Below are 54,007 nucleotides of genomic sequence, written 5' to 3'. Positions count from 1 at the left end.
GGCCTCGACCTCAGCCGTCCGCTGCCGGAGCAGGTGCTGGCGGAGGTCAAGGCCGCCTGGGCGCGGCACGGGGTGGTAGCCTTCCCCGACCAGCCCCTGAGCCTTGAGGCGCAGGAGGCGTTCACGGAAGCCATGGGTGGCTTTGGCCACGACCCGTACATCAAGCCGATGGACGGCCACCCCAACGTCCTGGAGCTGCGCCGCGAACCGGACGAGAAGGCCATGAACTTCGGCGCCGGCTGGCACTCCGACTGGAGCTTCCAGGAAGCGCCACCGGCCGCCACCATCCTGCATTCCAAGGTCGTCCCGCCGGTGGGCGGCGACACCCTGTTCGTCGACGCCTGCCGCGCCTACGAGGCGCTGTCGCCGACCATGCAGGCCATGCTGGCCCCGCTGCGGGCGGTGCATTCGGCGCGCCAGTCCTACGGAACCAAGGGCGTCTTCGCCAAGGACACCGCGAAGCGGACGATGCAGATCATCGTCTCGGAGGAGGCGGACGGCTCGCTGGCCCACCCGCTGGTCCGCACCCATCCGGTGACGGGTCGGAAGGCGCTTTTCGTTTCGCCGGTCTACACCGTGGGGATCGAGGGCCTGACGCCGGAGGAGGCCAAGGCGATCCTCGGCTTCCTGTTCGCCCATCTGACCCAGGCTGAGTTCATCTACCGCCACCGCTGGCGCGAGCAGATGCTGTTGATGTGGGACAACCGCTGCACCATGCACTTCGCCGAGGGCGGCTATGACGGCCACCTGCGGTTGATGCACCGGACGACGGTGGCCGGGGACAAACCGATGTGAGTGTTTCTTCTCCCGCGAGGGGAGAAGGCTAGGTCTTCCGCGGCGCCTTCGGCTTGGCTGTCGGCTTCGCAGCCACCTTTGGCTTTGCGACCACTGCGCTCGCCGTAGGCGCTTTAGGCGTCGCGCAGGTCGCGGCGTGGATCTGGGCGGTGAGGTCGTAAAGACCTTGATCAGGCGGTGGACGTCGTCCTGGATTTTCAGCAAGGCCTCGGCGTCCTTGTAGGTCTGCAGGGCCTGCTTGTCCGAGGCCGCCGCCGAGACCTTCTGGCCGACCATGATCACCGACAACAGGACCAGCTGCAGGAAGGTCTGGGCGATCCAGGCGACCAGAGCCGCGGTGCCGGCCTTGATGGCGTCCGGCAAGCTGATCAGCGCCAGTAGGGCGAAGGCGTAGGCGCACCACATGGTGCCCACCGAGTTAGTGATCAGGATCGCCACCTTGCCGTTGAAGCCGATGGCCTCGGCCCTGGTGGTGTGCGGGCCGGCCTTGGCCCGCTCCGCGATCCGCTCGTGAGGGGTATGCGCTTCGCTCATTTTGGCTCTCCGGTAGCGCCGTTCGGCGCGCGATAGATCTTGCCGGCTTTCATAACGAAGCCGACGGCTTTGAGGGTGGCGATGTCCTTGGTCGGGTCGCCCTGGAAGGCGGCGAGGTCGGCGAGGTAGCCGCCCTTGACCGCGCCCAGGCGATCGCCGCGGCCGAGGATCTTCGCATTGGTCTCGGTGGCGGCGGTCAGCGCCTGCGCGGGCGTCATGCCATCCTTCACCATCCAGGCGAGCTCGCGCCAACTTTCGCCGTGCGGGAAGACGCCCACGTCGCTGCCCGCCCCGATGGTGACGCCCACGGCGAGCGCCCGCTTGAAGGCCTCGGCGGCCTCGGTCATGCCGCGGGTCGGCGGCGTCTGGCCGGGAACGTAGTGCTGGAAGTAGATCGAGGTGGCCTCGGGCGCGGTCAGCGTCGGCACATAGGCGACGCCCTTGGCCTTCATCATCTGGAAGGTCGCCGTGGTCGCGCCGTAGCCATGCTCGATGGTGTCGACGCCGGCCTCGACGGCGTTGCGGATGCCCGGGTCGCTGGCCGCGTGGACGGCCACCGGGCGGCCCGACGCGTGGGCCACCTCGACCGCGGCGGCCATTTCCTTTTCGGTCAGCGTCGGCCGCGTCGAGCCGTCGGGACCGGTGCGGTAGTCGGCGTAGAGCTTGATCCAGTCGGCGCCCATGGCCGCCTGTTCGCGCACCGCCTTGATCATCGCGGCCTCGCCGGAAACCTCCTGGGCGCCCTGCGGCAGCTCCATGTCGGCGCGGAAGCCCTTCTTGGGGCCGTAAGAGCCGGTGGCCACGATCGCCCGCGTCGCCACGAACAGGCGCGGGCCGGCGACGATGCCTTCCTCGATGGCGCGCTTCAGCTGCACATCGGCGTCAGCGGCGCCCTCAGTGCCCAGGTCGCGCTCGGTGGTGAAGCCGCTCATCAGGGTGCGCGTGGCGTCGCGCCCGGCGCGCAGCACACGGTAGGCCGGCGGCTCCTTCAGCACCTGATCGTCCCAGACCACCTCGTTGTAGGCGTGCAGCAGGAGGTGCGAATGTAGCTCGATCAGCCCGGGGATCAGCGTCTGACCGGGCAGGGCGATGGTGACCGCCCCGGCGCCGGCCTTCACCGAGCCCTTGGGCCCGACGCCGGTGATCCTATCGCCCTCGACCGCCACCACCCAGCCGGCGTGAGGCGCCGCATCGCCCGCGCTCCACACCGCCGCCGGCTCGAGCAGGTAGCGGCTGGGCTCCGCGGCCTGGGCCGCGCCCGCAACGGCCAGCGCCATCATACCGGCCAATAGGGAGCGATCGGCCATCATTGACTCCATAATGGGGAGTGATAGGGAACGATAAGGAATATTCCCGCGGAGCCCCGACTCTCCATGTCGGAAGAAGTCTACACCGTCGAGCAGTTCGCAGAACGGCTGAAGCTGCATCCCAAGACCGTGCTGCGGTTCATCAAGGATGGCCGCCTGCGCGCGGTGAAGGTCGGCAAATCCTATCGCATCCTGCGCACCGAGATGGAGGCCACCATGCCCGGCTTCTCGTTCGAGGATTATCGCGGCGCGGCGGAGGCCTATCGCAACCGGCTGGAGAAACGCATCGCCCGGTCCGACGCGCGGGTGACCAGCATCATCGATCTGCCCGACATCGCGCCTGATGTCGCTGAACGGATGGCGCGGATGTTGCCGGCCGCGCGGGCGGGTCAGGCGGCGCACGCCGACGCCATGACGCTCGAGGTGATCTACGATCCGCCACGGCGCCATCTGAAGGTGTTGATCGTGGGATCGCCCGGCGACACCGCGGCCATGCTGAAGATGGTCGAGGTCCTGAGCGAGGACTGAGCCATGGCCATCCGCATGATCGCTGGCGTCGCCGTCTTCGTTTGCGCCGAGGACGGCCCGTGCCTGGCCGAAGACCGCGCGCTCAGCGACCTGATCGGACAGCTGTTCGACAGCGGCGCGCGGCTGGTCGCCGTGCCGCTTTCGCGCCTCGGTCCCGACTTCCTGCGGCTTTCCACCGGCGTCGCCGGTGGCGTGCTGCAGAAGCTGGTCAACTACCGCTTCCAGATCACGGTCGTGGGCGATGTGTCGGACGCAGCGGCCAAGAGCGAGCCGCTGCGCGACTTCATCCGTGAGTCCAACCGCGGCAAGACGGTGTGGTTCGTGGAGGATCTGGCCGCGTTGGACGCGAAGTTGGCCGGCGCCTAGGGCAGGGCGAAGGCCACCACCGCGTCGCCCTGCCGCTCCTCGTCGATCTTGGCCGAGCCGCCGGCGGCGACCACCACATACTGCTTGCCGCCGACCTCATAGGTCATCGGCGTGGCGTGGGCGCTGGCGGGAAGTTCGGCGCTCCAGAGCTGGGCCCCGTCGGCGGCGGAGAAGGCCCGCAGGGTCCGGTCCACGGTGCCGCCCTGGAAGACCAGGCCGCCGGCGGTGACGATCGGCCCGCCCAGCACGATCGAGCCCTTGGCGATGTGGCCGACGCCCGGCGCCAGCTCCTCCAGCGAGCCCAGCGGCACGCGCCAGGCGATCTTTCCGGCGTCGAGGTCGAGCGCGACCAGCTCGCCGAACGGCGGCTTGATGCAGGGCAGGCCGGACGGCGCGCGCAGGAACTCGCGGCTCATGGCGAAGGGGGTGCCCATCTGCAGGGTGGTCTCGGCCCGCAGGTCGCCGTGGTCGCCCTTCACGAACTTCGCTGCCGGGATCATCCGCACCTTGGCCGGCAGGTTGCTGACCGAGACGATCAGCCGGCCGTGGCCGGCGTCCCAGGCGAAACCGCTCCAGTTGATGCCGCCGACATTGCCGGGGATCGCCAGAATGCCCTGCTCGCTGGGCGGCGAGAACATCGCGTGGCCCGACATGGCGTTGATCGTGTCGGCGCAGAACTTGCGGTCGGCGTCGGAGATCGCCCAGACGGCCTCCGGCCCTTGGCTTTGCGGCACCAGAGCCGGGGTCCGGGTCGGGAAGGGCTGGGTGGGCGAGGACTTCTCGCCATAGAGCGTGCTCTGCGGCACTGGGCGCTCCTCGACCGGCAGCACCGGCTTGCCGGTGGCCGGGTCGAGCACGAAGACCATGCCGGTCTTGTTGCCGGCGATGACCACCGGCGTCGCCTTGCCCTTCAGCTTGAGCGTCGTGGCCAGCGGGGCTGCGGCGGTGTCGTAGTCCCAGAGGTCGTGGTGCACGAGCTGGAAGCCCCACGAGAGCTTGCCGGTGCGCGCATCCAACGCCACCACCGAATTGGCCCAGCGGTTGTCGCCGGGGCGAAGCCCGCCCCAGTAGTCGGGGCTGGCGCTGCCGGTCGGCACATAGACCAGGTGCCGCTTCGGGTCGGCGCTGAGCACCGTCCAGGCGTTGCCGGCCCCGGTCTTCCAGTCTTTCTCGGCCACATCCTTGGGCTTGGGGATCGGCTCCCACGACCAGAGCAGCTTGCCGGTCCGCGCATCGAAGCCGCGGACCACGCCGTCGGGCATGTCGGCGCGGGCGTTGTCGTCGATCGCCGAGCCTACCACCACCACGCCGTCCACCACGATCGGCGGCGAGGTCATGTGATACTGGCCGGGAACATAGCGGGCGACGTCGCGCAGACTGACCTCGCCGCCCTGGCCGAAACCCGCGCAGGCCTGGCCGGTCGCGGCGTCCACCGACACCAGCCGCGCGTCCAGCGTCGCCTCGTAGAGCCGAAGTGAGCAGGGGCCCTTACCCGCTTTTGGATCGCGCCACGCCGCCAGGCCGCGGTTGATCAGCCCGTCGCCATAGGGCTGGGCGCGGTCGAGTTTCGGGTCATAGGCCCAGAGCTGTTGCCCCGTCGCCGGGTTCAGCGCGATCACCCGGTTGAACGGTGTGGTCAGATAGAGCCGCCCGTCCAGCATCAGCGGCGTGGTCTCGAATCCGCTGCGCGGGCCGCCGCCCTTGATCTTGCCGTCGGAGATGTCGCCGGTGTGGAAGGTCCACGCGGGCTTGAGGTTCGCCACATTGGCCGTCGAGATCTGGGTCAGCGGCGAAAAGCGCGTGCCGCCCGGATCGCGTCCGTAGGCGCCCCACTCGTCGGCCCGCGCCGCCGCGGCCGTCGCCAGCGCCGCCACGGCTGCGCCCAGCATCATGATCTTCCGCATCTGTTTTGCTCCATCCGAGGACGATTGGCGGCAAGATCATCCTGCCCGTTTGCGCCGCCAGCGCCCAGGGACCAGCGGCGTCACCGCTGGGCCATTCGGCGCCGCGCCGGGGACAAGCGGCGGGCGGCCAGGGACGAGCGGAAGCCTTGGGCTTGACGCGCCCGGCCTCAGACCGTTTCTCCCGCCCAAATCCCAGGAGAGCCTCGCCCATGGAAACGCGCAGCATCGGTCCGTTCGAGGTGTCCGCCATCGGGCTGGGATGCATGGGGCTTTCCCACGGCTACGGACCGGCCGCGCCGCGCGAGCGGGCCGAACAGGTCCTGCTGGGTGCGTTGGACGCCGGCTACACCTTCTTCGACACCGCCGCGGTCTATGGCCTGGGCCACAACGAGACCCTGGTGGGCGAGGTGCTGGGCCCGCATCGCGACAGGTTCGTGCTGGCCTCCAAATGCGGCATGACTTCCGGCGACCAGCGCGGCATCGACGGCAGCCCAGCCAACCTCAAGGACACCTGCGAACGCAGCCTGCGGCGGCTGAAGACCGAGGTCATCGACCTCTACTACCTGCACCGCTGGGATAAGCGCGTGCCCATCGAGGACAGCGTCGGCGCGCTCGCCGACCTGGTGGCCGAGGGCAAGATCCGCACCATCGGCCTCTCGGAGATCAGCGGCCCGACCCTGCGCAAGGCCCACGCCGTCCATCCGATCGCCGCGGTGCAGAACGAATATTCGCCCTGGACCCGCAATCCGGAGATCGCCCTGATCGACGCCTGCCATGAGCTGGGCGTGACCCTGGTGGCCTTCTCGCCGGTGGGCCGCGGCTTCCTGGCCGGCGGCGCCAGCGATCCGGCGAAGTTCGGCGAGGGCGACATGCGGGTCGCCATGCCGCGCTTCCAGGGCGAGGCCCTGGCCGCCAACCTCAAGCTCTTGGCGCAGTTCGAGGGGCTGGCGGCGGAAGCCTCTTGCACGCCCGCGCAGCTCTGCCTCGCCTGGCTGATGGCCAAGGACCCGACCCTGGTCTCGATCCCCGGCACCGCCGACCCCGGCCACATGCGCGAGAATGCCGCCGCGGCGGATATCGCGCTGCCGGCCGGCATGGTCGCCAAGGTCGACGCCGCGGTGAACGAGCGAACCGTGACCGGCTCGCGCTACCCGGCCTTCATGCAGGCCAGCGTCGACACCGAGCGCACCCCCGCCGAGGCTGATGCATGAGCTACACCCTCTACTATTCGCCCGGGACGGCGAGCATGGCGGTGCACTGGCCGCTGATCGCGATGGGCGCGCCCTTCCAGGCGGTGAAGCTCGACTTCGAGGCCGGCGACCAGCGCGACCCGGCCTATCTGCGGCTCAATCCCGCCGGCCGCGTGCCGACCCTGATGATCGACGGGCGCCCCTACGGCGAGTCCATGGCGCTGCTGATGCTGCTGGCCGAGCGCCACCCCGAGGCCGGCCTCGCGCCGGCGCCGGGCGACCCGCAGCGGGCGCGCTGGCTGGAGACCATGGTCTTCCTGGCCAACACCGTCTCGCCCGCCATGCGCGACTGGTTCTATGCCGACAAGGACGGCGACCCGGCCGGGGCCGAGGCCGTGCGCGATCTGGCGCGGCGGCGCATCGAAGAGGCGTGGCCGAGGCTTGCCGCGGCGCTGTCCGACGGACGCACCTTCCTGTTCGGGGACGCGCCAGGCGTGGCCGACTACCTGGCTGCCACGCTGATGCGCTGGTCGCGTAACATGCCCCATCCCGCCAGCGAGCAGCCCGAGCTTGCCGCCTACCTGGCTCGGATGGCGGCGCTGCCGTCCTACGCCGAACTCTGCCGGCGCGAAGAGCTCACGCCCTGGCCCTGATCCGCCGCGGGGCGGCTGCAACATTCGGGTCTAGGAATTCCACAACTCGGCCCTAAATCAGGCTTAGCCGTGGTCGAGCAAGTTCGGACCGCCGGGCCTGACGAGGAGATCGCGATGCAGACAAAGCCCACCCGCGCAGCCGCCAGGATCGTGGCTATGACCATGGTCGCCGGCCTGACGATCGAGGCTGCGGCCGCCTCCGCCCAGCCCTATCCGCCGCCGCCTCCGCCGCCCGGCTATGGCGCGCCGCCGACCTCTGGTCCCTCCGACTACGGCCCGCGTGACGCCGGACGCTACGTCGCCCCGCCGCCTGGCCAGTACGCGCCGCCGCCGCCCGGCTATGAGCGCCCCGGCGCGGTCTATGACGACGGCGCCCAGCGCGCCGACCGCGACTATGCGGACCGCTATTCCCGCTGGGCCCAGGAATATTGCATCGACCGGCGCAACAACAACACCGCCGCCGGCGCGATCATCGGCGGCATCCTGGGCGCGGTGGTCGGCTCCAACGTGTCGGGCCGCCATTCGAAGACCGGCGGATCGATCATCGGCGGCGCGCTTGGCGCGACGGCCGGGGCCGCGATCGGCGCCAGCTCCGCGGAGTCGGCCGACTGCCCGCCCGGCTACTACATCCGTTCCGGCGCGCCGCGGTTCGCCTACGGCCCGCCGGTGGAATACGGGCCGTCCTGGTACAATCCCTGGTTCTTCGAAGGCGGTATCTGGCTCTACCGGCCCTATCGCTACTGGTACTGGACCCACGACAGCTACTGGCGCCCCGACTGGCGGCCGGGCCGCTGGGACTATCACTACCGCCGCTGGTAGGGCTCAGGGCGCGGCGGCCTCACGCAGGATGCGGCTGCCGATCTCGCTGCGCTGGGCCGAGAGATGCTCCCGCGGATCGATGGAATAGAGCCCCTTCAGATAGGCGACATCGTAGCGGCTCAGGCCCGGCGGATCGGCCCCTGCCGGGCAGTCCGGGTTGAGGAAATCCAGGATGGTGGGCAGCTCGCTGCAGCCCTTGACCTGGGACGCGTGCGCCAGGCTCAGCATGGCCGCGCTATCGGCGATCGCGCCGATCTGGTGACCGACGATCTTGCTAGCGTCGATCACGACCAGCACCCCCATGAACTGGCTGGAGATGCGCGACGTCAGGCGACTGCCGGCGCTGCCGTTCGGAAGGCGATGAAATTCGTCGTCGGTCTCGACATTCCCGCCCTCCGGCGCCGTGCCGGTCATGTACCAGGCCTGGATCGGCTGGTTCACGGTCGCGAGCCGCTGGGCCTGGGCCGCATAGTGGAAGCCCAGCATCTGCGGATGGTGTTTTCGCACATCGTCCATCAGCGTCTGTGGCGTGGTCGTGAAGACGATCAACAGGTTCGTCTTGCACGGGAAGTTGCGGTTCGGATGTTTGTCGACCGGCGCGCCGACGCTGGCGGCCACGGCCTTCACTCGCGCGGTCACATAGGCGTCGAACGGGGCGGTCAGGCCGCCGGTCTGCGGGCACACCGGTCCCGCCCAGCGGGATAGTTGATCGATCCGGCTCGTGGCGCTGTGGGCCTCGACGAAGCGGTTGACCAAGTCGGGCAGCTTCTCCTGCTCCACCTTCGGCGCCACGACGGTAAGGGTCTCGACCGTGGAGGACGCCTGGGCCGCGGCGGCTTGGGCGCCGGCGTTGGAGGCGGGCTGATCGGGAGCGTTTCGCGCCTGGGCGCCGAAGGTCGCAATGAGAGCCAGCGCGGCCGCCACCAAAGGCGCACTTGCGAAGGCTCCGGTTCGCGTCATGGCTTGACCTCTCATGGGCGTCAGCGGGAGCGATCCTAACGCCTGAGCGGTTCCCTAGACCATCCCCGCCTTGCGCAGCGTCTGGTAGGCCTTGATGACCCGCTGCAGGCGGTTCTCGCCGGCCCGGTCGCCGCCATTGGCGTCCGGGTGCAGGCGGCGGACCAGCTCGGTGTAGCGGGTGCGGATCTTCGGGCCGTCGGCGTTCACGTCCAGGTCCAGGTCGGCCAGCGCATTGCGCTCGATCTTGCCGAGATGGCGGTCCTCAGCCTCGGGGACCGGTCTGCCGCCGTTCTTGCCGAACAGATTGAACGGGTCGCGGTAGCCCTCGCCCTTCTTGAACTTGTTGGAGAAGGCGGCGGCCTCACGGCTCATCCGGCCGGCCTTCATCTCCCAGGTGGGACGCCCGCCGGTGAACAGCTCGTCGGTCTGGCGGCGGCGGATCTCCGCCTCGCTGAGCCCTGCGAAGAAGTTCCAGTTGCGGTTGTACTCGGCAGCGTGCGGCTGACAGAACCAGTAGTGCTCGTTCAGCATGTCACGAGATTTGGGGGCCCGCGCCGTGGCGGCCTTCAGGCAGCCGGGGTGGTCGCAGGCCCGTTCGCCGGGCTTCAGCGCGTTGACGTCCTGGGCGCGCGCATCCTCCTCCTCCGAGGGCGGACGCACCCGGATGTCGACGAAACGCGGCTTGTATTGAAACGCGGCGGGCATGGGCCAAGTATGGGGCCGAGATAATCCCTTTCAAGAATTGAAGATCACAGCGATGGGCGCCATATTTGATGCCATCCAATCGAAACTGACTTCGGCCTTCGCGCCGACCCGTCTGGAAATCCAGGACGACTCCGCGCGGCACGCCGGCCACGCAGGCGCCCATCCGGACGGGGAGAGCCATTTCAACGTGCTGATCGAGTCCGCGGCCTTCGAAGGCGCGGCCAAGGTCGCCCGCCAGCGCATGGTCTATCGCGCGCTCGCCGACGAACTGGCCGGGCCGCTGCATGCGCTGTCGGTCAAGGCGCTGGCGCCGGGCGAAGCCTAGGGGTCTAATGTCGGGGAATTTGATACCGCTCATCCCTGGCCCCCCGGTTCGACCGAAGGTCGACCGGAGGATAAACTCCGGCCGGGACCCAGATCGGAAAGCGCCGATACTGGCCGGGTGAGCTCCGGAACATTCGAGCCCACATCTGAGCTCATCCATCTGGGTCCCGGCCTTCGCCGGGATGAGCGGAACCTGGGGAGGCCTTCGTTTGAAGACCACGATCACCGTCAACGGCCAGGCGCGCGCGCTCGACGTCGACCCGCGCACCACTCTGCTCGACGCGTTACGCGAACATCTGCGGCTGACCGGCTCGAAGAAGGGCTGCGACCACGGCCAGTGCGGGGCCTGCACGGTCCTGGTGAACGGCGTGCGGATCAACAGCTGCCTGTCCCTGGCGGTGATGCATGACGGCGATCAGGTCACCACCATCGAGGGCGTTGGCACGGTCGAGAAGCTCAGCCCCCTGCAGCAGGCCTTCCTCACCGAGGACGCCTTCCAGTGCGGCTACTGCACGCCCGGGCAGATCTGCTCGGCGCTCGGCATGCTGCAGGAGGTGGCCGACAACTGGCCCAGCCAGGAGACCGCCGACCTCACCGGCAAGATCCGGCTGACTGACGACGAGCTGCGCGAACGGATGAGCGGCAACATCTGCCGCTGCTCGGCCTATCCGCAGATCGTCGCGGCGATCCGATCGGTGGCGGGAGACGCCGCATGACCCTACTTCGCCAAGGCTTCGAAGGGCCATCCGCCCGATACTGCGAAGCTCCAGCAAGGAGCGTAGCAGGATGAGGCCGTTCACCTACGAGCGGGCCACCGACGCCGCCTCGGCGGTCAAGGCCGCCGCCGAGACGCCGAACGCCAAGTTCCTGGCCGGCGGCACCAACCTGCTCGACCTGATGAAGCTGGAGATCGAGCATCCGGCGCATCTGATCGACGTCGGCCGTCTGCCAATGGCGGCGATCGAGGAGACCCCCGAGGGTGGCCTCAGGATCGGCGCCATGGCCACCAACAGTCACGTGGCCGCCGACGCCCGGGTGCGCGCGCACTATCCGGTGCTGACCCAGGCGATCGTCGCCGGCGGCTCCGGCCAGTTGCGCAACAAGGCCACGACCGGCGGCAACCTGCTGCAGCGCACCCGCTGCGCCTACTTCTACGACACCACCAAGCCCTGCAATAAGCGCGCGCCCGGCTCCGGCTGTGGGGCCCTTGAGGGGCTGAACCGCAACTCGGCGATCTTCGGCGCCAGCCACGCCTGCATCGCCACCCACCCCTCGGACATGGCCGTGGCGCTGACGGCGCTGGGCGCGACGGTCGAGACGCTGTCGCCGTCTGGGCGGGCGCGGGCCTTCCCGATTATCGAGCTGCACCGCCTGCCCGGTGAGACGCCGGACGTCGAGACCCATCTGATCGCGGGTGAACTGATCACCGCCGTGGTGCTGCCGCCGCCGCCCGACGGCGGGCAGGTCTATCGCAAGGTGCGCGACCGGGCCTCCTACGCCGGCGGTCTGGCCAGCGTCGCGGTGGTGGGCGCGAACCTGGCGCTGGGCGCCGTGGCCCACAAGCCCTGGCGGGCCGTCGATGCGGAGGCGGCGCTGAAGGCCGGCGCCTCGCCCGCCGAAGCCATCAGCCGCGAACTGGAAGCCGCCAGCGAGAACGGCCGCAACGGCTTCAAGATCGACGTCGTGAGCCGTCTGGTCCCCGCGGCCATCGCCGAAGCCCGCGCGCAAGGGAGGGGCGCATGAGCTCCGTCATCGACTGGGAAAACACCCCCAATCCAGTCAAAGAGAACCGGGCCGGCAACATCGGCAAGGCGGTGGACCGCTACGAGGGCCCGCTGAAGGTCACCGGCACGGCGCCCTACGCCTATGAGGTCGAGCCGCCGTCGCCGCCGGCCTATGGCGTGCTGGTCTCCGCACCCATCGCCAAGGGGCGGATCACCGCCGTCGATATCGCCGCCGCGCAAGCCTCGCCCGGCGTGCAGCTGGTCTGGACCTATCAGAACGCCCCGGCCCAGGGCCCGCGCCCGGAGCGCTACGACTTCTTCACGCCCTCGCCGCGGCCGGCGCTGGAGTCGGACGAGGTCTACTATTTCGGCCAGCAGGTGGCCGTGGTCGTCGCCGACACGCTGGAGAACGCCCAGGCCGGCGCGGCCCTGGTGAACCTGACGTTCGAGGATGACGCCAAGGCGGTGACTTTCCACGACCATTTCGCCGAGGCGGTCCAGCCGCCCGGCGAATCCGACGTCGAGATCGGCGACTTCGAGGCGGCCTTCGCCGCGGCGCCCGTGACGGTCGACGATGTCTGGCGCACCCCGCTGCAGAACCACTGCCAGATGGAGCCCTGCGCCACCACGGCCTGGTGGGACGGTGATCAGCTCACTGTCCACACCTCGGTGCAGATGGTGCGCGTCGCCCAGAACTCGCTCGCCGAGACCCTGATGATGCCGCACAAGAGCGTGCGCCTGCTGACCCGCTACGTGGGCGGCGGCTTCGGCGGCAAGGGCTCGTTCTACGAGGACCTGGTGCTGGCGGCCCTGGCGGCCCGCGAGCTGGGCCGGCCGGTGAAGATCGCGCTCTCGCGTCAGCAGATGATGCACGGCACCGTGCACCGGCCGGCGACGGACCTGCACGTGCGCCTGGGCGCGACGCCCGACGGCAAGCTCACCGCCATGTCGCTGATGACGGTCACCCACTGCGACCGGCGGGGCAACTTCACCGAGCACGCCTCGAACTTCGCGCGGAACCTCTACGCCGCGCCCAACCGGCTGACCGGCCACCGCCTGATCCGGCTCGACCTGCCGGTGGCCAGCGCCATGCGCGCGCCCGGCGAGGCGTCGGGCACGCTCAGCCTGGAAGTCGCCATGGACGAGCTCGCCGAGAAGCTGGGCATGGACCCCGTCGAGCTGCGCATCCTCAACGAGCCGCCGACCGATCCGGAGACCGGCAAGCCGTTCTCGATCCGCCAACTGGTGCGCTGCATGCGCGAGGGCGCCCAACTGTTCGGCTGGGACAGGCGCAATCCGATTCCCGGCCGGGTGCGCGATGGGCGCTGGCTGGTGGGGTTGGGGATGGCCGCCGCCATCCGCGGCAATTTCCTGCTGCCCGCCAAGGCCAGCTTCACGGTCGACGCCGACGGCGTGATCACCGTCAAGCAGGGCATGACCGACATCGGCACCGGCACCTATACGGTGCTGGCCCAGATCGCCGCGGAGACCCTGGGCGTTCCGCTGGCCGACGTGCGCGTCGAGATCGGCGACTCGGAGCTGCCGCCCGCGCCCGGTTCCGGCGGCCAGTTCGGGGCGGCCACCGCCGGCTCGGCCGCGTTGGACGCCGGCATGAACCTGCGCGCCGCCATCGCCGAGATCGCCGTCGCCGACCCGGCCTCGCCGCTGTTCGGGGGGCCGTCTGAAGACATCACCTTCCAGGACGGCGTCATCGCCATCGCCAACCGTTCGGAGCGGCTGTCGGACCTGATCCGCCGCAATCGTCCCGAGGGCCTGACCGCCGAGGGCGAGGTCCGCCCGGCCGCCGACGCCGGCCTGTGGAGCTCGCACACCTACGGCGCCCACTACGTCGAGGTCGGGGTCGATACGGTGACCGGCGAAGTGCGCACCCGGCGCATGCTGGGCGTCTTCGCCGCGGGCCGGATCCTCAACTACAAGACCGCCCGCAGCCAGCTGACCGGCGGGATGATCTGGGGCGTCGGTTCGGCCCTGACCGAAGGCAATGCTGTGGACCCGCACTACGGTTCGCTGATCAACCAGGATCTGGCCAGCTACCTGGTGCCGGTCCAGGCCGACATCGGCGAACTGGACGCCATCATGCTCGACGAGGTCGATGACAAGGCCAATCCGATGGGCATCAAGGGCGTCGGCGAACTGGGCATCTCCGGCGCCGGGGCTGCGGTGGCCAACGCCATCTACAATGCCTGCGGCGTCCGCGTGCGCGACTATCCGATCACGCCGGACAAGCTGCTCGCGGCCCTGATGGCGAAGGGTCTCTAGGCAGCAGGGGCGGCGGTCGCCGCGGCCAGGGCGGTCGCGCCATGCCAGGCGTGGCGGGCCTGCGCCAAATGCAGGTCGGCGGCCTTGCCGTCGCCCAGCTTGCGCTCGGCCTGGGCGAGGACAGCCAGGGACACGGGGTCGGCGGGCCAGGTCTTCAGGGTCTGGCGGGCCTGGGCGGCCGCCTCGTCGGCCTTACCCTGTTCCAGCAGGGCCGCGGCGTAGCTGCGGCGGACCGGATACCACCAGCCGGGCGGATCGCTTAAGCGCCCCAGCACGCGGTCCTCGATCTGGGCGGCGGCGCTGAACGCCTTGGCGGCGTCGGCGGGCCTGCCCTCGATCATCGCCGCGCGGCCGGTCAGCACCAGCTTTGCTACGTCGATCATGCCCTTCATCTGCGGCGCATAGGGCCCGATCGCCTTGAGGTCCGCGGCGGGCGTCTCGATCGCCGCCAACTCGCGCCGGACGCCGGCGGCGTCGGCCTTGCGGGCATAGGCCTCGCCGCGGGCGTAGCGCCACATGACCCGGATGTAGCCGCGGTCGGCCGGGGGCTCCGGCAAGGCCAGCACCTCGTCCGGCGCAGCGAAGCGGCCCTCGGCGAAATAGGCGGTGCCGACCACGAATTGGTCGAAGGAGCCGACCGTCTTCGCCGCCGTCGCGTGGTCGAGGGCGGCCTTGGCCTCGGTCAGCGCGGCGGCGCCGTCGCCGCTCATCAGGGCCGCGCCGGTGGCGAACTGGACGTTGTGGGAGTGGTAGGTCAGCTTCCAGGGATCGCCCTCGAGCCCCTGCCGCGCGGCATTGGCGATGTCGAGCTTGATGGCCGACTGGTTGGCCCGCACCGCGTCCTCGTAGCGGCCGACGATGTAGTAGGTGTGCGAGGGCATGTGCGTCAGGTGGCTGGCCGAGGGCGCCAGCCGCTGAAGGGTGTCGGCGTAGGCCTCCGCCTGGCCGCCGAAACCGCTCATTTCCGTCGCGTGGATGTAGAAGTGGATCGCGCCGGTGTCGTCGGGCTTGCGGCGCAGGGCGCCGCCGATCAGCTCCAGCGCGCGGGGCAGGTTGTCCCGGGTCTCTTTGTTGGCGGTCGGGATCATCCAGGCGTCGGCGGCGACGATGGCGATCTCGTTGTCCGTGGGGTTTTCGCGCGCCAGCTGGTCCATGGCGCGGGCGAAGGCGTCGTCCCCGGGACCCATGCCGCCGCCCTTGCGGTAGCGCAGTTGCAGCGCCGCGATCAGTTTCTGCTCCTTGGCCGGTCCGTCCTTGGCCAGCGCCGCGGCCTTGTCGGCGATCGCGGCCAGATCGGTCTGCGCCTTGTCATCGACGGGGTAGTTGATCGTCGGGCCGCGCGCCCAGGCCTCGCCCCAGGCGCACATGGCGCAGGCAGGGTCGAGCCTCTCGGCCTCCTGGAAGGCGGCGACGGCCGGCTTGTGGGCGAAGGCGTGCGCCAGCTGCATGCCGTTGTCGAAATAAGCCTGGGCTTCAGGGCTGGCGGTGCGCACCGCAAAGCCGCCCGAGCCATAGCCGGCGAGAATCTTCTGCGCGGGCGCGGCGGCCGCCGTCTCGCCCGGCGCGGCGCCGCAGATGTGGCCGATCACCGGGTCGGGCTGGACGTCCGCCGCGGTGATCGCCGGCGCCAGCGCCAGGACCGCGCCTATCAGCCACTGCGTCCGCATGTCGTTTTCCCCTTCGCCGCGCCGCATTTCAAAGGTGGTGGCGACCACAGGTCAACAGGGCCAAAAATGTTCAGCCGTTCGCCCGTCGGCCAGTCTTTCCAAATTCGCATCACTGTTATGCGAATTGGCGTCTTTCGGCATGTCGCATCGTACCTATCTCAGGCGTCTTGAAGGCAGGACTTTCAAGATTTCGAGGAGACGGGACGTGAAACTTATTCTGCCGCTAGCGTCGCTGGCTGGCGCCTTAACCTTGCTGTTGGGCGGCTGGGGCGAAAGCGCGCTCAGCTACCTCTAACGGGCCGCTTAGCCGACCTTGGCGCGCAGCTCTCCGAGCACGCGGGCCAGGTCGCCTTCGCGGAACGGCTTCTGCAGGACCGGCGTGCCCCGGTCGACATCCCTCAGACCTGCATCCCCGTAACCGGTCGCGAACGCGAACGGATGGCCGCGCTCGCGCAGCAGGTCGGCGAGCGGGAAGATCGGCTGGCCGCCCAGGTTCACGTCGAGCACCGCGCAGTCGAGCGCGGCTGTGGCGGCGAGCTCCATCGCCTCGTCCAGCCGCGACGCTGGGCCAATCACCGAACAGCCGAGGTCGGTCAGCATGTCCTCGATGAGCATCGAGACCATCATCTCGTCTTCCACCACCAGCACGCGTAGGCCGGCGAGTCGGGCCGTGTCTGTCATTCGGTGGGCTCCAGAGCCTGCAAGCGCATCGCGCCGGTGAGAGCAACAGACGTTGCCACACCTGATCAAGCACGATCTTTAGTTGCGTCGGGCAGCCGACGCTCAGGCCTAGAGCGCGTCAGGGTGAAGTGGATACCGGTTCACCCGTCCGACGCGCTCTAAACTTTTGAAGATAGACCCTTCTTTTCCGGCTCAGGTGATCCCACCTGAACCGGGAAGGGTCTAGCCGTCGTCGCGCGCCGGCGCGGGCCAGATCTGCAGGCGGGTGATGCGGTTGACCTTGCGCTCGAGCACCACAAATCGGTGTTCGTGGAAGGTGAAGGTCTGGCCCGGATCGGGGATGCGCCGCACCTCATGGATTAAGAGGCCCGCGACGGTGACCGCCTCATCGTCGGGCAGGTCCCAGTTCAGCGCGCGGTTCAGGTCGCGGATGGTCACCGCGCCGTCGACGATGATCGAGCCGTCCTCAGCGGGCTTCACGCCGCTCACTGCCTCGTCGTGCTCGTCCTCGATCTCGCCGACGATCTCCTCGAGGATGTCCTCCAGGGTCACCAGGCCCTGCAGGGCGCCGTATTCGTCGACCACCAGGGCGAAGTGGTTGCGCCGCTTCAGGAAGGCCGCCAACTGATCCTTCAGGCTAGTGGTTTCCGGGATGAACCAGGGCTCGCGGATAATGGACGCCACCTCGACCGCATCGATCTTGCCGTCCGCGTCGGTGATCGCCTGCAGCAGGTCCTTGGCGTGCAGCACGCCGATGATGTTCTCCGAGTCGTCGCGGTAGATCGGCACGCGGCTGTGGCCGCTGTCCAAGACGGCCTCCAGAATCTCCCGCGGGCCCTGCTCGACGTCGAGGGTGGCGATCTCCTTGCGGTGGACCATCACCTCGCTGACGTCCATTTCCGCCAGGTCCAGCACCCCGCCGAGCATCCAGCGGTCGTGGGTCTCCACCAGCCCCTCGGCGTGGTGATATTCCACGGCGCCGCGGATTTCCTCGTGGGCGGCCAGCACGTCCATCTCCATGCCCAGCCGCACGCCGAACAGGCCCAGCGTCTTCCGCACGATCCACTGGATGGTGAAGATGATCGGGCCGAACACCCGCACCACCAGCTCCGTCGGACCCGAGAGGAACCGCGCCACATCGTCGGAGCGCAGGATCGCCAGCGTCTTGGGCAGCACCTCGGCGAAGACCAGCACCAGCACGGTCATCACCCCGGTGGCCACGGCGACGCCCAGCGCCCCCGGGATCGCCTTGGTCAGCACCTGGGTCGCGAGCGCCGACGACAGGATGTTGATCAGGTTGTTGCCCAGCAGGACCGCCCCGATCATCGTCTCGCGGTCGCCCAGCAGCCGGTTCACGCGCCGCGCGGCGCGGTCGCCGTCGCGCTCAAGCTGGTGCATGCGCGCGCGGCTGGCGCCGGTCAGCGCCGTCTCGGCGGCCGAGAACAGCGCCGACAGGGCCAGCAAGCCGAAGACGATAGGCGCCAGCGCCATGATCGCGCCCATCAGACGGCGCCCTCGGCTTGCAGAAAGCGGGCGACGGCCGCGGCGTCCACGTCCTTGGCGACGAAGGCCTCGCCGAGCTGGCGGGCCAGGATGAAGGTCAACTTGCCGCCTTCCGCCTTCTTGTCCTGCGCCATGTGACGGACCAGCTTGGCGGCGTCGAAGGGTTCGCGGCGCACTTCAGCCATGGTGGTCGGCAGGCCGGCGGCGCCGATGGCCGTTGAGGCGCGGGTCGCGTCCTGCGTCCGGCAAAGCCCCTCCGCGGCGGAGAAACGGAACGCCAGCGCCATGCCCGCGCCGACCGCCTCGCCGTGCAGCAGAGCCTCGCCATAGCCGGTCTCGGCCTCCAGGGCGTGGCCGAAGGTGTGGCCGAGGTTGAGCAGGGCGCGGCGGCCCTGTTCGGTCTCGTCCTCGGCGACGATCTCCGCCTTCATCTCGACGGATCGCGCGACAGCATGCGCCAACGCGGCCGGTTCGCGCGCCAGCACGGCGGCCCCATTGGCCTCCAGCCACTCGAAGAAACCGAAGTCGCCCAGCAGGCCGTACTTGATCACCTCGGCGTAGCCGCAGCGCATCTCGCGTTCGGGCAGGGTCGCCAGCACGTCCAGGTCGGCCAGCACCAGCCGGGGCTGGTGGAAGGCGCCCACCAGGTTCTTGCCGCGCGGCGTGTCGATAGCGGTCTTGCCGCCCACCGAGGAGTCCACCTGCGCCAGCAGGGTGGTGGGGATCTGCACGAAGTCGACGCCGCGCTTGTAGATCGCTGCGGCGAACCCGGCGAGATCGCCGACCACCCCGCCGCCGAACGCCGTCACCACGTCGCCCCGGTCGAGTTCGAGGGCCAGCAGCCGGTCGCTGACCTCGGCCAGGCCCTCGAAGCTCTTGGTCTGCTCGCCCGGCGGCACGATCACCGGCGAGACCGCGATCCCGGCGGCCTCCAGCGCGGCGGTGAGCCGGGCGCCATGCAGGCTCCAGACCGTCTCGTCGCTGACCACGGCGGTGCGGCGGCGCTTCAGGAACGGGGCCATCGTCTCGCCGGCCCGGTCGATCAGGCCGGGCCCCACGCGGACCTCGTAGCTGCGCGCGCCCAGCCCGACGGCGATCGTGCGGCTCATGACGCAGGACCTTGGGGCGCGGGGGCCTCAGGCTCTGATGTCTGCAGGTGGGCGCTGAGCGCGCGGATCAGCTGGTCGACGGTGACGTGGTGCGCTGCGTCGCCGGTCTCGACGACGATGTCGGCCTCTCCATAGGCCGGATAGCGCGCGTCGGCCTGGGCCTGCAGCACATCCAGGGGGTCTTTGCCGGCCAGCAGGGGCCGGGTGTCCTTGCGCGAGACGCGCCGCGCCAGGACGTCCAGGTCGGCCTTCAGCCACACCGATACGGCCTTCGATTTGATCAGCTCGCGGGTCTGCGGGTTCATGAAGGCGCCGCCGCCGGTGGCCAGGACGTGCGGGTCCTGATCCAGCAGGCGCGCGATCACCCGGCGCTCGCCCTCGCGGAAGGCCTCCTCGCCCAGGTCGGCGAAGATGTCGGAGATCGAGCAGCCGGCGGCGGCCTCGACTTCGGAATCGGCGTCGCGGAATGGCAGCTCCAGCGCGCTGGCGAGCCGCCGGCCAACGCTCGACTTCCCCACGCCCATCAGGCCCACGAGGGCGATGGTGCGGCGGCGCAACGGTGCATAGCGGTCCATGGACGGCTCAGGTCTACACGAGGCGTCGCCCTCGCGCCAACTTCGCGCCGCGGTTATGATCCCGGCATGTCGCGTCGCACCGGTTTCCTCGCCCTGATGATCCTCGCCGGTGCGGCTTCGGCTGCGATGGCTCAGGAGCCGCCGCCCGCGGCGAACCCGCCCGCCGAGGCGCCGCCGCCGGCGGCCGCGCCCATCGCGCCTGCGCCGGCCACCACGAGCGTTCAGGTCGAGACCCTGGCCGCGCCGGACGCCTTCACCACGCCGGGGCGCGACACCGGCCTGCCCGCCACCTTGTGGCGCGGGGCCTCGCTGACGACTGTCAAGGCGGTGCTGCCGCTGATCGCCGCCCGGCCGCTCAGCCCCGCGGCGGCCGCGCTCGCCCGCCGCGTGCTGGCGACCGGCGCCCAGGGACCGAAGGGCGCCGACGACCCGGCGGTGACCGGCGCGCGCGCCGTCGCGTTGCTGGGCCTGGGCGACGCCAAGGCGGCCGGCGCGGTCCTGGCTCGCGCGCCGGGCGTCGACCGCACGCCGGAGCTGGCCCACGCGGCAGCGGAAAGCGCGCTGCTCGCCAGCGACGACGCCCGCGCCTGCGCCGTGGAGAAGACCCTGACCGCCGGCCGCGACGACGTCTATTGGTTGCGCCTGCGGACCTACTGCCAGGCGATCGGCGGCCATCCAGATCAGGCCCAGCTGACCTTCGACCTGGCCCAGGCGCAGGCCAAGGACCCGGTCTTCGCCCGGCTGATGACCGCCAAGCTGGCCGGCGCGGGCAATCCCGGCGCGGCCTCGCTGCGCAATGGCTTGGACTACGCCCTGTCGCACAGCCTGGGTCTCGACCTGACGGCGGCCAAGGCCTCGCCAGCCGTGGCCGCGGCGCTGTCCGGCGGCGTTCCCGCCGAGCCCACCTTCGACACCTCCACGGCCGCTCCGGATGTGATGCCGCTGGTCGAGGCCTTGATGCGGGGACAGGCGGTGAGCGACGCGGTCCTCCAGGCGCTCGCGGAGCCCGCCGGCTCGGCCGAGCCTAGGACCCGCGCCCGTGGTCAGGCGGCCCTGCTCCTCGGCCTGGCTTTGTCCGGGCCGCTGACGGCGGAGACCCGGGCTCAGATCGCCGTCCTCGCAACCCCGGAGGGCAAAGGGCCGCTCGGCCGCGACCTGGCCCTGGAAAGCGCCGGCGAGGGCAAGCTGATGGGCGAGGCGGCGATGCTCGCGCTCTGGACCTGCGCCGAGGCGGGCGCCGCCGGCCCCGTCCTGGGCGACCGGGTGCGGATCGTGCGCGCCCTGCACCTCGTGGGCCTGGAGGTCGACGCGCGCGCCTTCGCCCTGGAAGGCCTGTTGGCGCTGAAATGAGCGCGCCCCAAATTCAAGGGAGGGGCTCGTCCTGGGCCGAAGCCTTCCTGGAGATGATGTCCGTCGAGCGCGCGGCGGCGAAAAACACGCTCACCGCCTACACGCGCGACTTGACCGACGCGGCGGGCTTCCTGACCGGCCGGGACCGCGACCTGGCCGACGCCTCGGCGGAGGATGTCGAGGCCTATTTCGTGAGCCTTAGCGAACGCGGCCTGTCGCCGGCCACCGCGTCACGGCGGCGCGCGTCGGTGCGGCAATTCTACCGCTTCGTTCTAGGGGAAGATTGGCGCGCCGACGATCCCTCACGCCGGGTCGAGGCGCCGAAGAAGGGCCGCTCGCTGCCCAAGGTGCTGAGCCGCGCCGAGGTCGACCGGCTGATCGCCGCGGCCGGGGCGAAAGACGGCGCCCAGGGCCTGCGCCTCGGCTGCATGGTGGAGCTGGCCTACGCCTCGGGTCTGCGGATCTCGGAGCTGACCGGCCTGACGCTCTCGGCCCTGGCGCGCGACCCGGCCTATCTGATCGTCAAGGGCAAGGGCGGCAAGGAGCGGCTGGCTCCGCTCAACGACGCCGCACGGACGGCGGTGAAGGCCTATCTGCAGGTCCGTCCGGGCTTTCTGCCCAAGGGCGATAAGGCGAACCCGTGGCTCTTCGCCTCCCGGGGCAAGGAGGGCCGCCTCACCCCGCGCCGCTTCGCCCAGCTTCTGGACGAGGTGGCCGCCGACGCCGGGATCGATCCGGCGCGAGTCAGCCCGCACGTCCTGCGCCACGCCTTCGCCACCCACCTGCTGGAAGGCGGCGCCGACCTGCGCGTGGTGCAGACCCTGCTGGGCCACGCCGACATCGGCACGACCCAGATCTACACCCACGTGGCCGGCGACCACCTGGCGCAGGTTGTCGCCACGAAGCATCCGCTCGCTAAGAAACCCTAGCCGGTGATGCGGTAGCGGCCATCCCGATCGGGGCAGACGCGGACGTAGCGGACGTCCTCGCCGTAGCTGTCGACCGCGGCGGGCGCCAGGCGGCAGCGCAAGCGGCTGTAGTAGGCGTAGTCGTAGCGCCCGCTGCGGAAGTCGCGGTCCTCGCGGTAGGCGACGGTGTCGCTGTAGCTGTAGTACGGCCCGCGGCTGTCGCAGCGATAGCGGTCGTGCGCATTGCCGACCGAGCCGCCGATGCCGGCGCCCACGACGCCGCCCAGGATCGCGCCGTCGGTGCGGTGGCCGCCCGCGGCGATGTTGGAGCCCAGAGCCGCGCCGGCGAGCGCGCCGATCACCGCGCCGGCGGTCGCCGAGGAGTGGTCGTTGCGGCAGGTCACGACCGGGGCATAGGCCGCGGCCGGGCGTCCGTAGTTGTCCACGTAACGCGGCGGGGGGCCATAGACCGCCCAGCGCTGCGCGTCCCATACCGGAGCCGGGCCATAGACGCGGACGTAGGCGCCGTAGCCGTAGCGGGCGTCATAGTCGGCGCGGGCGCGCGCCCAGGCGTCGCGGCGCCGCTCGTAGTCCGCGAGGGCCTGCTCATAGCCGGCGCGGCTGGCCTCGTAGTTGTCGCGGCGGGCGTCGTACGCGTCCTTGCGGGCGTCATAGGCATCCTTGCGGCTCTCGTAGTTCCGCTGCTCTTGTTGGTATTGCTGCTGCTGGTCCTGGTACTGCTGCGACGGCTGGTAGGACGGCCCGGGCGGCGGCTGGTCCTGCGGGTCGCGCTGGTACTGCTGGGCCGGATATTGCGGGGCGGGTTGGTACTGGGCCATCGCCGGCGCGGCGATCGACAGCGCCAGGATCGAGGCCATCCCGAACTTCAGGGGGGTGTTCATCGAAAGTCTCCATTCTCTCCAGGGCGCGGACGGCGCATCGCCGGGCCGCACGTCTACGGCCGAAACAACCCTCAGGGTGGAGGCGGGGTTGCATGAACCGGCGTTCACGGAACCGCGGGCCGCGGGCTGGCGCTCTTGTGACGCGGGCCCATCGCGGGCTGGAGCGCGTCAGGGTGAAGTGGACACCGGTTCACCCGTCCGACGCGCTCCAGATGTTTGGAGATAGACCCTTCTTATCCGGTTCAGGTGGTTCCACCTGAACCGGGAAGGGTCTAGGTTCCGGCCCCGCTTCGACATGAAGGACCGAGTTCCCGGATGGCAGTGCACTACCTCGAGTTCGAGCGCCCGATCGCCGACCTCGAAGCCAAGATCGAGGAGCTTTCGAAGCTCTCGGAAACGGCCAGCCCGGGCGCGTTCGACGCCGAGATCGAAGCCCTGCGCGCGCGCACCCAGGAGATGCGCCGCGAGACCTATTCCAAGCTCGACGCCTGGCAAAAGACCCAGGTCGCCCGCCACCCGGACCGACCGCACTTCGTCGACTACGCCGCTGGCCTGATCGACGAATTCGTGGAGCTGAAGGGCGACCGCACCTACGCCGACGATCAGGCGATCATCGGCGGCCTCGGCCGGTTCCGCGGCCGCCCGGTGGTGATCATGGGCAACGAAAAGGGCCGCGATACGATCACGCGGGTGAAGCACAACTTCGGGCTCGCCCGGCCGGAGGGCTACCGCAAGGCGATCCGGCTGATGGAGCTGGCCGAGCGCTTCAGCCTGCCGATCATCAGCTTCGTGGATACGCCCGGCGCCTATCCCGGCGTGGCGTCGGAGGAGCGCGGGGTTGCCGAGGCCATCGCGCGGTCGACGGAAAAGAGCCTGCTGCTGGGCGTGCCCATCGTGGCCGTCATCACCGGTGAGGGCGCGTCCGGCGGCGCCAGCGCCATCGCCAGCGGCTCGCGGGTGCTGATCCTGGAGCACGCCATCTACATGGTCATCTCGCCGGAGGGCGCGAACTCGATCCTCTGGCGCGGGGCGCGGACGCCGGACGAAGCGGCCAAGGCCATGAAGATCACCGCCCAGGACCTGCTCGGCCTGAAGATCGTCGACCGGATCATCCCCGAGCCGCCCGGCGGCGCCCACTCCGATCCCGAGGCGACCCTCAAGGCGGTCGGCGACGCCATCGAAGAAGAGCTGAAGGCGCTCGAGGGCTTCACGCCCGACGAGCTGCGCAAACACCGCGCCGAACGCTTCTACGCCATCGGCCGGGCGGGGCTGCAGTAGGGCTTGCCTGACGCCGCGTCTGCGCGTTGAGTGTCATCCAAACAACTGTTTGGAGGGACGCCCGATGGCGCTGAAGACCCGGTTCACCGAGCTTTTCGGGATCGAGCATCCTATCGTCCAGGGCGGCATGCAATGGGTTGGCCGCGCCGAACTGGTGGCCGCGGTCGCCAGTGCCGGCGGGCTGGGCTTCATCACCGCGCTCACGCAGCCGACGCCGGAGAAGCTGACCGAGGAGATCGCGCGCTGCCGCACCCTGACCGACAAGCCGTTCGGCGTGAACCTGACCATCCTGCCGGCCATCAAGCCCCCGCCCTACGCCGAATACCGCCAGGCGATCATCGAGGCGGGCATCAAGATCGTCGAGACGGCGGGCAACAAGCCGATCGAGCACGTCGAGGAGTTCAAGAAGCACGGCATCAAGGTGATCCATAAGTGCACCTCCGTCCGCCACGGCCTGTCGGCCGAGCGGATGGGCGTCGACGCCATTTCCATCGACGGCTTCGAATGCGCCGGCCACCCGGGCGAAGACGACGTGCCCGGCCTGATCCTGATCCCGGCGGCGGCCGACAAGATCAAGATCCCGATGATCGCCTCCGGCGGCTTCGGCGACGCCCGCGGCCTGGTGGCGGCGCTCGCCCTGGGCGCGGAGGGGATCAACATGGGCACCCGTTTCATGGCGACCGTGGAGAGCCCGATCCACCCGAACATCAAGCAGCAGATCGTCGACAACGACGAACGCGCCACGGAGCTGATCTTCCGCACCATGCACAACACCTCGCGCGTGGCGAAGAACGTCATCTCGACCCAGGTGGTGGCCATGGAGCGCGAGGGCGCGAAGTTCGAGGACGTCCGCGAACTGGTGGCCGGGACCCGCGGCCGCAGCGTCTATGAGGTCGGCGACAACGACGCCGGCATCTGGTCGGCCGGCCAGATCCAGGGACTGATCCACGACATCCCCACCTGCGCAGAGCTGATCCACCGCATCGTCCGCGAGGCCGAGGAGATCATCCACGGCCGCCTGGATCGTATGGCGGGGATGCGGCAGATGGTGGAGGCCTGAGGACGCTATGGGCCTACCGCAGATTCCGCCCTGGGACTGGAGGGTCCTGACCCTGGCGGTGGCCCTGCTGCTCTACGTAATCCGGTCGCCCTGGAAACGGGACCGCTAGCGGACCTGCCTCAGAGCCGCGGCCAGCTCATCCACCGCCTCTGGCGTCGTGGCCCAGGAGCACATGAAACGCACGGAGCCGTCGAGGAAGCGCTGGGCCATCCAGCCGGCGGCTTGCAGGTGCAGACGCGTGGGTTCGTCCATTTCCACGAACACGCCGCTGGATTCGACCGGGTGGTTCAGCTTGAACGGCATCTGGCCGGCTAGGCGCTGGGCCATGGCGTTGGCGTGGGCGGCGTGGCGCAGCACCGCCCCGTCGCGCAGCATGCCGATGAACGGCGCGGCGTAGAACCGGCCCTTCGACGGGAACTGGCCGGACTGCTTCAGGCGCGCGTCGAAGCGGTGGGCCAGCGGGCGGTCGAAGATCACCAGCGCCTCGGTGGGCGGCATCCCGGCCTTGGTCCCGCCGATGACCAGGATGTCGACGCCGAGCGGGCGGATCGCCACCAGGTCGAAGCCGGCGGCCGCGGCGTTGAAGATCCGCGCCCCGTCCAGGTGGACGCCCGCGCCCTTGTCCTTGGCCGTGCCGATCAGGCCGGCCAGCGCCTGGGTCGAATAGACGCCGCCATATTCCGTGGCGTTGGTCAGCGACAGGGCGCCGGGCGACTGGACGTGGCCGTTCTCCGGCTGGGCCAGCGCCGCAGCCAGGGCCGCCGGATCGATCTTCCCGTCCGCGCCGGGCAGCGGGATCATGCCCAGGCCGTGGCCGAAGAAGCCGGGCGCGCCGGTCTCGTCGGTGGCGGCGTGCGCGTGCCGGTGGGCCAGCACGGACTCGAAAGGCTTGCAGAGGGCGGCGAGCGCGATCGCGTTGGCCGCGGTGCCGCTGGCCACAAATCGCACCTCGGCGTCGGCGTCCAGCAGCTGGCGGATCAGGTCGGCGGCCTGGGCGGTGACGGTGTCGGCCCCATAGCCGGCGGTGAAGCCTGAGTTGGCGTCCAGCACCGCCTGCATGGCTTCCGGCGCGGCCGGCGCGGTATTGTCGGAGGCGAAGTCGTAGCGGGCGGTCATGGTCTTAAGGATCAGCTCGCCGTCGCGGCCATGATGTCGCAGAAGGTCGCCATGTCGACGTTGCCGCCGGAGACCACACAGACGATGGGGCCCCCGTTCATGTCTATTGGGCCCGCCTCGCCGGTGAGGGCGGCGGCCAGCGGCAGGCAGCCCGCGCCCTCGGCGACGATCCGGGCTTTCTCCGCCATCAGCCGCATGGCGCGGCGGGTCTGGTCGAGGGTGACGACGATGGCGCCGTCCACCAGGGGCGTCATGCGCTCGTACATCCGCGGGAAGACGCTCTGGCCGCCGGCGCCGTCGACGAAGGAGGCCTGCCATTCCGGGAACTTCTGCGGCGATCCGGCGGCCAGCGACCGCGAAAGCGGCGCGGCGGTTTCCGGCTCGGCGGCCCAGAGCTTGATGCCGGGCTTGATCGCCTTCACCGCGCTGCCGACGCCGGTGATCAGGCCGCCGCCGCCGACGCCGCAGATCACGGCCACGGCGTCCGGAGCATCTTCCAGGATCTCCAGGCCCATGGTCGCGTGGCCGGCGATGAAGTCGTCGTCGTCGAAGGGGTGGATAAAGGTCCCCTCGACGCCGGGATAGGCGCGGTCGTCCAGCGCGCTCCAGGCGCCTTCGTAGGAGACCAGCACCAGCTTCGCGCCCAACGCTCGCATCCGGTCGAGCTTGGAGGCGGGCGCGGTCTCGATGGCGACGACCGTGCAGCGGACGCCGGCCTTGCGCGCGGCGTAGGCGACGCCCTGGCCCGCATTGCCGGCGCTGATCGTCCAGACACCCTTCTTGCGCTCCGCCTCGCTCAGCATGGCGACGGCGTTGGCGGCGCCGCGCAGCTTGTAAGCGTTGATCGGCTGCAGGTTCTCCAGCTTCAGGCGGATATCCGGAAATCCCGCGCCAAGCTCCAGCCGGACGAGCGGCGTACGCACGCAGGTCCCGGCGATCCGGCCACGCGCGGCCTCGATCTCGGCGAGGGTGATGGGGCGGACGGGCGGGAGTACGGCGGGCATGGGGCTGTCTCTCACACTAGAGGCTGCGCGCCCAGTCCCGCACCTCGTCGACATAGAGATCCGGCTCTTCCATCGCCGCGAAATGGCCGCCGCGCGGCATGTCGGTCCAGCGGACGATGTTGTAGGCCCGTTCGGCGAAGGAGCGCGGCGGCGCCCGATAAAGCGGCTCGCCGGGGAAGTTGGCGAAGGCCGTCGGCGTCTCGCACCGCTCGCCCGGCTGGAAGGCGAGGCCGCCTTCCTCCACCAGGCCGCGGTAATACCAAGCGCCGGTCGCGAAGCTGTCGGTCATCACATAGAGCATGATGTTGGTGAGCAGCCGGTCCTTGCCGTAGGCTTCGTCCAGGCCCTTCGTCGACAGGTCCGACCAGTCGTGGAATCGCTCGACGATCCAGGCGGCCTGGCCCACCGGATTGCCCGCGCCCATCCAAGCGATCGACTGCGGCTTGGAGACCTGCAGGCGGAAATAGGCGCCCATGATGTCCATCATCCCCGCCTGGCGCTGGGCCCAGCCGATCTCCGCCTCGCCCTGTGGCCCGCCGTGCGGGCGAAAGCCCAGCATGTTGAGATGGATGGCGTGCACGTGGGCGGCGTGGTCGCGGCCAAGCCAGGAGGTGACCATGGCCCCCCAATCGCCGCCCTGGGCCAGGTAGGTCTGGTAGCCCAGCGCATCCGTCATCAGGGTGTTGAACAGGCGCGCGGTGGTGCGCTGTCCCACTGGCCGTGTGGGCTTCGATGAGAAGCCGAAGCCGGGCAGGGAAGGGACGATCAGGTCGAAGGCGTCGGAGGCCTGGCCGCCGAAGCGGCTGGGGAAGGCCAGCTTCTCGATCGCGCCCCAGAACTCGTAGTGCGAGCCCGGCCAGCCGTGGGTGACCATGAGGGGGCGGCTGCCGTTCGCTTCGCCAACGACGTGCAGGAAGTGCAGGTCGAAGTCCTCCACCCGCGCGGTGAACTGCGGGAAGCGGTTGAGGTCGGCCACCGCGGCGCGCCAGTCGTAGGCGCCGGTCCAGTGGTCGCAGAGACCCCGCAGCCAGGCGCCGTCGCAGCCATAGGCCCAGCCGTCGGGGACCTGCGGGCTCGGCGGCCAGGGATAGGCTCGCACGCGATCCAGGACGACCTCGACCTCGGCCTCGCCCCAGCTCACCTCAAACGGCTTGATCGTCGACATGTCGCGCCTCCCGGACGGGGAGGAGACTTCAGGCCTGCCGCCGGGGCGGTCAAGCCGCGGGACGCCGCTCGATCTGCATCTTCAGGCCACCGTCCGGCGAAAGCGTGATGCGCGCGGCGAGCTTCACCTCCTGCGGTGTCTTGAGGCGCGGGCGGAAGCGCTGGGCCAGGGTGGCCAGGATCAAAGTCGCCTCGGTCATGGCCAGCCCCATGCCGATGCAGATCCTGGGTCCCGCCCCGAACGGCAGATAGGCGAAGCGCGGCCGGCCTTCGCTGCGTTGCGGCGCGAAGCGGTCGGGGTCGAACCGTTCGGGTTCCTCCCAAAGGGTGCGGTGGCGGTGCAGCACCCAGGTCGAGATCATGATGCGGTCGCCGGCCGCCACCTTCACGCCGCAGATCTCGTCGTCCGCGGCGGCCCGGCGGCCGGTGACGGCGGGCGCGGGCGGATAGAGCCGCATGGACTCTTCGATGACCTGGCGGGTGTAGGGCAGGTTCGGCGCGTCCTCGGCGGTAGGCGGGCGGTCGCCCAGCACGGCGTCGAGCTCGGCGTGCAGGCGCGCCTCCACCTCCGGGTGCTGCGAGAGCAGGTACCAGGTGAAGGTCATGGCGACGGCGGTGGTCTCGTGGCCGGCCTCGAAGATGGTGATGATCTCGTCGCGGACTTCCTGGGCGCTGAGCCCCGCGCCGTCCTCGGGGTCCTTGGCGGCGACCAGGCGTGTGAGCAGGTCGTTGGGCGCGTTCGCGAGGTTCTTCTCGCGCTCGGTGATCATCCGGTAGATCGCGCCGTCCATGGCGCTGAAGTCCTCATGCAGCGCTGCCCGTTTGGCCTTCAGCCGCATTGGCCCGATGAGCGGCAGGAGGTCGAGGAGGCCGAAATTGAGCGCATCGCGGGTGAAGCCGAGCGCCGTGCCCGCCAGGCTGACCAGCTCGCTGGCGTCCGACGAGAACATGGTCTCGCAGATGATCGCCAGCGTCAGCGCCTTCATCTCCTCGGCCATGTCGATGTCGGCGCCGTCGGGCAGGGCCGACCAGCGCTGCGTGAAGGCCTGCGACGCGGCGGCCATGGCCGGGGCGTAGGACGCCACGCTGCGCGGATCGAAGGCCGGCGCCATGATCTTGCGGTGGCGGCGCCACATGGCGGGTTCGGCGCTCAGCAGGCCTTCCCCGAACATGGCGGTGAAGAACCGGTTGGAGAGCTCCTCCTTCGGATAGTTGACGACGTTGTCCAGCAGCACCCGGCGCACGCCCTCGGGGTCGTGCACCATGACTGTCGTCCCGAACGCCGACTTCGCCTGATAGATCGGCTGCTCGAAGATCACCCGCGGCAGGGTCTCGAAGGCGTTGCCGCCGCCGCTCAGCTGCTTGAGCAGCGAGGGTGACTTCTCCGGCGGCGGCGCCAGGCCAGCCATCCGGTGAGGGTTTGGCATTGAAACGTCCGACATGACCTGAACTCCGCCGGGTCAAAAATATACATGATGTATTTTCTACATTCTGTATATTCGGCGACATGTCAATGGCGGCCGAGACCCAACGCAAGACAGGCGGCAAACGCGAACGCACCCGCGCGGCGCTGATCGCGGCGACCCTCGATGTAGTGGCGGTGAAGGGCTTCGCGGGCGCCAGCCTCGACGCGATCGCCGCGCGCGCCGGCATGACCCGCGGCGCGATCTATTCCAACTTCGCAGGCCGCGGCGAGTTGCTGCTGGCCGCCATGGGTGCGAAGGGCCTGACCCTGTCGCCGGTCTACACCCCCGGCGCGCCTTTACGGGTGCAGCTTCGCGCCATGGCGGACGCCCTGGTCGAGGCCCTGCCGCGGGCTCGTGGAGAGGCCAAGTTCCTCGCGGAATTCCAGCTCTACGCCTTGGCCGATCCGGATCTGCGCAACGATCTCGCCCGCGGCTACGCCACCGCCTTCGGCCAGATGGCCGATCACCTGGTCCAGCACCACCGCGCCGAACTGGCCCTGCCGCCGCGGCAGCTGGCGGTCATCCTTCAGTCCCTGGCCATGGGCTTGGTGTGCCAGTACCTGCTCACCCCCGAGGAGGTGACGGAGAACGTCATCATCGCGGCCGTGGAGGCCATGGCCGATGGCGTGGTGCGGCCGGCCGTGGCGCCCTAGCAGGCCGCTCAGTCCTGCGGCCGCACGCCCCGCGTCAGGGCCGCATCAAGGCTCTGGAACAGCTGCTGGCTGCCTCCCGGCGGCAGCATGCCGGCCAGGTCCAGGATCACCGCCCCGTGGACCGCGGCCCAGAACATCAGGCCGATCTGTTGTAGATCGCCCTCCATCAGCCCTTCCTTGAGGGCGTCCTCCACATGGGCGGTCATGGTCTTGCGCGCGCGCAGACCGGCGGCCACCAGTTCGGGGTACTTTTCCGTGTTCGGCTGGTTGAAGTCGAACATCAGCTTGTAGGCGTGCGGGTTCGACAGCGCGAACTCCACATAGGCCTTGCCCACGGCCGAGCCGACCGCCCGCGCGCCGACCACTGAGGCCCGCGCCGTTTCCAACGCTTCGGCGAAGCGGCTGAAGCCGTTGGCCCGCACCGCGGCCAGGATGTCGTCTTTGTCCTCGAAGTAGCGGTAGGGGGTCATCGGCGAGACGCCGAGCTCGGCGGCCAGCTGGCGCATGGTCACCGCGTCGGGTCCACGCTCGGCGAACAGCCGCTCGGCGGCCTCGCAAAGCCGCTCTCGGAAATCGGCGACATCGGTTTCGGACAGGACGCGGGGCATGGGCGACTCAGGTTTGCACGAAAAGGCTTGCAGAACGCTACTTTTTACGAAATAAATTTACATCGTAAGCTATAAGGGAGAGATCCGATGGACGGCAACGTGCGTATCAACCCCTACTTGGCCGGGAATTTCGCGCCTGTCAGGAGCGAAGACGACTTCGACCTGGACGTGCGCGGAGAGATCCCGGCGGGCCTGCGCGGGGCGCTGTTCCGTATCGGTCCCAATCCGCAATTCGAGCCCCGCGACCCCGAGCATCACCACTGGTTCGGCGGCGACGGAATGGTCCATGGCTTCTACGTCGCGGACGGCAAGGTCTCCTACCGCAACCGCTACGTCCGCACACCGAAGTGGGAGCTGGAGCACGAGCATGGCCGGGCCCTGTTCGGCTCCATGGGCAACCCGATGACCAGCGATCCGCTCACCGCGGGGAATGAGGGCGGCGTCGCCAACACCAACATCCTGTTTCACGCGGGCAAGCTGCTGGCGCTGGAGGAGGCCCATCATCCGTTCGAGATGGATGTTCGTACGCTGGAATCCAAGGGCTATGTCCGCCCTTACAAAGGCCGCGTCACCGCCCACCCGAAGATCGATCCGGCGACCGGCGAGATGATCTGGTTCGGCTATAGCGTCGGTGACATGCCGCTGTCGGCCGGGATGAGCTATGGCGTCACCGCCGCGGACGGGACTGTGGTCCGCCGCGACGATTTCCAGGCGCCGTTCTCGTCCATGGTCCATGACTTCATGACCACCGAGAACCACGTTTTATTCCCGGTCCTGCCGCTGACCGGCAGCCTGGAACGGGCGATGAAGGGCCTGCCGCCCTTCGCCTGGGAGCCGGACAAGGGCAGCCACGTGGGCGTCATGCGCCGCGACGGCGACGTGTCCTCGATCCGCTGGTTCAACACCGAGGCCTGCTACGTCTTCCACCCGCTGAACAGCTGGGAAGAGGGCGACAAGATCTTCTGCGACGTCATGCGCTACAATGTGGCCCCGCTGTTCCCGAACGCCGACGGCTCCCCCGGCGACAAGGCCGCCGCGCGCCTGGTGCGTTGGACCTTCGACCTGGCGTCCAATTCCGACGCCATCAAGGAAGAGACCCTCGACGACATCGACGGCGAGTTCCCGCGCGTCGACCCGCGCGTCGAGACCCGCAAGCATCGGCACGGCTGGTACGGCGCTGACCCCGCGGGCTCGAAAACCGTGCGACTGAACGCTATCGCCCACCTGGACCTCACGACCGGCAAGCGGCAGGTCTACCAACTCGACGGCGGCGACGCGACCTCCGAGCCGGTGTTCACGCCGCGCTCAGCGGACGCTCCGGAAGGCGACGGCTGGGTCACCGCGGTGGTCTACCGCGCCGGCGAGGACCGCAGCGACCTGCTGGTGTTCGAAGCCCAGGACATCGCGGCCGGTCCTATAGCGGTGGCGAGGATGCCGAGGCGCGTGCCCTTCGGCTTCCACGGCAACTGGGTGAACCTCTAGTCGTCGCAGGGGCAGTCGTCGTCGTCTTCGCAATCGATCTCTTCGACGAGGCGGGTCGACTGCCAGAGCTCGACGCTCGGCGCGCCCTCGTCGCAGAGCGTTTCGGCCTGATCGATGGCGGCGGCGTCGTCGGGCGCCTCCAGCCATTGGCCGTCCAAGATGCGGTGGTGATCGTCCAGGCGGTAGGCGCGGTAGGCAGGCATCTGAACCCCCATGCTGACGCTGAGGAAAACGAGCGGCGCCGTGATCGGTTGCGTCGAACCGTCCGCGGCGTAGAACCGCGCTCGCATGAGCGACTTCCACGCCTTCGTCGAAGAGCTGTTCGCGGGCTTCGGGCCGGTGCGCTTCCGGCGCATGTTCGGCGTCACGGGCCTGTTCGCCGATGAGCTGATCTTCGGCCTCATCGACGAGGACACGATCTACCTCAAGGCCGACGAGGCGCTGAAGGCGGAGCTGGAAGCCGAGGGCTCCGTCGCCTGGGTCTACCGTTTTGTCGCCGAACCGCGGGCGATCGGCGCCTACTGGCGCCTGCCGGAGGCGGCGCTCGACGATCCGGACGAGGCGGCCGCCTGGGCCCGCAAGGCGCTCGCCGTGGCCGAAGCCAAGGCGGCGCAGAAACGGCCGAAACGCGCGCGCTAGACCAGAGCGCCGTGGCAGTGCTTGAACTTCTTGCCAGAGCCGCAGGGGCAGGCGGCGTTGCGGCCGGTGTTCTCCCAGCCTTCCGGCAGGGCGGTGACCGGCAGAGCCTGGCGCTGTTCGGCGTTCAGGCCGTCAGGCAGGGCGCCCATCTGCGCGGCGTTCTCCCCGGTCAGGGGGTCGAGGTGGACCTCCTGGAAGCGGCCCGGCGGCGGCGAGGGCGGCGCCTCGAACTGGAACTCCACCGTCATCAGCCAGCGGGTGACGTTCTGGCGCAGGTCGGTCAGCAGGGTCTCGAACAGGCTGAAGGCTTCGGTCTTGTACTCGTTCAGCGGGTCACGTTGGCCGTAGCCGCGCAGGCCGATGACGTTGCGCAGATGGTCGAGGTGCATCAGGTGCTCGCGCCACTGCAGGTCGATCATCTGCAGGACGAAGCTCTTTTCCACCGTGCGCATGTGGTCGCCCACCTGGACGTCGCGCTCGGCGGCGCGGGCGTCGGCGGCCTTGATGATCCGCTGCTCGATCTCCTCGTTGGCGATGCCGTCCTCGGCCGCCCATTCCTTCAGCGGCAGCTCCAGGCCGAAATAGCCGCGCACGTGCTCGTCCAGGCCTTCGATGTCCCACTGCTCGGCGTAGGCCTTGGGCGGCAGGAAGCGGCGGACGAAGTCCTCGATGGTGTCGTTGCGCATCTCGGCGACCACGTCGGAGATGTCGGTGGAGGCCATGAACTCGGCGCGCTGTTCGAACACGGCCTTCCGCTGGTCGTTCACGACGTCGTCGTATTTCAGCAGGTTCTTGCGAATCTCGTAGTTGCGCTGCTCGACGCGCTTCTGGGCGGTGGCGATGGCGCTGTTCAGCCACTTGTGGGTGATCGCTTCGCCTTCCTGGACGCCGAAGGTGCGCATGATCGAGTCCAGCCGCTCGCCGGCGAAGATGCGCAGCAGGTCGTCTTCGCAGGAGAGGAAGAACTTCGAGTGGCCCGGGTCGCCCTGGCGGCCGGTGCGGCCGCGCAGCTGGTTGTCGATGCGGCGGCTCTCGTGGCGTTCGGTGCCGAGCACGAAGAGGCCGCCGGCGGCCAGCGCCTGGGCCTTCTTGCCGGCGATCTCGCCCTCGATCCGCGCCTTGTGCTCAAGCGCCATCTCCGGCGTGACCTCGACGCCGAGCGCGCGCTGTTCGTCGCGCCAGGCCATCACCTTCATGTCGACGTTGCCGCCGAGCTGGATGTCGGTGCCGCGGCCGGCCATGTTGGTGGCGATGGTCACCGCGCCGGGCACGCCGGCGTCGGCGACGATGGCGGCTTCCTGCTCGTGGTAGCGGGCGTTCAGGACGTTGTGCGGGACGCCGGTCTGCTTCTTGCCGTCGATCTCGAACTTGTGGGCCTTGAGCATCTCAGAGAGCTGCTCGGACTTCTCGATGGAGACCGTGCCCACCAGGATCGGCTGGCCGCGGCGGTAGCAGTCCTCGATCAGGCTGATGATCGCCACATGCTTCTCGGCGGACGTGCGGTAGACCTCGTCGTCGTCGTCGATGCGGATCACCGGCCGGTTGGTCGGGATCTCGGCCACGTCCATCTTGTAGATGTCGAGGAATTCCTGCGCCTCGGTCGAGGCCGTGCCGGTCATGCCCGACAGCTTTGAATAGAGGCGGAAGTAGTTCTGGATGGTCACCGAGGCCAGAGTCTGGTTCTCGGGCTGGATGACGGCGCCTTCCTTGGCCTCGATCGCCTGGTGCAGGCCTTCCGACAGCCGGCGGCCGTGCATCATGCGGCCGGTGAACTCATCGATCAGGATCACCTCGCCGGCGCGGACGATGTAGTCCTTGTCCAGCTGATAGAGGACGTTGGCGCGCAGCGCCTGGTTCACGTGGTGCACCGCCGAGACGTTGGCGGCGTCGTAGAGACCGGCGGTGTCGGGGGCCAGGTGGCCGCCCGTCATCAGCATCTCCTCGATCGTCTCCGAGCCCTCTTCGGTCAGGATCACCTGCCGCTGCTTCTCGTCGAAATCGTAGGTGGTCGGGTCCTTGATCAGCTCTTTCACGAGCAGGTCGATGGTCTTGTAGAACTCGCTGCGGTCCTCGGTGGGGCCGGAGATGATCAGCGGGGTGCGCGCCTCGTCGATCAGGATCGAGTCGACCTCATCGACGATCGCGAAGTTGTGGCCGCGCTGGACCATCTCGCCGGCCTCATAGACCAGGTTGTCGCGCAGATAGTCGAAGCCGAACTCGTTGTTGGTGCCGTAGGTGATGTCAGAGTTGTAGGCCTCCTGGCGCTGGGTCTGGCTGAGGCCGTGGACGATGACGCCCACCTCCATGCCGAGGAAGCGGTAGATCTGGCCCATCCACTCGGCGTCGCGTTGCGCCAGGTAGTCGTTGACCGTGATCACGTGCACGCCCTTGCCGGCGAGCGCGTTCAGATAGACCGGCGCGGTGCCGACCAGGGTCTTGCCTTCCCCGGTCCGCATCTCGGCGATGCCGCCCTGATGCAGCACCATGCCGCCCACCAGCTGCACGTCGTAGTGGCGCTGGCCCAGCACCCGCAGCGCGGCCTCGCGCACCACCGCGAAGGCTTCGTCCATCAGGTCGTCGAGGGTCGCGCCCTTGGCCAGGCGCTCGCGGAATTCGGCGGTCTTGGCGCGGAGATCGGCGTCGGAGAGCGCCTTCATCTGAGGTTCGAGCGCGGTGATCTTGGCGGCCCGCGCCATCATCGACTTGACCTTGCGGTCGTTGGAAGAGCCGAAGAATTGCTGGAAGATGCTCAAGGGGAAGGTCCGGTTGATGCGGTGGGCGCGGCTGTTGCCCGTCGCCTGCCGGGAAAACTTGCTCTTTCGAAGGCGCGGGAGACTTAAGCAGCGACCCCCCTGGTGTCAACGCGACGCGTTCTCCCGGTCCCTCCTCTTTAGGGGAGGGTGGACGAGGCGAAGCCTCGGACGGGTGGGGATCTCAGGGCCAGGACTCCGAAGTCAGAGCTTGAACGCGATTCCCCCACCCTGGCCGCTGGCGCGGCCTATCCCTCCCCTAAAGAGGAGGGATGGAGTCCTACATCACCTCGAACAGTCCCGCCGCGCCCATGCCGCCGCCGATGCACATCGAGACCACGACGTTCTTGGCCCCGCGGCGCTTGCCTTCCTGCAGGACGTGGCCGGCCAGGCGCGCGCCGGTCATGCCGAAGGGGTGGCCGATGGCGATGGAGCCGCCGTTGACGTTGTACTTCTCCGGGTCGATGCCCAGCTTGTCGCGGCTGTAGAGGCACTGCGAGGCAAAGGCCTCGTTCAACTCCCACAGGTCGATGTCGTCGACCTTCAGGCCGTGGCGTTCCAGCAGGCGCGGGATGGCGAACACCGGGCCGATGCCCATCTCGTCCGGCTGGCAACCGGCGACCGCCCAGCCCTTGAAGACGCCCATAGGCGACAGGCCCCGGCGCTCGGCTTCCTTGCGCTCCATGATCACCACGGCGGCCGAGCCGTCGGAGAGCTGCGAGGCGTTGCCGGCGGTGATGTATTTGCCGGGACCCTTTACCGGCTCCAGCTTCGCCAGACCCTCGGCGGTGGTGTCGGGGCGGTTGCACTCGTCCTTGTTGACCACGTAGTCGACGATGGTCTCTTCCTTCGTCTCCTTGTTGACGACCTTCATCTTGGTCTTCATCGGGACGATCTCGTCGGCGAACTTGTTGGCCTGCTGGGCGGCGGCCATGCGGCGCTGGCTCTCCAGCGAATATTCATCCTGGTATTCGCGGCTGAGCTTGTAGCGCTCGGCGACGATGTCGGCGGTGTCGATCATCGGCATGAAGATCGCCGGATACATCTTGGTCAGTTCCGGATCGAAGTTGTCCTTGCCCGCGCCCATGTTGGGCATGGAGATGGTCTCCACGCCGCCGGCCACCACCACGTCGGCGCCGTCGTTGCGCACATAGTTGGCGGCCATGCCGATGGTCTGGAGGCCCGAGGAGCAGAAGCGGTTCACCGTCACGCCGGAGGTGGTGATCGGCAGGCCGGCCAGCAGGCCCGCCTGGCGCGCCATGTTGCCGCCGCCGTGGGCCACATTGCCCATGAACACGTCCTCGACGGCCTCCGCCTCGATGCCGGCCTTGGCCACGGCGTGCTTCACCGAGTGGGCGGCGATCGAGACGGTCGGGGTGATGTTGAATCCGCCGCGGACGGACTTGGCCAGGCCGGTGCGGGCGTAAGAGACAATGACGGCTTCGCGCATTTTAAATGATCCTTCCCAAATATTGGCCTCTCGGCGCCTCTTGGGTTCGGGGCGCGCGGGTCGGGGCAACCTTTGCATCCCGGGATGTAAATGGCTAGGCACGGGCGGCGTCCTTTGGGTGCGCCGGCTGTCCGTTTTTAGGGATGATCCGCATGGCCGAAGACCGCGCCTTCCGCACCGCCGCCTGGGTTGGACTGGCGCTGGCCGCGGCGCTTAGCCTGGCCGCTTGCGGCAAGGGCGGCAACGCCGAGCATGCGCCCGAACGCGGCGATCAGGCGGCGGCGAAGGTCGACGGCCAGACGATCTGGTCCTCCGACGTCAAGCGCGAGGCGGTGGCCCAGGGCCTGATCGGTGAGGGCGAGCCGCTGGACGTCTCCTCGGACCTGTTCCGCCGGGTGCTGGACGAGGTGGTCGACCAGCGCCTGCTGGCCGGTGAGGCGGTGCGCCGCAAGCTGGACAAGGACCCGATCGCCCAGCGCCGCATGACCGCCGCCCGCGACCGGGTGCTGGGCGACATGCTGGTGGAGAGCGTGGTCTCCGATGCGGTCAACGACAACGCCGTGCGCGGCCTCTACCAGGAGCAGCTGAAGCTCGCGAAGCGCTCCGAGGAGATCCACGCCCGCCAGATCGTGCTGCCCAACGCCGCCGAGGCCGACGCGGTGCGCAAGCTCCTGGCGACCGGCGCCTCGTTCGAGCAACTGGCCATGGAGAAGTCCACCGATGCGGCGACCCGCTTCAACGGCGGCGACCTGGGCTACTTCACTATCGACGTCATGCCAGAGGCCTATGGCGCGGCGCTGAAGACCGCCAAGCCCGGTCAGATCGTCGGGCCCTTCGCGGTCGAGGGCGGCTTCGCCCTGGTGAAGGTCGAGGACCGCCGCGTGGAGCAGCCGATCACGCTGGAGGTCGCGCGGCCGCAGATCGTGCGCTTCCTGACCTACGACCAGATCCGCGATCTCTTGGAGAAGCTGCGCGGCCGCGCGAAGGTCCAGGTGATGGTCAAGACCGACGCGCCCAGCCAGGCGATCCCGCCCGCCGATGCGCCGAAGACCGGGGTCTCACCCGCCATCCTGCCGCCGGCCGCTGCGCCGGCGCCGCCCGCCAAGGGGGCCAAGAAATGACCAAGAAGCCCACCCCGTCTTCAAAGACCGCCAAGGCCCTGGAGGCGGCGGCACGCCCCGTCGAGGCCGTCGGCCATACCCTGGAGCGCGCCTTCAAACAGGCCGCCAAGCAGGCGCAGCACTTCTCGACGCCGGCTCCCAAGTCGACGGCGGCCAAGCCCGCCAAAGCGGCGCTGCCCGTCTCTCCCCTGGCCGTGAAGTTCCCCAAGATGCCGCCGATCGCCGGCGTGCAGATGGCGACCGCCCGGGCCGGCTTCTACAAGCACGAGCGCGACGATCTGCTGGTGATGAGCTTCCCCGACGGGGCCAGCTGCGCCGGGGTGTTCACTCGCCATGGCGTGGGCTCGGCGCCCGTCGACTGGTGCAAGCGCCACCTGGAGATGACCCAGGGCGAGGGCGTGCGCGCCCTGGTGGTCAACGCCGGCTGCGCCAACTCCTTCACCGGCCGTCCGGGCGCCGACGCGGTGCGCCGCGTCTGCTCGGCGGCCGGCAAGCGCTTCGACTGCCGCCAGCGCGATGTGATGGTCGCCTCCACCGGGGTGATCGGGGTGTTGCTGGACGACGCGAAGATCGTCCACCGCCTGCCGGATATCGAACACAGGCTCGCCGAGGACGGCTGGGCCAACGCCGCCCACGCCATCATGACCACCGACACCTTCCCCAAGGGCGCCCATGCGACCGCCGACATCGATGGGGTGAAGGTGAAGATCAGCGGGATCTGCAAGGGCTCCGGCATGATCGCGCCGGACATGGCGACCATGCTGGCCTTCGTGGTCACCGACGCGGCGATCTCGCCCGCCGCCCTGCAGAACCTTTGCAGCCTCTACACCCGCAACACCTTCAACGCGGTGACGGTGGACGGCGACCGCTCGACCAACGACACGCTCCTGCTGTTCGCCACCGGCAAATCGGGCGCGCCGAGGATCAGCCGGGCCGGCGACCGCCGTCTGGCCGACTTCCGCGACAAGCTGGAGCACGTGCTGATGGACCTCGCCCAACAGCTGGTCCGCGATGGCGAGGGCGCCACCAAGTTCATCAAGGTCACCGTCACCGGCGCCGAGAGCCACGCCTCGGCCCGCAAGATCGCCCGCACCATCTGCGAGAGCCCGCTGGTCAAGACCGCCTTCGCCGGCGAGGACGCCAACTGGGGCCGCATCGTCATGGCGGTGGGCCGCGCCGACGAACCGGTGGACCGCGATAGCATCAGTGTGAAATTCGGGCCCCTGGTCGCCGCGCAGGACGGCTTGGTCTCGCCCACCTACGACGAGGCCAAGATGAGCGCCTACATGAAGAAGAAGGAGCTCGAGGTCAGCGTCGACGTCGGCATGGGACGCGGCTCAGCCAGCATCTGGACCTGCGACCTCACCAAACGCTACGTCGAGATCAACGGCGACTATCGGAGCTAGCGCCGCGCCCCGGTCCTTCCGCCAGCAGCCTTGACCGCACCCGGTGCGGCCCGGATAGCTACTGCAACAAGGAAAAAAGTCGGGAGGCGCTCGTGAAGTCCTGGATTGGCGTCGCCGTCATGGCGGCGACTGGAATGATGGCGCTGGGCGCGGGGTTCGCCCTGGCCCAGGATGCCCCGCCGCTGAAGATGTTCCTCGGCGACCGCACCCATGGCCGCCAGCTCTACGAGACCCGCTGCGCGTCGTGCCACGACGCCGGCGGCGAGCGGACGCCGCGCAAGGACGCCCTGATCGCCATGGGGCCGGACACCATCGTCAACGCGCTGAGCCGCGGCGTGATGCGCGCCAACGCCGCGGGCATGAGCGACGACGACATCGAGGCGGTCGCCATCTACGTCACCGGCCACGCGCCGCTGCCGAAGGTCGCCGAAGGGCCCGAGCCCAACCTCTGCGCGCACGCCGACCCGATCAAGCTGGGTCCCGGCGCCTGGAATGGCTGGAGCCCGGACAGCGGCAACACCCGCTTCCAGAGCCAGCCGGGCCTGAAGGCGGCCGACGTGCCGCGGCTGAAGGTCAAATGGACCTTCGCCTATGTGGGATCGAAGAACACCCAGGTGACGGCGGTGGGTGATCGCCTGTTCCTCGGCAGCAACGCCGGCAAGGTCTATTCGCTGAACGCCCGCACCGGCTGCGCCTATTGGCGCTATGACGCCAAGGGCGGCGTGCGGACCGCGCCCGTGGTGGCGAAGCTGGCGGCCGCGCCCAGCGGCTATGCCGTCTTCCTGGGCGACGATCGGGCCACCGAGGTCGCGCTCGACGCCATGACCGGCAAGCTCCTCTGGTCGACCAAGCTGGAAACCCACGCGCGGTCGATGCTGACCGGCGCCTCGATCTTCCACGACGGCGTGGTCTACGTGCCGGTGTCCTCCAGCGAGGAGATCGCCACCAACGAGGCCGACTACATCTGCTGCAGCTTCCGCGGCAGCGTCGTGGCGCTGAAAGCCGACACCGGCAAGGTGATCTGGAAGACCTACTCCGTCGCCGAGCCGCCGAAGCCCTATAGGGTGTCGCAGGGCAAGCAGCTCACCGGCCCGGCCGGCGGGGCGGTCTGGTCGGCGCCGACGCTCGATCTGAAGCGCGGCGTGCTCTACGCGGCCACCGGCGACAGCTACACCGACGTCGACACCGACGGCGCCGACGCGGTCATGGCCATCGACCTGAAGACCGGCCAGGTGAAGTGGCGCAACCAGGTGACCGCCAAGGACAACTTCATGGTCGGCTGCCCGCCGAACGCCGCGGGGCCGGCCAATTGCCCCAGCCCCCTGGGGCCGGACGTGGACTTCGGCTCCTCGGTCATGTTGCGCACCCTTCCGGGAGGCCACGACATCCTGATCGCCGGCCAGAAGTCGGGCGTGGCCTATGGCCTCGACCCCGACCACGGCGGTAAGACCCTGTGGCAGGTGAAGCTCGGTCGCGGCGGGGCCGCCGGCGGCGTCGAATGGGGCATGGCGTCGGACGGCGCCAACGCCTACGTCGCCATCGCCGATGGCGGGCGCGGCGGCACGCCGGGGATCAACGCCGTGAACCTGGCCACCGGCGCGGTGGTCTGGAAGGCGCCGACGCCGGTCCTGCCGTGTCCGGCCGGTCAGCGCTGTGTCGTCGCCCAGTCCGCGCCGGTGAGCGCTATTCCGGGCATAGCCTTCTCCGGCGCCATTGACGGCCACCTGCGCGCCTACGACGCCAAGACCGGAGCCATCGTTTGGGACTTCGATACCGCGGCCGGAACCTACGACACCGTCAACGGGATCAAGGCCGCCAAGGGCGGCGCCCTCGACGCCACCGGGCCGGTGGTCGTGAACGGCATGGTCTTCCAGCACTCCGGCTATCCCGGGGTGATGATGGGACCGGGCGGCCGCAACCTGCTGATGGCGTTCTCGGTCGACGGACGTTAGGCGGCGGCCGCTTCCGCGGTCTGCTGCATCACCACGACCAGACAGAGCAGCATGCCGGCGAAATAGGCCTCGACCTCGTCCGAGAAGGCCGGGCTGAACGCCACCCGGTCCGGCGAGAGCGGGGTCAGGGCCCCGGCGCCTTGCGCGTCCGCCAGCATCCGGTTGATGTGGGTGCGCGAGACGCCGTAGCGGCGCGACAGCTCCGAACGGCTGACCTCGGCGACGTCTAGCAGGCGCGCACGATCCTCCGGCTGGGTGATCATCAAACGCTGCAGGACGCGCATGCCGCCGTCTCGGCCGACGAAGATCTCGCGGAACGGCCCGCCGGGGTTCTGCAGCAGCAGCGGGCGATCGAGGATGAGCTTGGCGCCGCTCCGGATGATGCGCGCGAGGCTCGCCTGTTGCGACAGCTCTGGCAGGTCGGCGGCGACCCTTGGATCGATCAGGGCGACCGCCTGCAGGCCGCCTCTGATCAGGTGGTGCAGGGGCGCCATGAAGGCCGGCGTCAGCGTCAACCGCCGCCGGCCCCAGGGCTCGGGTCCGGCTGGCACAATGATATGCCCGGCCTGGTGGGCGTACTGCACGAAGGCCAGCACCCGCCCGCGGCTGGCGGCGCCGGTGGCCGCCGCTCCGGCGGCCAGGGCGGCGACGCTCAGGCCCATGGGCGTGGCGTCCCAGATCAGCGCGGCCAGGTAGAGGGCCGAGCGTCCCAGGTCGCGGGTCAGCCAGCGGGTGGCGGGATCCTGCGCTTCGTATCCGGCGAGGCTGGCGGCGGCCAGGACCTGAACCGCCTCGCGGAAGCGCGGGTGCTGCCGAAGACGCGCAACCGCAGCGTCCGACAGGGCGTCAGCCTCGTCTTCCGCGATCAGCTCGCCGCCGTCCATCCGTCCCCCATTTTAGAGCCGCTGACACCTACGCCGTAAGCCGGCGACGGTGCGAGCGGGTTCTTCGCGGGGGCGAAGGGAAGTCCAGCTTTGCCTTAAAGTCTAGCGGTTCGACCAGACGCCGGTGCGGCCGGACGACGAATTGCCGCCGCCGCGCTGCGGGCCCTTGAAGGCCGGGCGCTGAGCGGGCTTGCTCTCGCCGCCGCCATTGCCGCCGTGACCGCCATTGCCGCGCGCCGGAGCGCCCTCGTGGCGATGGCCGCTATTGCCGCCGCCGCCGTGATTGCGGTTGCGCTTCGGCTGGTGATTGCCGCGGCCGCCGCCGCCCGCGCCGCGGGTGTCGGCGCGGTCGGGCTTGACGCCTTGGGGCTCCGGCAGGGCCGCGGTGGCGGCGCCCAGCTGCTTGTCGTTGCGGCGGTCGAAGGACGGGATGGTCTGGCGCGTCACCTTCTGGATGTCGCGCAGCAGGGTCCGCTCATCGTCCGAGCAGAAGGCCACGGCCGAGCCGTCGGCGCCGGCCCGCGCGGTGCGGCCGATGCGGTGCACGTAGCTCTCCGGCACGTTGGGCAGCTCGTACTGGACGACGTGGGTCACCGCGTCGATGTCGATGCCGCGCGCGGCGATGTCGGTGGCCACCAGGGCGCGGACCTTGCCGGCCTTGAAGTCGGCGAGCGCGCGCTCGCGCTGGCCCTGGCTCTTGTCGCCGTGGATCGAGGCGGCCTCGACGCCCACCTGCTCCAGGCCGCGGGCCACGCGGTCGGCGCCGCGCTTGGTGCGGGTGAAGACGATGACGCGCTTGAAGCCCTGGTCGTCGAAAAGCTCGGAGAGCAGGGCGCGCTTGCGGCCCTGTTCCACGAAGAGCACGCGCTGGTTCACCTTCTCGACGGTGGTCGCTTGCGGGGTCACGGAGACGCGCAGCGGGTCGTTCAGGAGCTCGCTGGCCAGCTTGCCGATCTCAGTCGGCATGGTGGCGGAGAAGAACAGGTTCTGACGCTGCTTGGGCATGTGCGCCACGATCTTGCGGATCGGCAGCACGAAGCCCAGGTCGAGCATCTGGTCGGCCTCGTCGAGGACGAAGATCTCCACGCCGCGAAGCGTGATGGTCTTTTCCTGCAGGTGGTCGAGCAGGCGGCCCGGCGTGGCGACGAGTACGTCGACGCCGTTGGCCATGGCCTTGTGCTGGGCGCCGTACTTCACGCCGCCGAAGATCACCGCGACGGTGACGCCCATGTGCTTGCCATAGGTGCGGAAGCTCTCGCCGATCTGGCTGGCCAGTTCGCGGGTGGGGGACAGCACCAGGACGCGGGCGCCCTTGCGCTCCGGCTGGCGCTTGTCGGCGGCCAGGCGGTGCAGGATCGGCAGCGCGAAGGCGGCGGTCTTGCCGGTGCCCGTCTGGGCGATGCCTTGCAGGTCGCGGCCGGCCATGACGCCGGGGATCGCCTGGGCCTGGATCGGGGTGGGAGTGGTGTAGCCTTCGCCGGCCAGCGCCTTGAGAAGCGGAGCGGCGAGGCCGAAATCGGTAAATTGGGTCAAAAACTGACTTTCACGTATGCGCCAAGCGCGCCAACTGGATCGCATCCAGGGCGCGGAGGTCGCGGGTCTTTGGGGAAGCGCCCCGCGTGATGGGCGATCTATGAGAATTCTCTGCGCTCGACAGGCTGGGCCTCGAAGAGAGACCCCACGCGGCTGGAGCGCGGATAGCGTCATAGTTCGTGACGCGGGCTGCACATCGTCCTTCGCAGGTGCGAAGTCAACCCACGGCGAGGCTTTGGCTGCGGGCTGTTGCCTTTATGACTCAGGCGGGGAAGGAAGCAGGGATGAGCGAAAAGTCCCTCCTGCTGGTCGCCGCCGCGGCCCTGATCGACGCTGACGGCCGGGTGCTGATCTGCCAGCGACCCGAAGGCAAGCAGCTGGCGGGCCTCTGGGAATTCCCCGGCGGCAAGGTCGAAAAGGGCGAGACGCCGGAGGCCTGCCTGATCCGCGAGCTGGAGGAGGAGCTGGCGATCAAGGTCACCCACGCCTGCCTGGCGCCCTTTGTCTTCGCGAGCCACGAGTACGAGAGTTTCCACCTGCTGATGCCGCTCTACCTGATCCGCCGGTGGGAGGGCCGGATCACGCCCCGCGAGCATCCGCAGATCGCCTGGGTGAAGCCCAGCAGGCTCGGCGACTATCCCATGCCGCCGGCCGACGCCCCGCTCGTCGCCTGGCTGCGCGATCTGATTTGATGAGCTAGGCTGCCTACAGACAGGCGTAGGGGGCGACGAATGGGGCGTTTGGCAGGACGGGTCGCGGGTTTTGCAGCGCTGGCGCTGATGGCGGGGCCGGCCGCTGCGCAAGCCTGGTTCGGCACGCCGACGCCGGGACCGGTCAGTCCATCGGACCAACCCACTTTCCACGCCGGCCCAGCCTCTTACGGCCCCACGCCCGCCCATGTGCGGCCGAAGGACGACACCCGCGGATCGCTCGGCGGCGACAGGATGATGGCCGACGTGCGCCGGATCGTGGGCTTCTCGCTGGCCAGCAAGGCGGCGGGCGACAAGCTCTACGGCCGGATCAGCGGCCTGCCCGCGGAGAAGGCCACCGTCGACTGGGCGGTCGCCAAACTGAAGGCCTCGGGCCTGAAGGACGCCCACGCCGAGGCCTATACGTCCGAGGCGCCGCTGTGGCTGCCGGTCAGTTTCGAGGCGCGGGTGACCAGCGAAGGCAGCCCGGACGTGGTGCTGCAATCGGCCATGCCGATCCGCAACAAGACCGTGAAGCCCGCGACGGCTGAAGGGCCGCTGGTGTTCGTCGGCCGCGGCTCGCCCGCCGAATTGGCCAACGTCGACGTGAAAGGCAAGATCGCGGTGATCAATGTCGTGCCCGACGACAGCCTGTTCGCCGCCCGCGAGAAGGGCGTCGCCCGCGAGCTGGAGAAGCGCGGCGCGGTGGGCGTGATCAACGCCGTCGAGAGCCCCGGCAACCTGCTCTTCTACGACAACCGCTACGGCTGCGACGCCATCCCCTGCTTCCTGGTGGGCGGCGACGACGGCGCCTTCCTGGAGAGCGTGATCGGCAAGGCGGCCAAGGCGGGCAAGCCGGTCCGCCTGAAGCTGTCGCTGCAGGCCGAGGAACGGCCCAACCTCACCGCCTGGAACGGCGTCGCCACCATCCCCGGCAAGTCCAGGGAAGTGGTAATCGTCAATGCCCACGCCGATGCCTGGTTCGATGGGGCCAACGACAACGCCGACGGCCTGGCGGTCTTCCTGGGCCTCGCGGACTACTTCGCGCACCGCAAGGAGAAGCCGGCGCGGACCCTGGTGTTCATGGTCTCCGGCGGCCACCACACCGCGGTCGGCGCGGCGGCCTTCATCAAGGCCCATCCGGAGATCATCAAGGACACCGTGCTGGTCATGAACCTGGAACACCTGGCCCAGATCGCCGTGATCCAGGCCGCGCGGCTCGATCCGGCGGCCGGCGGCTATCCGGCCGGCTATTGGACCGCCAACACCACCGAGACCACCAAACAGGCCGGCGCGGTCAACGCCACGCCTTACGTCTGGGCGCTGATGGGCAAGGCGTCGAAGCGCTATGGCGTGGTGACCAGTTTTGAGCCGACCCCCAGCGCGCCCGGCGATCTGGGGGCCTACATCCGCGCCGGCCTGCCCTCGGCCCAGCTGATCTCCAGCGAGGTCTACTATCACTCGTCCGGAGATACGCCCTCGACCATCTCGGTCCCGGGCTTGGAGCGGGCGGCGGCCTTCTATGCGGGCTTCATCGACGATGTGGCCAAGGCGCCGCGCGACAAGCTGAAAGGCCCGCCGCCGCCTCGCTAGCCGGCCGCCAGCGCGGCGCGCACCTGCGCCAGGACGCCGTCCCAGTCGCCGGGGGTCTCCTGGCGGAACAGCCGCGCCTGCGGATACCAGTCGGACGAGATCGCATCGTTCCAGCGCCAGTCGAGGCCAATGCGCGGCAGTAGCACCCAGCAGGGCTTGCCAAGCGCCGCCGTCAGGTGCGCGGCGGAACTGTCCACGGTGATCACCAGCTCCAGTCCTTCGATCACCTCAGCGGTCTCTAGGAAATCCCGCGCGCCGGTGGCCTGCGGCCGCAGATCCCGGCCAAGCTCCACGAACGCGTCGGTGGCCTCGGCTGACATGGAGCGGTTGCGGTCGTTCTCGTGCGCCGGATTGCCCCGCGGCGCGACGCCGATCCCCTGGCTGCCCGACGCGGCCTCGATCCGCCAGGGCGACGGCGGCGCCCCAAGGCCAAGCTTCAGCGGCAGGGAGCAGAAATAGACCCAATAGTCGCTGGCCTGCAGCGGCTGGCCGGCGGCGGCATAGGACTGGGTCTCATAGCCCGCGCGTTCGAACAGCGGCGCGATCTCGCGGGGATCGCAGCCGACCACCACCCGCGCGCCGAGATCGCGTAGCAGCGGCAGGTAGCGGGCGAACATCATCTGGTCGCCGAAGCCCTGTTCGGCCAGGACCACGATGGTCTTGCCGGCCAGCGGCTCGCCCTGCCATTCGGGAAAGGCGGCGACGGGCGGAACGGTCTTCTGCACCTCGCGCCGCGCCTCGTAGTGCGGCCAGGCCTCGGCGTAGCGGCGCTGGGCCAGCAGGGTCATCGCCAGCCCCCGGCGCGCCAGGGCGTAGTCGGGGAACTGCGACAGGATCAGGCCGTAGGCGCGCTCCGCCTCGCCCAGCCGGCCGGTCTCGCGATAGAGCCGGGCCAGGTTGTAGATGGCGTTGCGCGACGCGGGAAAGCCGAGATAGCCGCGCTCGGCCGTCTCGAAATCCCCTGCCAGATGGGCCGCGGCCGCCGCCTCGAAGCTGATCTCCATGCGCGCGGCTTAGCATGCTCCGCGCCGCCGCTCATCCCGCCGCTAGGGCGCGTCAGGGTGAAGTGGAGGCCGGTTCACCCGTCCGACGCGCTCTAAACTTTGGGATAGACCCTTCTCGTCCGGTTCAGGTGATTCCACCTGAGCCGGGAAGGGTCTAGGGTCTCAGCGCCCGTAGGTCGTCCGGGTCACGGCTGCCTGCCGCGCCGCTGGGTTATGGATCTGCGTCGCCTCGACCACGCACTGACCCGGATCGATCATCGCGTGTTGGCCCAGGCAGTAGATGTCCTCGTAGTGCGGCCCCGCGCTGGCCAGGCACTGGTAGAGGTTGAGCTTGGCCATATGCAGGCATGACGTAGTGCGCGGTTCGCTCATCAAATTCTGCCCCTGGCGGGCCTCGCCCAGCACGGACAGCGCGGCCAGCGCCACGCCGCGGGCCACCACCGGGCTCGCCGCGCCGCTGCGGCGCGCGGCGCCGGCCAGCGACATCTGCAGCTCCGCGGCGTCCTCGCGGGCGGGCCGATAGCTCTCGGTCGACAGGCGCTTCACCCGGCTGAGACGGCCGGCGGGGTCGGGAACCTTGGCGTTGGCCCAGGCCTGGTGCTGCACCGAATAGGCGGCGTGTTTGATCTTTTCACCTTCGCCGGAGAGCGCTGAGCCCTCCGCGTAGAGCGCCCCGCTGGCGCGCGCCTCGGCGGCGTCGGCGCCCGCCAGGGCGAGCGCGGCCTGCGGGTCGGCGGCGATGCGGCGGGCGAGGTCAGAGCGGTCGGCGCGCACGGCGGCGACGAAGCGCGGCTCCTGCAGGGCGGCCAGGGCGGCGTAGGCGATCATGCCGGCCTCCAGTTCGTGCGGCTCATGCGCCGCGCCGGTCTGCAGGGCCTGCGATACATCCGCTGGGCCGGAGAAGGCCGGATCGATCCGCCGGCCATGGCGCATGAAGGCCTCGAAGGCGCTGGCCTGGGCGACGAGGTTGGACGGCTCCGGCGCCTCAGCGCGGACGGCAGGGGCCTGCCGGGCCGGCGTGCGGGCGGCCATCCTCGGCGGCTCGGGCCGCGTGGCGCAGCCGGCGAGGGCCGCGCAGGCCGTGACAGCCACGGCCAGATGTTTGAACAACTTTGTCATTGTCGAACCCGAAGCAGGAGCCCCCCGAAACGCCAGCCCGGGTGAGTCCCGGGTCAGCGCCGCCGTGGCCAGTTGTCGCGAACTTCGCTTTCCGGCGGGTTACCAAGCGGGGCTGTAGAGCCGCGCCTATTCGTCCCGCGGCAGGCGGTGCTCGACGACGCCCAGCGCGTCGGCCAGTCGCATCTTGGCCGAGCCGGGCTGCAAGGGCTGCTGCTGGCTCGCGTGCGGCGCCCAGCCGGTCAGGGTGACGATCTCGAAGGTGGCCGCGATCCGTCCGTCGGATCCCGCGAATCGCTCGGCGTAGATCTCGCTGGCGCGGGCCAGCAGAGCGCGCGTGAGCGCCCGCGGATGGCGATCCGCCAGGACATTGGTTTCGCCCATGGCCCGCAGGTCGGCCAGCAGCCTCAACGGATGCTCGTAGCTGACATTCACCCGGTCGACGTCGGCCACCGGCAGGGCGAAGCCGGCCCGCTGCAAAAGGCCCGCGGCGTCGCGGCTGTCGGCGAACGGCGACACGCGGCTGCCGGCGCCGCCGAGGATCTCGCCCTCGGCGTCGGTCAGCGCCTGGCGAAGCTCGGTGAGCGTCGAGCCGCCCAGGAAGGCGCCGAGGAACAGGCCGTCGGGCTTCAACGCGCGGCGGATCTGGATCAGGGCGCCCACCACGTCGTTGGTCCAGTGCAGGCCCAGCGTCGAGACGATCAGGTCCAGGCTGCCGGGCGCGAAGGGTAGGCGCTCCTCGTCGGCCACCAGGCGCGGCCCGCCGCGCCCGGCCAGCATGGCCGCCGACAGGTCCGCCTCGATCAGCACGCCGATCCGATCTTTCGCTGGGCTGTCGGCGAGAGCCTCGCGCAACGCGCCCTTGCGCGCCGAGAGGTCGACGGCCACGGGGAAGTCCCGCATGATCACTTCCAGGCGCTCGATCAGGTCGAGGGCGGCGCGGCGCTGCAGGAAATCGGCGGCGGCAAAGCCGCTGGCGGCGCGGTCGAGGCGCTTGCGGTGCAGGGCGCGATCGAAGAGGAGCGGGGCGGACATGAGCGCGGAAGATGGCCTCTTCCTGTCGTTATTGAAACCGGGTCCGCGCGTGCGTAGCGCTCTACGCGGCGCGCTCGACCTGGTCTTCCCGCCTCAGGCCATCGACGGCGGCGCGGCCCTCGCCGGCGGGTTGTCGGCGGCCGCCTGGAGCCGCATCCAGTTCCTCGACGGCCCGGTCTGCGATGGCTGCGGCGCGCCCTTCGAGTTCGACATCGGCTCCCGGTGCGCGTCGTGTCTGGCCAAGCCGCGCGCCTTCGACGCCGCTCGCGCCGCCTGCCTCTATGACGAATATTCCCGCGAGCCGATCCTGAAGCTGAAGCACGCCGATCGTACCGACCTGGCCCCGCTGTTCGCCCGCTGGCTGTCGCGCGCGGCGCGGGACCTGATCGACGAGGCCGACGCCATCGCGCCGGTGCCGCTGCACCCCTCGCGCCTGCTCTCGCGCCGCTACAATCAGGCCGCCGAGATCGCCCGTCCGCTGGCCCGGATGACCGAGCTCGCCTACCTGCCCGACGCGCTCATCCGCCGCCGCGCCACCGAGACGCAAGGCGGCAAGTCCGGCGTGGGCCGCAAGCGCAATGTCGCCGGCGCCTTCGAGGTCCCCCATCGCCGGGCGCAGCAGGTGCGGGGCCGGCGCATCCTGCTGATCGACGACGTGATGACCACCGGCTCGACCGCAGAGGGCTGCGCCCGGGCGCTGAAGGCCGCCGGCGCCGTGCGCGTGGATGTCGCAGTGGTCGCCCGGGTTAAAGAAATGTCCGGACTCGCTATATGAAGCTTCAGCGATGGTTACAGCCTTAGAGTCCCCAGAAACGTCATGTCGTCCCACGTCACCATCTACACCAAGCCCTACTGCCCCTACTGCGTGCGCGCGGTGATGCTGCTCGAGAAGAAGGGCGTCGAGTTCACCGAGGTCGAGGCCGCCTTCGATCCGGCCAAGCGGCAGGAAATGATGCAGCGGGCCGGTGGCCGCGCCACCTTCCCGCAGATCTTCGTCGGCGACCAACACATCGGCGGCTGCGACGAGATGATGGCCCTGGAGCGCGACGGAAAGCTCGACCCCCTGCTGCAGGCGGCGGCCTGATCTTCCTTTCCCGCGCAGCGGGAGAGAGGGACCATCGGCCGAAGAGCCGATGGTGGAGAGGGTGAGGGACGGAGCGCGGAGCTTGCGGCTTTCCCCTTTCCACCACGCCCTCTACGGGCCGCGGTCCCCCTTTCCCACGAGTGGGAAAGGAAGATTTTGCTATAGGCTCACTCCATGAAGGTCGCCCTGATCCAGACCCGCACGCCGGCGACCCAGGCCGCCGCCCTGGCGCACGTCCTGCCGATGGTTCGCGAAGCCGCGGCGGCCGGGGCGACGTTCATCGCCACGCCCGAGGGGACCAACGTCCTGCAGAAGGACCGCGAGACCCTGCTGCCGATGCTGGTCAGCCTGGAAGACGATGTGGTCGTTGCCGGCCTAGGCGAGGCGGCGAAAGAGCTCGGCGTCTGGATCCTGGTCGGCTCGGCCCTGGTGAAACGGCAGGACGGCAAGGCCGCCAACCGCTCGGCCCTGATCTCGCCCGACGGCGCGATCACAGCCACCTATGACAAGCTGCACATGTTCGACGTCGACCTGCCCACCGGCGAGACCGCCCGGGAATCGGCCACCTATGAGCCCGGCGACCGGGCGGTCACGGCGCGGGCCGGCGGCCTGAAGCTCGGCATGACGGTCTGCTATGACCTTCGCTTCCCGGCGCTCTACCGGGCCCTGGCGCTGGCCGGCGCGGAGGTGATGACCATCCCGGCGGCCTTTACCCGGCCCACCGGCGCGGCGCACTGGGAGGTGCTGATGCGGGCCCGGGCCATCGAGACCGGCGCCTTCGTCCTGGCGCCCGCCCAGGGTGGCAAGCACGAGGACGGCCGCGGCACCTGGGGCCATTCCATGGTGGTCGCGCCTTGGGGCGATCTGATTGCGCAATTGGACCACGACGAGCCCGGCGTGCTGATCGCCGAGCTGGACCTCGCCGCCGCCGCCAAGGCCCGTGCGGCGATTCCCAACCTGATCAACGCCCGGCCCTTCGCCGAGCCGGCGGCGATCGCATGATCCGCTACGCCCTCATCTGCCCGCACAGCCACGAGTTCGAAGGCTGGTTCGGCGCTTCGGCCGACTTCGACGACCAGCAGGGGCGCGGCCTGCTGGAGTGTCCCGTGTGCGGCGACAAGGCCGTGCGCAAGGCGATCATGGCGCCCGCCGTCGCCGGCACGAAGAGCCGTCCGCAGGACAATTCGCCCGCCCAGAATCACGCGGTGATGATGGAGGCCATGGGCCGCCTCCGCCGTCACGTGGAAGACAATTTCGACGACGTCGGCGACGCCTTCGCCACCGAGGCCCGCGCCATCCACGAGGGCCGCTCCGAAGACCGCGGCATCTACGGCCAGGCGACCTCCCAGGAGGTCCGCGACCTGGTTGAGGACGGTGTCCCCATCGCGCCTCTGCCGCCGGAACCGCCCAAGAAGACCGAGCTAAATTGAACTTCGTCGAGGGCTTGATCTTCGGCCCGAGCCCGGACAACTTCGGGCGGTGTCGGGGAGGACATGCATGTTCCGGTTGGGATTACTGGCGGCCGCCGTCTGGGCGGTTGCGGCGTCGTTTGCGTGCGCTGCGCCGCTAGAGGTCTACGGCCGCTTGCCGAACATCGAGCGAGTCGCCATCTCGCCGGACGGCTCGGCGCTCTGCATCGTGTGGACCGACGGCGCTCAGCGCAGGCTGATCGTCCAGACTGCCGCCGACCACAAACTCATCGGGGCCTTCGACGTCGGCGCGGCGAAGATTCGCAGCGTCCAGTGGGCGGGCAACGACCATGTGATCCTCACCTCGTCCCGCACCGGCACCATCATGGGCGTCGACGCGGCGCGGGCGGAGTGGCGGATCGCTTTCGACCTGAACCTGAAGACCAAGAAGCTACACGGCCTGCTCGGCGACACCGCCGAGGCGCTCAATGTGGTGATCGACGCCCCCGAGGTGCGCGTGGTCGACGGCAAACCGGTTGTCTACCTCCAGGGAGTTCATTTCGAGCAGCATCAAGGCGTCAACACCCTTTACCGGATCAATCTCGACTCCGACGCCAGCAAACAGGTGGAGGTCGGCTTCGAAGGCGCCCGCGATTGGGTGCTGGATCCCGACGGCGTGGCGATCAGTCAGCTGGTGTTCAACGACCGGTCGGGAAAGTGGACGCTCAAGCAGAAGATCAACGGGCTGTGGCGGGACACCAAGTCTCCGACACTGGATGAGACGCCGGACATGCTGGGCCTAGGCCGCGACGGCCACAGCATCCTAATGCGTGAGCTGAAGGACGGCGAAGCGGACCTGCGAGAGGTCTCGCCCGATGGGACCTGGGGCGCGCCGCTGCGCCTGCAGGAAGCTGACGAGGTGATCTTCGATCCCGTCCGTCACAACCTGATCGGCTACTATGCCCTGGTCGGCGATCGGGGCCACTACACCTTCTTCGACCCGGCGGACCAGGCCCTGTGGGACGGTGTCGCGGCGGCCTATCCAAACCAGGGCGTTGAGCTGATGTCGTGGTCCGACGACCATCGCAAGATGGTGGTGCGGGTGGATTCCGCGACTGAGGGCGTTGCCTTTGCCGTGGTGAACCTCGACACCCGTCAGGCGGCCTGGCTGGGCGGCGAGTATGAGAAGATCGGCCCCATGGATGTGGCCCCGGTGAAGCCGGTCAAGTTCAAGGCCGCCGATGGGCTGGAGCTCTCCGGCTACCTCACCGCACCTCGGGGCAAGGACCTCAAGAGCCTGCCGCTGATCGTCTTCCCGCACGGCGGCCCGGCGGCGCGTGACGACCTGGGCTTCGACTGGTGGGCCCAGGCCATGGCTTCACGCGGCTATGCGGTGTTGCAGGTGAATTTCCGCGGCTCCGACGGCTACGGCTGGAAGTTCCTCTCCGCCGGCTTCGGTGAATGGGGCCGCAAGATGCAGACCGACATCTCAGACGGCGTCGCGGTCCTGGCCAAGAATGGCATCGTCGATCCGCACCGGGTCTGCATCGCCGGCGGGTCGTATGGCGGCTATGCGGCGTTGGCGGGGGTCACGGTCCAGAACGGTCTCTATCGCTGCGCCGCCTCATATGGCGGTGTGACCGCACTTCGCGACCTGCTGAACGACATCGCCGACCGCGATAGATGGCGCGGCGAACGTTACGAGGAGCCGGCACTGCGCCTGCGGC

General features: G+C 69.4%; 51 protein-coding genes. 28 read left to right on the top strand and 23 right to left on the bottom strand.

All coding sequences use genetic code 11. The annotated features are described in order from the left end of the window. Positions 1 to 795: TauD/TfdA family dioxygenase (locus VHS75_RS00780; protein WP_329636694.1), on the top strand; the 795-nt coding region annotated here is incomplete at its 5' end. A gap of 238 nt (positions 796 to 1,033) precedes the next feature. Further along, complete coding sequence (locus tag VHS75_RS00775; protein WP_329636693.1) at positions 1,034 to 1,189, top strand: hypothetical protein; 156 nt, start codon at positions 1,034 to 1,036, stop codon at positions 1,187 to 1,189. A 136-nt stretch (positions 1,190 to 1,325) separates the two neighbouring features. Here VHS75_RS00775 and VHS75_RS00770 read toward each other — a convergent pair whose 3' ends face one another. After that, on the bottom strand, positions 1,326 to 2,636 hold the full coding sequence (locus VHS75_RS00770) for an amidohydrolase family protein (RefSeq protein ID WP_329636692.1): 1,311 nt from the start codon (positions 2,634 to 2,636) through the stop codon (positions 1,326 to 1,328). A 66-nt stretch (positions 2,637 to 2,702) separates the two neighbouring features. Here VHS75_RS00770 and VHS75_RS00765 point away from each other — a divergent pair, with 66 nt between their 5' ends. After that, the gene (locus VHS75_RS00765) at positions 2,703 to 3,164 is read left to right on the top strand and encodes a helix-turn-helix domain-containing protein (protein ID WP_329636691.1); all 462 of its coding nucleotides are present in this window, start codon (positions 2,703 to 2,705) and stop codon (positions 3,162 to 3,164) included. A 3-nt stretch (positions 3,165 to 3,167) separates the two neighbouring features. After that, positions 3,168 to 3,530: a DUF4180 domain-containing protein gene (locus VHS75_RS00760; protein WP_329636690.1), complete on the top strand. Its 363-nt coding sequence runs from the start codon at positions 3,168 to 3,170 to the stop codon at positions 3,528 to 3,530. Here the strand turns inward: VHS75_RS00760 and VHS75_RS00755 are convergent. Beyond that, positions 3,527 to 5,434, bottom strand: coding sequence for a pyrroloquinoline quinone-dependent dehydrogenase (locus VHS75_RS00755; protein WP_329636689.1), 1,908 nt, complete (start codon positions 5,432 to 5,434; stop codon positions 3,527 to 3,529). The two genes, VHS75_RS00760 and VHS75_RS00755, sit on opposite strands and share 4 nt — an antisense overlap. Before the next feature lie 209 nt (positions 5,435 to 5,643). Between VHS75_RS00755 and VHS75_RS00750 the strand changes: the two genes are divergently transcribed. From VHS75_RS00750 to VHS75_RS00740, 3 genes are all read left to right on the top strand, one after another. Next, positions 5,644 to 6,645, top strand: a complete 1,002-nt coding sequence (locus tag VHS75_RS00750; protein WP_329636688.1) for an aldo/keto reductase — start codon at positions 5,644 to 5,646, stop codon at positions 6,643 to 6,645. Next, a complete protein-coding gene (locus VHS75_RS00745) occupies positions 6,642 to 7,277 on the top strand; it encodes a glutathione S-transferase family protein (protein ID WP_329636687.1) in 636 nt (211 codons plus the stop codon). The genes VHS75_RS00750 and VHS75_RS00745 overlap by 4 nt, the downstream gene beginning before the upstream one ends. A 114-nt stretch (positions 7,278 to 7,391) precedes the next feature. After that, on the top strand, positions 7,392 to 8,096 hold the full coding sequence (locus tag VHS75_RS00740) for a glycine zipper 2TM domain-containing protein (protein ID WP_329636686.1): 705 nt from the start codon (positions 7,392 to 7,394) through the stop codon (positions 8,094 to 8,096). Positions 8,097 to 8,099: 3 nt separating this feature from the next. On the opposite strand, the gene VHS75_RS00735 is transcribed toward VHS75_RS00740, so the two are convergent. Beyond that, entirely contained in the window at positions 8,100 to 9,056 is a 957-nt protein-coding gene (locus tag VHS75_RS00735) for a hypothetical protein (RefSeq protein ID WP_329636685.1), read from the bottom strand. Between the two features lie 54 nt (positions 9,057 to 9,110). After that, positions 9,111 to 9,761, bottom strand: coding sequence for a J domain-containing protein (locus VHS75_RS00730; protein ID WP_329636684.1), 651 nt, complete (start codon positions 9,759 to 9,761; stop codon positions 9,111 to 9,113). 52 nt (positions 9,762 to 9,813) lie between these two features. Here VHS75_RS00730 and VHS75_RS00725 point away from each other — a divergent pair, with 52 nt between their 5' ends. From VHS75_RS00725 to VHS75_RS00710, 4 genes are all read left to right on the top strand, one after another. After that, positions 9,814 to 10,086 (top strand): BolA family protein, encoded by a 273-nt coding sequence (locus tag VHS75_RS00725; protein WP_329636683.1) that lies wholly within the window; start codon positions 9,814 to 9,816, stop codon positions 10,084 to 10,086. 208 nt (positions 10,087 to 10,294) lie between these two features. Next, on the top strand, positions 10,295 to 10,801 hold the full coding sequence (locus VHS75_RS00720) for a 2Fe-2S iron-sulfur cluster-binding protein (RefSeq protein ID WP_329636682.1): 507 nt from the start codon (positions 10,295 to 10,297) through the stop codon (positions 10,799 to 10,801). Positions 10,802 to 10,871: 70 nt separating this feature from the next. After that, positions 10,872 to 11,828: a xanthine dehydrogenase family protein subunit M gene (locus tag VHS75_RS00715; RefSeq protein ID WP_329636681.1), complete on the top strand. Its 957-nt coding sequence runs from the start codon at positions 10,872 to 10,874 to the stop codon at positions 11,826 to 11,828. After that, the gene (locus VHS75_RS00710; RefSeq protein ID WP_329636680.1) at positions 11,825 to 14,089 is read left to right on the top strand and encodes a xanthine dehydrogenase family protein molybdopterin-binding subunit; all 2,265 of its coding nucleotides are present in this window, start codon (positions 11,825 to 11,827) and stop codon (positions 14,087 to 14,089) included. Before VHS75_RS00715 ends, VHS75_RS00710 begins: the two co-directional genes overlap by 4 nt. Here VHS75_RS00710 and VHS75_RS00705 read toward each other — a convergent pair. From VHS75_RS00705 to VHS75_RS00685, 5 genes are all read right to left on the bottom strand, one after another. Then, on the bottom strand, positions 14,086 to 15,756 hold the full coding sequence (locus tag VHS75_RS00705; RefSeq protein WP_329636679.1) for a hypothetical protein: 1,671 nt from the start codon (positions 15,754 to 15,756) through the stop codon (positions 14,086 to 14,088). The two genes, VHS75_RS00710 and VHS75_RS00705, sit on opposite strands and share 4 nt — an antisense overlap. Before the next feature lie 303 nt (positions 15,757 to 16,059). Then, positions 16,060 to 16,437, bottom strand: a complete 378-nt coding sequence (locus VHS75_RS00700) for a response regulator (protein ID WP_329636678.1) — start codon at positions 16,435 to 16,437, stop codon at positions 16,060 to 16,062. A gap of 222 nt (positions 16,438 to 16,659) precedes the next feature. Continuing rightward, positions 16,660 to 17,940: an HlyC/CorC family transporter gene (locus tag VHS75_RS00695; RefSeq protein WP_414694234.1), complete on the bottom strand. Its 1,281-nt coding sequence runs from the start codon at positions 17,938 to 17,940 to the stop codon at positions 16,660 to 16,662. Further along, positions 17,940 to 19,049, bottom strand: a complete 1,110-nt coding sequence (aroB, locus tag VHS75_RS00690) for a 3-dehydroquinate synthase (RefSeq protein WP_329636677.1) — start codon at positions 19,047 to 19,049, stop codon at positions 17,940 to 17,942. The genes VHS75_RS00695 and aroB overlap by 1 nt, the downstream gene beginning before the upstream one ends. Continuing rightward, positions 19,046 to 19,624, bottom strand: a complete 579-nt coding sequence (locus VHS75_RS00685; protein ID WP_329636676.1) for a shikimate kinase — start codon at positions 19,622 to 19,624, stop codon at positions 19,046 to 19,048. Before VHS75_RS00685 ends, aroB begins: the two co-directional genes overlap by 4 nt. Before the next feature lie 66 nt (positions 19,625 to 19,690). Between VHS75_RS00685 and VHS75_RS00680 the strand changes: the two genes are divergently transcribed. Continuing rightward, the gene (locus tag VHS75_RS00680; protein WP_329636675.1) at positions 19,691 to 20,974 is read left to right on the top strand and encodes a hypothetical protein; all 1,284 of its coding nucleotides are present in this window, start codon (positions 19,691 to 19,693) and stop codon (positions 20,972 to 20,974) included. Next, entirely contained in the window at positions 20,971 to 21,903 is a 933-nt protein-coding gene (locus VHS75_RS00675) for a site-specific tyrosine recombinase XerD (protein WP_329636674.1), read from the top strand. Before VHS75_RS00680 ends, VHS75_RS00675 begins: the two co-directional genes overlap by 4 nt. Here the strand turns inward: VHS75_RS00675 and VHS75_RS00670 are convergent. Further along, on the bottom strand, positions 21,900 to 22,784 hold the full coding sequence (locus tag VHS75_RS00670) for a glycine zipper domain-containing protein (RefSeq protein ID WP_329636673.1): 885 nt from the start codon (positions 22,782 to 22,784) through the stop codon (positions 21,900 to 21,902). The two genes, VHS75_RS00675 and VHS75_RS00670, sit on opposite strands and share 4 nt — an antisense overlap. Before the next feature lie 315 nt (positions 22,785 to 23,099). Here VHS75_RS00670 and VHS75_RS00665 point away from each other — a divergent pair, with 315 nt between their 5' ends. Both VHS75_RS00665 and VHS75_RS00660 read left to right on the top strand, forming a co-directional pair. Beyond that, a complete protein-coding gene (locus VHS75_RS00665; protein WP_329636672.1) occupies positions 23,100 to 24,062 on the top strand; it encodes an acetyl-CoA carboxylase carboxyltransferase subunit alpha in 963 nt (320 codons plus the stop codon). A 64-nt stretch (positions 24,063 to 24,126) separates the two neighbouring features. Next, positions 24,127 to 25,122 carry a nitronate monooxygenase family protein gene (locus tag VHS75_RS00660; protein ID WP_329636671.1) on the top strand — a complete coding sequence of 332 codons (996 nt, stop codon included), beginning with the start codon at positions 24,127 to 24,129 and terminating at the stop codon, positions 25,120 to 25,122. A 105-nt stretch (positions 25,123 to 25,227) separates the two neighbouring features. Here the strand turns inward: VHS75_RS00660 and VHS75_RS00655 are convergent, their stop codons facing one another. From VHS75_RS00655 to VHS75_RS00640, 4 genes are read right to left on the bottom strand one after another with little or no spacing between them, the layout of a single operon-like run. Further along, entirely contained in the window at positions 25,228 to 26,238 is a 1,011-nt protein-coding gene (locus VHS75_RS00655; protein WP_329636670.1) for a beta-eliminating lyase-related protein, read from the bottom strand. Positions 26,239 to 26,249: 11 nt separating this feature from the next. Beyond that, positions 26,250 to 27,242: a threonine ammonia-lyase gene (locus tag VHS75_RS00650; protein WP_329636669.1), complete on the bottom strand. Its 993-nt coding sequence runs from the start codon at positions 27,240 to 27,242 to the stop codon at positions 26,250 to 26,252. A gap of 16 nt (positions 27,243 to 27,258) precedes the next feature. After that, positions 27,259 to 28,407 carry an epoxide hydrolase family protein gene (locus tag VHS75_RS00645; protein ID WP_329636668.1) on the bottom strand — a complete coding sequence of 383 codons (1,149 nt, stop codon included), beginning with the start codon at positions 28,405 to 28,407 and terminating at the stop codon, positions 27,259 to 27,261. 49 nt (positions 28,408 to 28,456) lie between these two features. Next, positions 28,457 to 29,848 carry a cytochrome P450 gene (locus tag VHS75_RS00640; RefSeq protein WP_329636667.1) on the bottom strand — a complete coding sequence of 464 codons (1,392 nt, stop codon included), beginning with the start codon at positions 29,846 to 29,848 and terminating at the stop codon, positions 28,457 to 28,459. A gap of 71 nt (positions 29,849 to 29,919) precedes the next feature. Here VHS75_RS00640 and VHS75_RS00635 point away from each other — a divergent pair, with 71 nt between their 5' ends. Continuing rightward, positions 29,920 to 30,525 (top strand): TetR/AcrR family transcriptional regulator, encoded by a 606-nt coding sequence (locus VHS75_RS00635; protein ID WP_329636666.1) that lies wholly within the window; start codon positions 29,920 to 29,922, stop codon positions 30,523 to 30,525. A gap of 8 nt (positions 30,526 to 30,533) precedes the next feature. On the opposite strand, the gene VHS75_RS00630 is transcribed toward VHS75_RS00635, so the two are convergent. Next, entirely contained in the window at positions 30,534 to 31,133 is a 600-nt protein-coding gene (locus tag VHS75_RS00630) for a TetR/AcrR family transcriptional regulator (protein ID WP_329636665.1), read from the bottom strand. 87 nt (positions 31,134 to 31,220) lie between these two features. On the opposite strand from VHS75_RS00630, the gene VHS75_RS00625 reads away from it, so the two are divergent. Further along, positions 31,221 to 32,615, top strand: a complete 1,395-nt coding sequence (locus VHS75_RS00625) for a carotenoid oxygenase family protein (RefSeq protein ID WP_329636664.1) — start codon at positions 31,221 to 31,223, stop codon at positions 32,613 to 32,615. On the opposite strand, the gene VHS75_RS00620 is transcribed toward VHS75_RS00625, so the two are convergent. After that, positions 32,612 to 32,905, bottom strand: a complete 294-nt coding sequence (locus VHS75_RS00620) for a hypothetical protein (protein ID WP_329636663.1) — start codon at positions 32,903 to 32,905, stop codon at positions 32,612 to 32,614. The genes VHS75_RS00625 and VHS75_RS00620 overlap by 4 nt on opposite strands. Here VHS75_RS00620 and VHS75_RS00615 point away from each other — a divergent pair. Then, positions 32,904 to 33,254 (top strand): TfoX/Sxy family protein, encoded by a 351-nt coding sequence (locus tag VHS75_RS00615; RefSeq protein WP_329636662.1) that lies wholly within the window; start codon positions 32,904 to 32,906, stop codon positions 33,252 to 33,254. The genes VHS75_RS00620 and VHS75_RS00615 overlap by 2 nt on opposite strands. Here the strand turns inward: VHS75_RS00615 and secA are convergent. Next, positions 33,251 to 35,953: a preprotein translocase subunit SecA gene (gene secA / locus VHS75_RS00610; RefSeq protein ID WP_414694235.1), complete on the bottom strand. Its 2,703-nt coding sequence runs from the start codon at positions 35,951 to 35,953 to the stop codon at positions 33,251 to 33,253. The two genes, VHS75_RS00615 and secA, sit on opposite strands and share 4 nt — an antisense overlap. 331 nt (positions 35,954 to 36,284) lie before the next feature. Further along, entirely contained in the window at positions 36,285 to 37,454 is a 1,170-nt protein-coding gene (locus VHS75_RS00605; RefSeq protein ID WP_329636660.1) for an acetyl-CoA C-acyltransferase, read from the bottom strand. A 152-nt stretch (positions 37,455 to 37,606) separates the two neighbouring features. Here VHS75_RS00605 and VHS75_RS00600 point away from each other — a divergent pair, with 152 nt between their 5' ends. The 3 genes from VHS75_RS00600 to VHS75_RS00590 all read left to right on the top strand — a co-directional run bounded on the left by VHS75_RS00600 (position 37,607) and on the right by VHS75_RS00590 (position 41,933). Continuing rightward, on the top strand, positions 37,607 to 38,575 hold the full coding sequence (locus VHS75_RS00600) for a peptidylprolyl isomerase (protein WP_329636659.1): 969 nt from the start codon (positions 37,607 to 37,609) through the stop codon (positions 38,573 to 38,575). Continuing rightward, the gene (gene argJ / locus VHS75_RS00595; protein ID WP_329636658.1) at positions 38,572 to 39,981 is read left to right on the top strand and encodes a bifunctional glutamate N-acetyltransferase/amino-acid acetyltransferase ArgJ; all 1,410 of its coding nucleotides are present in this window, start codon (positions 38,572 to 38,574) and stop codon (positions 39,979 to 39,981) included. The genes VHS75_RS00600 and argJ overlap by 4 nt, the downstream gene beginning before the upstream one ends. A gap of 92 nt (positions 39,982 to 40,073) precedes the next feature. Further along, the gene (locus VHS75_RS00590; RefSeq protein ID WP_329636657.1) at positions 40,074 to 41,933 is read left to right on the top strand and encodes a PQQ-binding-like beta-propeller repeat protein; all 1,860 of its coding nucleotides are present in this window, start codon (positions 40,074 to 40,076) and stop codon (positions 41,931 to 41,933) included. On the opposite strand, the gene VHS75_RS00585 is transcribed toward VHS75_RS00590, so the two are convergent. Both VHS75_RS00585 and VHS75_RS00580 read right to left on the bottom strand, forming a co-directional pair. Then, positions 41,930 to 42,817, bottom strand: a complete 888-nt coding sequence (locus VHS75_RS00585) for a hypothetical protein (RefSeq protein ID WP_329636656.1) — start codon at positions 42,815 to 42,817, stop codon at positions 41,930 to 41,932. The genes VHS75_RS00590 and VHS75_RS00585 overlap by 4 nt on opposite strands. A 102-nt stretch (positions 42,818 to 42,919) precedes the next feature. After that, a complete protein-coding gene (locus tag VHS75_RS00580) occupies positions 42,920 to 44,350 on the bottom strand; it encodes a DEAD/DEAH box helicase (RefSeq protein WP_329636655.1) in 1,431 nt (476 codons plus the stop codon). 284 nt (positions 44,351 to 44,634) lie between these two features. Here VHS75_RS00580 and mutT point away from each other — a divergent pair, with 284 nt between their 5' ends. Together mutT and VHS75_RS00570 are read left to right on the top strand one after the other, a co-directional pair. Continuing rightward, positions 44,635 to 45,042, top strand: a complete 408-nt coding sequence (gene mutT / locus VHS75_RS00575) for an 8-oxo-dGTP diphosphatase MutT (RefSeq protein ID WP_329636654.1) — start codon at positions 44,635 to 44,637, stop codon at positions 45,040 to 45,042. A gap of 39 nt (positions 45,043 to 45,081) precedes the next feature. Further along, the gene (locus VHS75_RS00570; RefSeq protein ID WP_329636653.1) at positions 45,082 to 46,632 is read left to right on the top strand and encodes a M28 family peptidase; all 1,551 of its coding nucleotides are present in this window, start codon (positions 45,082 to 45,084) and stop codon (positions 46,630 to 46,632) included. Here VHS75_RS00570 and VHS75_RS00565 read toward each other — a convergent pair. From VHS75_RS00565 to VHS75_RS00555, 3 genes are all read right to left on the bottom strand, one after another. Then, positions 46,629 to 47,636 (bottom strand): glycosyltransferase family 9 protein, encoded by a 1,008-nt coding sequence (locus tag VHS75_RS00565; protein ID WP_329636652.1) that lies wholly within the window; start codon positions 47,634 to 47,636, stop codon positions 46,629 to 46,631. The genes VHS75_RS00570 and VHS75_RS00565 overlap by 4 nt on opposite strands. A gap of 162 nt (positions 47,637 to 47,798) precedes the next feature. Next, positions 47,799 to 48,755 carry a hypothetical protein gene (locus tag VHS75_RS00560; RefSeq protein WP_329636651.1) on the bottom strand — a complete coding sequence of 319 codons (957 nt, stop codon included), beginning with the start codon at positions 48,753 to 48,755 and terminating at the stop codon, positions 47,799 to 47,801. Positions 48,756 to 48,881: 126 nt separating this feature from the next. After that, entirely contained in the window at positions 48,882 to 49,787 is a 906-nt protein-coding gene (locus VHS75_RS00555; protein ID WP_329636650.1) for a methyltransferase domain-containing protein, read from the bottom strand. Here VHS75_RS00555 and VHS75_RS00550 point away from each other — a divergent pair. From VHS75_RS00550 to VHS75_RS00530, 5 genes are all read left to right on the top strand, one after another. Beyond that, positions 49,786 to 50,562 (top strand): ComF family protein, encoded by a 777-nt coding sequence (locus tag VHS75_RS00550; protein WP_329636649.1) that lies wholly within the window; start codon positions 49,786 to 49,788, stop codon positions 50,560 to 50,562. The two genes, VHS75_RS00555 and VHS75_RS00550, sit on opposite strands and share 2 nt — an antisense overlap. Before the next feature lie 42 nt (positions 50,563 to 50,604). Beyond that, a complete protein-coding gene (gene grxC / locus VHS75_RS00545) occupies positions 50,605 to 50,871 on the top strand; it encodes a glutaredoxin 3 (RefSeq protein ID WP_329636648.1) in 267 nt (88 codons plus the stop codon). A gap of 174 nt (positions 50,872 to 51,045) precedes the next feature. After that, complete coding sequence (locus VHS75_RS00540) at positions 51,046 to 51,873, top strand: carbon-nitrogen hydrolase family protein (protein ID WP_329636647.1); 828 nt, start codon at positions 51,046 to 51,048, stop codon at positions 51,871 to 51,873. Beyond that, a complete protein-coding gene (locus VHS75_RS00535; RefSeq protein WP_329636646.1) occupies positions 51,870 to 52,301 on the top strand; it encodes a DUF1178 family protein in 432 nt (143 codons plus the stop codon). Before VHS75_RS00540 ends, VHS75_RS00535 begins: the two co-directional genes overlap by 4 nt. Before the next feature lie 67 nt (positions 52,302 to 52,368). Then, positions 52,369 to 54,007, top strand: a 1,639-nt coding sequence (locus tag VHS75_RS00530; RefSeq protein WP_329636645.1) for an alpha/beta hydrolase family protein, incomplete at its 3' end; no start/stop codon positions are given.

Origin of the sequence: Phenylobacterium sp. (genome assembly GCF_036264965.1) — a bacterium.
Classification (GTDB): Bacteria; Pseudomonadota; Alphaproteobacteria; order Caulobacterales; family Caulobacteraceae; genus Phenylobacterium.
This window is presented reverse-complemented; position numbering and strand designations above follow the sequence as displayed.

What these genes read in the sequence shown, in the direction of transcription:
- VHS75_RS00770 (WP_329636692.1), bottom strand. Translation starts at nt 2,636, where the DNA reads ATGGCCGATCGCTCCCTATTGGCCGGTATGATGGCGCTGGCCGTTGCG.
- VHS75_RS00765 (WP_329636691.1), top strand. Translation starts at nt 2,703, where the DNA reads ATGTCGGAAGAAGTCTACACCGTCGAGCAGTTCGCAGAACGGCTGAAG.
- VHS75_RS00760 (WP_329636690.1), top strand. Translation starts at nt 3,168, where the DNA reads ATGGCCATCCGCATGATCGCTGGCGTCGCCGTCTTCGTTTGCGCCGAG.
- VHS75_RS00755 (WP_329636689.1), bottom strand. Translation starts at nt 5,434, where the DNA reads ATGCGGAAGATCATGATGCTGGGCGCAGCCGTGGCGGCGCTGGCGACG.
- VHS75_RS00750 (WP_329636688.1), top strand. Translation starts at nt 5,644, where the DNA reads ATGGAAACGCGCAGCATCGGTCCGTTCGAGGTGTCCGCCATCGGGCTG.
- VHS75_RS00745 (WP_329636687.1), top strand. Translation starts at nt 6,642, where the DNA reads ATGAGCTACACCCTCTACTATTCGCCCGGGACGGCGAGCATGGCGGTG.
- VHS75_RS00740 (WP_329636686.1), top strand. Translation starts at nt 7,392, where the DNA reads ATGCAGACAAAGCCCACCCGCGCAGCCGCCAGGATCGTGGCTATGACC.
- VHS75_RS00735 (WP_329636685.1), bottom strand. Translation starts at nt 9,056, where the DNA reads ATGACGCGAACCGGAGCCTTCGCAAGTGCGCCTTTGGTGGCGGCCGCG.
- VHS75_RS00730 (WP_329636684.1), bottom strand. Translation starts at nt 9,761, where the DNA reads ATGCCCGCCGCGTTTCAATACAAGCCGCGTTTCGTCGACATCCGGGTG.
- VHS75_RS00725 (WP_329636683.1), top strand. Translation starts at nt 9,814, where the DNA reads ATGGGCGCCATATTTGATGCCATCCAATCGAAACTGACTTCGGCCTTC.
- VHS75_RS00715 (WP_329636681.1), top strand. Translation starts at nt 10,872, where the DNA reads ATGAGGCCGTTCACCTACGAGCGGGCCACCGACGCCGCCTCGGCGGTC.
- VHS75_RS00710 (WP_329636680.1), top strand. Translation starts at nt 11,825, where the DNA reads ATGAGCTCCGTCATCGACTGGGAAAACACCCCCAATCCAGTCAAAGAG.
- VHS75_RS00705 (WP_329636679.1), bottom strand. Translation starts at nt 15,756, where the DNA reads ATGCGGACGCAGTGGCTGATAGGCGCGGTCCTGGCGCTGGCGCCGGCG.
- VHS75_RS00700 (WP_329636678.1), bottom strand. Translation starts at nt 16,437, where the DNA reads ATGACAGACACGGCCCGACTCGCCGGCCTACGCGTGCTGGTGGTGGAA.
- VHS75_RS00695 (WP_414694234.1), bottom strand. Translation starts at nt 17,940, where the DNA reads ATGGGCGCGATCATGGCGCTGGCGCCTATCGTCTTCGGCTTGCTGGCC.
- aroB (WP_329636677.1), bottom strand. Translation starts at nt 19,049, where the DNA reads ATGAGCCGCACGATCGCCGTCGGGCTGGGCGCGCGCAGCTACGAGGTC.
- VHS75_RS00685 (WP_329636676.1), bottom strand. Translation starts at nt 19,624, where the DNA reads ATGGACCGCTATGCACCGTTGCGCCGCCGCACCATCGCCCTCGTGGGC.
- VHS75_RS00680 (WP_329636675.1), top strand. Translation starts at nt 19,691, where the DNA reads ATGTCGCGTCGCACCGGTTTCCTCGCCCTGATGATCCTCGCCGGTGCG.
- VHS75_RS00675 (WP_329636674.1), top strand. Translation starts at nt 20,971, where the DNA reads ATGAGCGCGCCCCAAATTCAAGGGAGGGGCTCGTCCTGGGCCGAAGCC.
- VHS75_RS00670 (WP_329636673.1), bottom strand. Translation starts at nt 22,784, where the DNA reads ATGAACACCCCCCTGAAGTTCGGGATGGCCTCGATCCTGGCGCTGTCG.
- VHS75_RS00665 (WP_329636672.1), top strand. Translation starts at nt 23,100, where the DNA reads ATGGCAGTGCACTACCTCGAGTTCGAGCGCCCGATCGCCGACCTCGAA.
- VHS75_RS00660 (WP_329636671.1), top strand. Translation starts at nt 24,127, where the DNA reads ATGGCGCTGAAGACCCGGTTCACCGAGCTTTTCGGGATCGAGCATCCT.
- VHS75_RS00655 (WP_329636670.1), bottom strand. Translation starts at nt 26,238, where the DNA reads ATGACCGCCCGCTACGACTTCGCCTCCGACAATACCGCGCCGGCCGCG.
- VHS75_RS00650 (WP_329636669.1), bottom strand. Translation starts at nt 27,242, where the DNA reads ATGCCCGCCGTACTCCCGCCCGTCCGCCCCATCACCCTCGCCGAGATC.
- VHS75_RS00645 (WP_329636668.1), bottom strand. Translation starts at nt 28,407, where the DNA reads ATGTCGACGATCAAGCCGTTTGAGGTGAGCTGGGGCGAGGCCGAGGTC.
- VHS75_RS00640 (WP_329636667.1), bottom strand. Translation starts at nt 29,848, where the DNA reads ATGTCGGACGTTTCAATGCCAAACCCTCACCGGATGGCTGGCCTGGCG.
- VHS75_RS00635 (WP_329636666.1), top strand. Translation starts at nt 29,920, where the DNA reads ATGGCGGCCGAGACCCAACGCAAGACAGGCGGCAAACGCGAACGCACC.
- VHS75_RS00630 (WP_329636665.1), bottom strand. Translation starts at nt 31,133, where the DNA reads ATGCCCCGCGTCCTGTCCGAAACCGATGTCGCCGATTTCCGAGAGCGG.
- VHS75_RS00625 (WP_329636664.1), top strand. Translation starts at nt 31,221, where the DNA reads ATGGACGGCAACGTGCGTATCAACCCCTACTTGGCCGGGAATTTCGCG.
- VHS75_RS00615 (WP_329636662.1), top strand. Translation starts at nt 32,904, where the DNA reads ATGAGCGACTTCCACGCCTTCGTCGAAGAGCTGTTCGCGGGCTTCGGG.
- VHS75_RS00620 (WP_329636663.1), bottom strand. Translation starts at nt 32,905, where the DNA reads ATGCGAGCGCGGTTCTACGCCGCGGACGGTTCGACGCAACCGATCACG.
- secA (WP_414694235.1), bottom strand. Translation starts at nt 35,953, where the DNA reads ATGATGGCGCGGGCCGCCAAGATCACCGCGCTCGAACCTCAGATGAAG.
- VHS75_RS00605 (WP_329636660.1), bottom strand. Translation starts at nt 37,454, where the DNA reads ATGCGCGAAGCCGTCATTGTCTCTTACGCCCGCACCGGCCTGGCCAAG.
- VHS75_RS00600 (WP_329636659.1), top strand. Translation starts at nt 37,607, where the DNA reads ATGGCCGAAGACCGCGCCTTCCGCACCGCCGCCTGGGTTGGACTGGCG.
- argJ (WP_329636658.1), top strand. Translation starts at nt 38,572, where the DNA reads ATGACCAAGAAGCCCACCCCGTCTTCAAAGACCGCCAAGGCCCTGGAG.
- VHS75_RS00585 (WP_329636656.1), bottom strand. Translation starts at nt 42,817, where the DNA reads ATGGACGGCGGCGAGCTGATCGCGGAAGACGAGGCTGACGCCCTGTCG.
- mutT (WP_329636654.1), top strand. Translation starts at nt 44,635, where the DNA reads ATGAGCGAAAAGTCCCTCCTGCTGGTCGCCGCCGCGGCCCTGATCGAC.
- VHS75_RS00570 (WP_329636653.1), top strand. Translation starts at nt 45,082, where the DNA reads ATGGGGCGTTTGGCAGGACGGGTCGCGGGTTTTGCAGCGCTGGCGCTG.
- VHS75_RS00565 (WP_329636652.1), bottom strand. Translation starts at nt 47,636, where the DNA reads ATGGAGATCAGCTTCGAGGCGGCGGCCGCGGCCCATCTGGCAGGGGAT.
- VHS75_RS00560 (WP_329636651.1), bottom strand. Translation starts at nt 48,755, where the DNA reads ATGACAAAGTTGTTCAAACATCTGGCCGTGGCTGTCACGGCCTGCGCG.
- VHS75_RS00550 (WP_329636649.1), top strand. Translation starts at nt 49,786, where the DNA reads ATGAGCGCGGAAGATGGCCTCTTCCTGTCGTTATTGAAACCGGGTCCG.
- VHS75_RS00555 (WP_329636650.1), bottom strand. Translation starts at nt 49,787, where the DNA reads ATGTCCGCCCCGCTCCTCTTCGATCGCGCCCTGCACCGCAAGCGCCTC.
- grxC (WP_329636648.1), top strand. Translation starts at nt 50,605, where the DNA reads ATGTCGTCCCACGTCACCATCTACACCAAGCCCTACTGCCCCTACTGC.
- VHS75_RS00540 (WP_329636647.1), top strand. Translation starts at nt 51,046, where the DNA reads ATGAAGGTCGCCCTGATCCAGACCCGCACGCCGGCGACCCAGGCCGCC.
- VHS75_RS00535 (WP_329636646.1), top strand. Translation starts at nt 51,870, where the DNA reads ATGATCCGCTACGCCCTCATCTGCCCGCACAGCCACGAGTTCGAAGGC.